Annotated in this window: 45 protein-coding genes and 1 pseudogene (2 of these 46 only partly in view); 22 read left to right on the plus strand and 24 right to left on the minus strand. The window is 64.6% G+C overall.

Annotated elements, in window-relative coordinates; all coding sequences use genetic code 11:
• Together ACRECS_RS09295 and ACRECS_RS09300 are read right to left on the minus strand one after the other, a co-directional pair.
• Positions 1-28, minus strand: partial view of an SRPBCC family protein gene (locus ACRECS_RS09295; RefSeq protein WP_431582677.1) — the start only. It extends 440 nt beyond the left edge of the window; 28 of the gene's 468 nt are visible here — the first part of the coding sequence; its start codon is at positions 26-28; its stop codon lies off the left edge, out of view.
• A gap of 37 nt (positions 29-65) precedes the next feature.
• Positions 66-455: a putative immunity protein gene (locus tag ACRECS_RS09300; protein ID WP_431582678.1), complete on the minus strand. Its 390-nt coding sequence runs from the start codon at positions 453-455 to the stop codon at positions 66-68.
• Between the two features lie 145 nt (positions 456-600).
• Between ACRECS_RS09300 and ACRECS_RS09305 the strand changes: the two genes are divergently transcribed.
• A complete protein-coding gene (locus tag ACRECS_RS09305; protein WP_431582679.1) occupies positions 601-1,239 on the plus strand; it encodes a hypothetical protein in 639 nt (212 codons plus the stop codon).
• A 48-nt stretch (positions 1,240-1,287) separates the two neighbouring features.
• On the opposite strand, the gene ACRECS_RS09310 is transcribed toward ACRECS_RS09305, so the two are convergent.
• Positions 1,288-2,370, minus strand: coding sequence for a saccharopine dehydrogenase family protein (locus ACRECS_RS09310; RefSeq protein ID WP_431582680.1), 1,083 nt, complete (start codon positions 2,368-2,370; stop codon positions 1,288-1,290).
• A gap of 115 nt (positions 2,371-2,485) precedes the next feature.
• Here ACRECS_RS09310 and ACRECS_RS09315 point away from each other — a divergent pair, with 115 nt between their 5' ends.
• The gene (locus ACRECS_RS09315; protein WP_431582681.1) at positions 2,486-3,100 is read left to right on the plus strand and encodes a TetR/AcrR family transcriptional regulator; all 615 of its coding nucleotides are present in this window, start codon (positions 2,486-2,488) and stop codon (positions 3,098-3,100) included.
• 3 nt (positions 3,101-3,103) lie between these two features.
• Here the strand turns inward: ACRECS_RS09315 and ACRECS_RS09320 are convergent, their stop codons facing one another.
• Together ACRECS_RS09320 and ACRECS_RS09325 are read right to left on the minus strand one after the other, a co-directional pair.
• On the minus strand, positions 3,104-4,939 hold the full coding sequence (locus ACRECS_RS09320; RefSeq protein WP_431582682.1) for an amidohydrolase family protein: 1,836 nt from the start codon (positions 4,937-4,939) through the stop codon (positions 3,104-3,106).
• A 35-nt stretch (positions 4,940-4,974) separates the two neighbouring features.
• The gene (locus ACRECS_RS09325) at positions 4,975-7,017 is read right to left on the minus strand and encodes a S9 family peptidase (RefSeq protein WP_431582683.1); all 2,043 of its coding nucleotides are present in this window, start codon (positions 7,015-7,017) and stop codon (positions 4,975-4,977) included.
• 137 nt (positions 7,018-7,154) lie between these two features.
• Between ACRECS_RS09325 and dacB the strand changes: the two genes are divergently transcribed.
• Positions 7,155-8,615, plus strand: a complete 1,461-nt coding sequence (gene dacB, locus ACRECS_RS09330; protein ID WP_431582684.1) for a D-alanyl-D-alanine carboxypeptidase/D-alanyl-D-alanine endopeptidase — start codon at positions 7,155-7,157, stop codon at positions 8,613-8,615.
• Positions 8,616-8,871: 256 nt separating this feature from the next.
• Here dacB and ACRECS_RS09335 read toward each other — a convergent pair whose 3' ends face one another.
• Together ACRECS_RS09335 and ACRECS_RS09340 are read right to left on the minus strand one after the other, a co-directional pair.
• On the minus strand, positions 8,872-9,894 hold the full coding sequence (locus tag ACRECS_RS09335) for a serine hydrolase domain-containing protein (protein WP_431582685.1): 1,023 nt from the start codon (positions 9,892-9,894) through the stop codon (positions 8,872-8,874).
• The gene (locus tag ACRECS_RS09340; RefSeq protein WP_431582686.1) at positions 9,891-11,378 is read right to left on the minus strand and encodes a permease; all 1,488 of its coding nucleotides are present in this window, start codon (positions 11,376-11,378) and stop codon (positions 9,891-9,893) included. Before ACRECS_RS09340 ends, ACRECS_RS09335 begins: the two co-directional genes overlap by 4 nt.
• Before the next feature lie 270 nt (positions 11,379-11,648).
• On the opposite strand from ACRECS_RS09340, the gene ACRECS_RS09345 reads away from it, so the two are divergent.
• Together ACRECS_RS09345 and ACRECS_RS09350 are read left to right on the plus strand one after the other, a co-directional pair.
• Positions 11,649-14,639, plus strand: coding sequence for a TonB-dependent receptor plug domain-containing protein (locus tag ACRECS_RS09345; protein WP_431582687.1), 2,991 nt, complete (start codon positions 11,649-11,651; stop codon positions 14,637-14,639).
• A 58-nt stretch (positions 14,640-14,697) separates the two neighbouring features.
• Positions 14,698-15,843 carry a serine hydrolase domain-containing protein gene (locus tag ACRECS_RS09350; protein WP_431582688.1) on the plus strand — a complete coding sequence of 382 codons (1,146 nt, stop codon included), beginning with the start codon at positions 14,698-14,700 and terminating at the stop codon, positions 15,841-15,843.
• A 168-nt stretch (positions 15,844-16,011) separates the two neighbouring features.
• Here ACRECS_RS09350 and ACRECS_RS09355 read toward each other — a convergent pair whose 3' ends face one another.
• Together ACRECS_RS09355 and ACRECS_RS09360 are read right to left on the minus strand one after the other, a co-directional pair.
• Positions 16,012-18,093, minus strand: coding sequence for a TonB-dependent receptor plug domain-containing protein (locus ACRECS_RS09355; RefSeq protein WP_431582689.1), 2,082 nt, complete (start codon positions 18,091-18,093; stop codon positions 16,012-16,014).
• A 109-nt stretch (positions 18,094-18,202) separates the two neighbouring features.
• A complete protein-coding gene (locus ACRECS_RS09360; protein ID WP_431582690.1) occupies positions 18,203-18,571 on the minus strand; it encodes a winged helix-turn-helix domain-containing protein in 369 nt (122 codons plus the stop codon).
• Positions 18,572-18,668: 97 nt separating this feature from the next.
• On the opposite strand from ACRECS_RS09360, the gene ACRECS_RS09365 reads away from it, so the two are divergent.
• From ACRECS_RS09365 to ACRECS_RS09385, 5 genes are all read left to right on the plus strand, one after another.
• A complete protein-coding gene (locus ACRECS_RS09365) occupies positions 18,669-20,717 on the plus strand; it encodes an NAD(+) synthase (RefSeq protein ID WP_431582691.1) in 2,049 nt (682 codons plus the stop codon).
• An 82-nt stretch (positions 20,718-20,799) separates the two neighbouring features.
• Entirely contained in the window at positions 20,800-22,356 is a 1,557-nt protein-coding gene (locus tag ACRECS_RS09370; protein ID WP_431582692.1) for an alkaline phosphatase D family protein, read from the plus strand.
• Positions 22,357-22,526: 170 nt separating this feature from the next.
• Entirely contained in the window at positions 22,527-24,992 is a 2,466-nt protein-coding gene (locus ACRECS_RS09375) for a TonB-dependent receptor (protein ID WP_431582693.1), read from the plus strand.
• 494 nt (positions 24,993-25,486) lie between these two features.
• Complete coding sequence (locus ACRECS_RS09380; protein ID WP_431582694.1) at positions 25,487-26,338, plus strand: metal-dependent hydrolase; 852 nt, start codon at positions 25,487-25,489, stop codon at positions 26,336-26,338.
• Positions 26,339-26,354: 16 nt separating this feature from the next.
• Positions 26,355-26,798: a DUF2147 domain-containing protein gene (locus ACRECS_RS09385; protein ID WP_431582695.1), complete on the plus strand. Its 444-nt coding sequence runs from the start codon at positions 26,355-26,357 to the stop codon at positions 26,796-26,798.
• A 195-nt stretch (positions 26,799-26,993) separates the two neighbouring features.
• On the opposite strand, the gene ACRECS_RS09390 is transcribed toward ACRECS_RS09385, so the two are convergent.
• The 9 genes from ACRECS_RS09390 to ACRECS_RS09430 all read right to left on the minus strand — a co-directional run bounded on the left by ACRECS_RS09390 (position 26,994) and on the right by ACRECS_RS09430 (position 38,070).
• Positions 26,994-27,695 (minus strand): energy transducer TonB, encoded by a 702-nt coding sequence (locus ACRECS_RS09390; protein WP_431582696.1) that lies wholly within the window; start codon positions 27,693-27,695, stop codon positions 26,994-26,996.
• A 221-nt stretch (positions 27,696-27,916) separates the two neighbouring features.
• Positions 27,917-28,288: a DUF3325 domain-containing protein gene (locus tag ACRECS_RS09395; protein WP_431582697.1), complete on the minus strand. Its 372-nt coding sequence runs from the start codon at positions 28,286-28,288 to the stop codon at positions 27,917-27,919.
• Positions 28,281-29,996, minus strand: coding sequence for a PepSY-associated TM helix domain-containing protein (locus ACRECS_RS09400; protein WP_431582698.1), 1,716 nt, complete (start codon positions 29,994-29,996; stop codon positions 28,281-28,283). Before ACRECS_RS09400 ends, ACRECS_RS09395 begins: the two co-directional genes overlap by 8 nt.
• Before the next feature lie 11 nt (positions 29,997-30,007).
• The gene (locus ACRECS_RS09405; RefSeq protein WP_431582699.1) at positions 30,008-30,313 is read right to left on the minus strand and encodes a hypothetical protein; all 306 of its coding nucleotides are present in this window, start codon (positions 30,311-30,313) and stop codon (positions 30,008-30,010) included.
• A gap of 10 nt (positions 30,314-30,323) precedes the next feature.
• Entirely contained in the window at positions 30,324-32,855 is a 2,532-nt protein-coding gene (locus ACRECS_RS09410) for a TonB-dependent siderophore receptor (protein WP_431582700.1), read from the minus strand.
• Positions 32,856-33,006: 151 nt separating this feature from the next.
• Positions 33,007-33,987 carry a FecR family protein gene (locus tag ACRECS_RS09415; RefSeq protein ID WP_431582701.1) on the minus strand — a complete coding sequence of 327 codons (981 nt, stop codon included), beginning with the start codon at positions 33,985-33,987 and terminating at the stop codon, positions 33,007-33,009.
• A 100-nt stretch (positions 33,988-34,087) separates the two neighbouring features.
• Positions 34,088-34,594, minus strand: coding sequence for an RNA polymerase sigma factor (locus ACRECS_RS09420; RefSeq protein WP_431582702.1), 507 nt, complete (start codon positions 34,592-34,594; stop codon positions 34,088-34,090).
• 256 nt (positions 34,595-34,850) lie between these two features.
• Positions 34,851-35,825, minus strand: a complete 975-nt coding sequence (locus tag ACRECS_RS09425; RefSeq protein ID WP_431582703.1) for a DUF6607 family protein — start codon at positions 35,823-35,825, stop codon at positions 34,851-34,853.
• A 13-nt stretch (positions 35,826-35,838) separates the two neighbouring features.
• Positions 35,839-38,070, minus strand: coding sequence for a TonB-dependent hemoglobin/transferrin/lactoferrin family receptor (locus tag ACRECS_RS09430; protein ID WP_431582704.1), 2,232 nt, complete (start codon positions 38,068-38,070; stop codon positions 35,839-35,841).
• Between the two features lie 160 nt (positions 38,071-38,230).
• On the opposite strand from ACRECS_RS09430, the gene ACRECS_RS09435 reads away from it, so the two are divergent.
• Positions 38,231-38,896 (plus strand): hypothetical protein, encoded by a 666-nt coding sequence (locus tag ACRECS_RS09435; RefSeq protein WP_431582705.1) that lies wholly within the window; start codon positions 38,231-38,233, stop codon positions 38,894-38,896.
• Positions 38,897-38,979: 83 nt separating this feature from the next.
• Here the strand turns inward: ACRECS_RS09435 and ACRECS_RS09440 are convergent, their stop codons facing one another.
• A complete protein-coding gene (locus tag ACRECS_RS09440; protein WP_431582706.1) occupies positions 38,980-39,312 on the minus strand; it encodes a DUF6481 family protein in 333 nt (110 codons plus the stop codon).
• A 282-nt stretch (positions 39,313-39,594) separates the two neighbouring features.
• On the opposite strand from ACRECS_RS09440, the pseudogene ACRECS_RS09445 reads away from it, so the two are divergent.
• Positions 39,595-39,882: pseudogene (locus ACRECS_RS09445) on the plus strand (IS5/IS1182 family transposase); the annotation flags it as partial.
• Between the two features lie 147 nt (positions 39,883-40,029).
• Here ACRECS_RS09445 and ACRECS_RS09450 read toward each other — a convergent pair.
• Entirely contained in the window at positions 40,030-40,266 is a 237-nt protein-coding gene (locus ACRECS_RS09450; RefSeq protein ID WP_431582707.1) for a hypothetical protein, read from the minus strand.
• Between the two features lie 565 nt (positions 40,267-40,831).
• On the opposite strand from ACRECS_RS09450, the gene ACRECS_RS09455 reads away from it, so the two are divergent.
• Entirely contained in the window at positions 40,832-43,504 is a 2,673-nt protein-coding gene (locus ACRECS_RS09455; protein ID WP_431582708.1) for a hypothetical protein, read from the plus strand.
• Between the two features lie 3 nt (positions 43,505-43,507).
• Here the strand turns inward: ACRECS_RS09455 and ACRECS_RS09460 are convergent, their stop codons facing one another.
• From ACRECS_RS09460 to ACRECS_RS09475, 4 genes are read right to left on the minus strand one after another with little or no spacing between them, the layout of a single operon-like run.
• Complete coding sequence (locus ACRECS_RS09460) at positions 43,508-44,467, minus strand: alpha/beta hydrolase (RefSeq protein ID WP_431582709.1); 960 nt, start codon at positions 44,465-44,467, stop codon at positions 43,508-43,510.
• Positions 44,464-45,093 (minus strand): 2-dehydro-3-deoxy-6-phosphogalactonate aldolase, encoded by a 630-nt coding sequence (locus ACRECS_RS09465; protein WP_431582710.1) that lies wholly within the window; start codon positions 45,091-45,093, stop codon positions 44,464-44,466. Before ACRECS_RS09465 ends, ACRECS_RS09460 begins: the two co-directional genes overlap by 4 nt.
• Positions 45,090-45,821: an SDR family NAD(P)-dependent oxidoreductase gene (locus ACRECS_RS09470; protein WP_431582711.1), complete on the minus strand. Its 732-nt coding sequence runs from the start codon at positions 45,819-45,821 to the stop codon at positions 45,090-45,092. Before ACRECS_RS09470 ends, ACRECS_RS09465 begins: the two co-directional genes overlap by 4 nt.
• Positions 45,811-46,887 carry an aldose 1-epimerase gene (locus ACRECS_RS09475; RefSeq protein WP_431582712.1) on the minus strand — a complete coding sequence of 359 codons (1,077 nt, stop codon included), beginning with the start codon at positions 46,885-46,887 and terminating at the stop codon, positions 45,811-45,813. Before ACRECS_RS09475 ends, ACRECS_RS09470 begins: the two co-directional genes overlap by 11 nt.
• A 232-nt stretch (positions 46,888-47,119) precedes the next feature.
• Between ACRECS_RS09475 and ACRECS_RS09480 the strand changes: the two genes are divergently transcribed.
• The 9 genes from ACRECS_RS09480 to ACRECS_RS09520 all read left to right on the plus strand — a co-directional run.
• On the plus strand, positions 47,120-48,031 hold the full coding sequence (locus ACRECS_RS09480; protein WP_431582713.1) for a dihydrodipicolinate synthase family protein: 912 nt from the start codon (positions 47,120-47,122) through the stop codon (positions 48,029-48,031).
• 1 nt (position 48,032) lies between these two features.
• Positions 48,033-49,208 (plus strand): mandelate racemase/muconate lactonizing enzyme family protein, encoded by a 1,176-nt coding sequence (locus ACRECS_RS09485; RefSeq protein ID WP_431582714.1) that lies wholly within the window; start codon positions 48,033-48,035, stop codon positions 49,206-49,208.
• Positions 49,209-49,253: 45 nt separating this feature from the next.
• Positions 49,254-49,976, plus strand: a complete 723-nt coding sequence (locus ACRECS_RS09490; RefSeq protein WP_431582715.1) for an IclR family transcriptional regulator — start codon at positions 49,254-49,256, stop codon at positions 49,974-49,976.
• Positions 49,977-50,210: 234 nt separating this feature from the next.
• On the plus strand, positions 50,211-52,907 hold the full coding sequence (locus tag ACRECS_RS09495) for a TonB-dependent receptor (RefSeq protein WP_431582716.1): 2,697 nt from the start codon (positions 50,211-50,213) through the stop codon (positions 52,905-52,907).
• A gap of 28 nt (positions 52,908-52,935) precedes the next feature.
• Entirely contained in the window at positions 52,936-53,895 is a 960-nt protein-coding gene (locus ACRECS_RS09500) for a 2-dehydro-3-deoxygalactonokinase (protein WP_431582717.1), read from the plus strand.
• On the plus strand, positions 53,892-55,127 hold the full coding sequence (locus ACRECS_RS09505; protein ID WP_431582718.1) for an MFS transporter: 1,236 nt from the start codon (positions 53,892-53,894) through the stop codon (positions 55,125-55,127). The genes ACRECS_RS09500 and ACRECS_RS09505 overlap by 4 nt, the downstream gene beginning before the upstream one ends.
• Entirely contained in the window at positions 55,124-56,113 is a 990-nt protein-coding gene (locus ACRECS_RS09510) for a glycoside hydrolase family 88 protein (protein WP_431582719.1), read from the plus strand. Before ACRECS_RS09505 ends, ACRECS_RS09510 begins: the two co-directional genes overlap by 4 nt.
• A complete protein-coding gene (locus tag ACRECS_RS09515; RefSeq protein ID WP_431582720.1) occupies positions 56,110-57,312 on the plus strand; it encodes a mandelate racemase/muconate lactonizing enzyme family protein in 1,203 nt (400 codons plus the stop codon). Before ACRECS_RS09510 ends, ACRECS_RS09515 begins: the two co-directional genes overlap by 4 nt.
• 59 nt (positions 57,313-57,371) lie before the next feature.
• Positions 57,372-57,671, plus strand: the beginning of a protein-coding gene (locus ACRECS_RS09520; protein WP_431582721.1) for a family 16 glycosylhydrolase. It continues 888 nt past the right edge of the window; the window shows 300 of its 1,188 coding nt (coding positions 1-300); it begins with the start codon at positions 57,372-57,374; the stop codon falls past the right edge of the window.

Raw genomic sequence — 57,671 nt, forward strand, 5'->3', positions numbered from 1 at the left:
AAGCCGCGTCGATGCGTTTGTCGCCCATGGTGGTGATCTCCCTGCCTCAACGCCGTGAATGCAGCTCATGGTACAAGGTTCCGAAGATGGGTCGGCAGGGACAGGCGCTGCTGGTTCCGTTCTGCCTCAACCTCCCCTCCCGCAAATGCCCTGGCCTTGAGTGCATAGGTCGCAGCGTGGGGGGCATGAGTGGCGACATGCGCGGTGGCCGCCGCGTGCCCGGCCGCGCGGGCGGCGGCGGATGCGGCAGGACTGGCAGCGTCGCGCGCCGCCGCATGGGCGGCAAAGGCACACGCCCGCGCGCTGGTCATCGCCAGACCGCCGCTTTCCCATTGCCGCGCCGCCTGGACTGCCTGTCGCGGCCTGGCGTCATCGGGATGCAGGGTTTCGAACAGATCCAGCACCCGCTCGGCACAGTCCGCCGCCCATAAAGCCAGTTGCCGGTGGTCGCTCATCGCGGATGTCCTACCATAACCGTCGAACCGATGAACCCGACAGGTTGCCCGTGACGTCATCATCACTTGACGGTGGAGGTTTCCAACGACGCCCCTCTGGATCCAAGTCATTGGAAGAGCCGAATCATTATGGGGACATTTGCGGATGAACGATCAATCGGCGCGGCTCTTTATCTTCCTATTCCCAGTGCTTTTCATTGGCGGGTGGCTGATGATAACCACAATGCTGGGCGCGATGGCCGGATGGTTCACGCTCCAGCAGCACTATCCCGCCGGCAATGAGCCAATATTGCTCAAGCTCCGCGCTCGCTCGGGCTCGATGGGGCCTGGCGTCGCCTTAAGCGGCATATTGACCCTGAGCGCCGGCCCCTCCGGCCTACGCGTCGGCATCTCCCGCCTGTTCGGCCCCTTCCAGAAACCTTTCTTTGTTCCGTGGCAGGAAATCCGCACCGAAGCGAAGACCTTCTTTTTTGTACCAATGACCAAATTGTCGTTCGGGAACCCCGCCAACGGGACGCTCAAAATTGACGCCCGAGCCTGGCTGCGTCTCGCCGCACATTCTTCAGGCGCGCATGCGATCAAAGCCGAACAAATATCTGTTGGGCGAGCTGCGCGCGGCTTCTTTCTGCGATGGTCCTGCATGACCCTGATCGTGGGCGGATTCTTCTACCTAACGTCACGGGTCGGTGGCGCTGAAGGTTTCCCCCTGCTCGCCAGCTTCGGATTTCCGGGAGCACTCTACGGCATCGCGCTGCTGATCCAGTTTCTCCGACCTGGATCGTGAAGCCCGTTTCGGGATGACCGAGGTGCAAGCGGCGAGGCGTAAAACCATTCAGCCTTGCCATTCGCCAGGACGACAAGCGCCCCGTTCGGGTGAAGGCTGCACCGCGTCCTGATAAACGACCCGCACCGTATCCGGTCCCAGCGCATCGAGAAAGGCGCGGGCATCGAAAGCATCGCCGAGCGAGCGCACGCCTGCTTTATCCCGGGCTTCGCCGGCCAGCAATCGCTCGAGCGCCTCGACGATGATCGGCGCGGTGACGGCATAGATGTCCTGGCCGCTGGCGGTTGCGCGGCGTACCTGATCGCCCTTTCGCACCAGCACATCCATGACGAAGAGTTGCGCCGATCGGCCCTGCGCATCGCTTGCCTTCGGCGGCGGTGTCGCCGGGTCACGGAGGTCACGCAGCGGGGCCAGATTGATCCAGCTGTCGATCGTGTCGGGCCGCAGGTGATGCGCGAGCGTGATCATTTCGGTGAGCGGGAGCATGACCATATCCTGATCCCCGAACGGCGCAGGGAAATTCCAGTGTCGGGTCGGCGCCGGATCCGGAATCACCTCCAGCCGGCCCTGTCGCTGCATCAGCCTTTTGGCGGTATTGCGCTTGCCGGTCACGCGCGTGCCGCTGGTCGGATGCCAGCTGTCCAGGAACATCGCCACGGTCACCTCGTCGACCGGCTCGGATCCGTCATGGACCGCACTGGCAAGCAGGTCGGCGAGCCCGCCATAAAATGCCGCGGCCGGCAGCAGCACGACGCCGGCATGCCGGGCGGCGGCATCGCGTGTCGCGATGATGGCCTGCACCGTTTGCTGTTCGGCGGCGACATCGAGATAGGGAATACCGGCGCGCAGCGCGGCGTCGATCACCGGAATCGCGGTGTCCATGAATGGCCCGGCGCAATTGATCACTGCGGCCGCCCCCGCCACCGCAGCGTCGAGCGAGGCAGGGTCATCCATCCGCGCCGCGCGCAGCGTAACGTCCGGTGAAGCCGCTTCGGGCGTAAGCTTCCGCTCGTCGCGCCCGACTACAATCACGCCCAGGGCGCGCCGCTTCAGCTCGGCGACAACGAAGCGCCCGGTATGGCCGGCGGCGCCAATGACGGCCACGATCTTGTTTTCACTCGCGATGCCCATGATATTCGCTCCAACGCTACAGACCTGTCTGTTCTTGTGATACAGATCTGTAGCGTCGTCAAGCGTTCCGGTGTAGCAATGCCGGCAGCGACCGGATTCCATGAGGTTGGACAGAGTGACACAGAGCCAGACCGAGCCGGGCGACACCGCTGCGAGCGTGCGCGACCGGATTCTGCAAACGGCAGGCGATCTCTTCTATCGCGAAGGGACGCGCGCAATTGGCGTCGACCTGATCGTCGAGCGCGCCGGCGTCGCCAAGACCAGCCTGTACCGGCATTTCCGCACCAAGGACGATCTGATCGAGGCGTTTCTGCACAATGAGGACCGGGATTTCTGGGCGCAATGGGATGCCGTCTCCACGGCCCATATCGGCCAGCCGGCGCAGGAACTCGACGCACAGCTGGAATGGATCGGTGAGCGCGTCGCGCGGCCCGGTTATCGCGGCTGCCCGCAGATCAATATTGCAGCCGAGTATGCCGATGAGGCTCATCCGGCGCGCAAGGTCGCGGTTGCGCACAAGGCGGAATTGCGCCGGCGTCTCGCGGCGCTGGCAAGCGAGATGGGGATGGCGGACCCCCACCATTTCGCGTTGCAGATGAGCGTCGTGATCGACGGCGCGCTGAGCAGCGGTCGGGCATTGCATCAGACCGGGCCGGTGTCCTTCCTGCAAGGCATTGCCCGCACGATCAGCGCCACGTCGCTGTTGTCCAAGGCTGCCGCCGGCCGCTGACCGTCAGGGTTCGGCGCGGTAGAAGCGCAAATTGGCCAGTTCGAGCCATGCCTTGCCGTCGGGCTGGCCATCGAGCCGCACGATCAGGGCACGCAGTCGCGCGAGATCGAGTGCTGCCTTGTCGTCCCGGCTGCGAAAGGCGCTGAACGGGATGCGGATTTCGCGGCGACTCTGATCCGCCACGAACGGCGCCTCGAAGTTCGCGCGCCCGTCCAGGCTATAGCTGTCGAACAATAGCCGGTACTGCCCCGCGCCGCGTGCCTCGAACGCCACGCCGGCGAAGCCGCGCGCATCGGCGAGCTGCACGGCGCCTTTGGTCAGCGGCAGGATCAACTGCGCATAGGGTTTGGGCGCTGATCCGAGATGCGCGACCATGAACAGCCTCTTATCCTCACCCTGATCGGGGCGGGCAAAATCGAGATGGCTGTGATCCACGCCCGAATCCGTGCTTTCGACCGGCAAGGTGTCGAGATCAGTGCGCCCTCTCCGGCCCGCGCCGGTATCGATCGGTCCCGCCATGCGGTGCAGCGGCAAGGGCGACATCGCATCGCTGTCGAGCGCGTCCCGAAGTGGCTTCAGCGGTACATCGCGTCCCGACACGAATATGCGGCGGATGTCGTAGAGATCGTCGATCCGCTCGTCGGGCTTGCCGCCGACCAGCACCAGATCGGCGCGCTGGCCGGGCGCGATGCGGCCATGGTCGGCGCTTTCGCGCAAGATGCCAGCGCTGGTCGCGGTCGCCGCCGCCAGGGCCTCGGCCGGCGTATGGCCGAGCAGAGTCAGCCAGCGCATCTCGCGAATCGTGGAGGAGCCATGATAGACGCCGCCGATCCCGGCATCGGTGCCCACCCCGATGCGGATCCCGGCCGCCTTCAGCCGCCGGACATTCTCCCGCATGATCGTCCAGCGTTTCGCATCCAGCTCGGGGATCGGCTCGATCGCCCGGTCCAGCCGTTGCTGTTCCTGCGCGCGTTCGGGCGGGCGCAATTCGCGCCATTCGGCTGGCGTGAAGCTGCGATCCTGTTGCGGTTCGTACACCACCAGGGTCGGGACATAGCCGGTGCCGTTCGCCTTCATCAGCGCGATCAGTTCGTCATCGACCAGCGCGTCGCCGACGCCGTGGCCAAGCGCATCGACGCCCGCCGATGCCGCGAGCTTGGCGCCGGCCAGCGTGACGGTGTGCGTGATCACCGGGATGTGCGCGGCATGCGCATCGCGCACGATCGCGGCGAGCGTCGGCTGGTTCATGCTGTCCAGCCCCGGGCCGCGGCCATAGCGCCAGCCATCGGCGAACACCTTGATGACATCGGGCTTGTAAGCCAGCGCCCGGGCCATGGCGAGATGCGCGGCGCGCGGCGTCTGCACCTGCAGCGTGAAGAAATTGCCCCAGCCATATTCGGTGCCATGCCCGCCCGGTACGCCGAAGCGGATCGCGAGCTTCAGATTGGGCGCGGTCACCGTGCCCGGTTTCCCAGTCGACTGGCCGGTCATCTCGCGGATCGGTTCGAGCATTTCGCCCGAGACGGAGAATTCATTCACCGTGGTCACGCCGTGGCGGAGATAGCCGGCATAGGATTTGGGCAGATCGTCGGGCCCGTCGAACGCGGGCGAGCGCATATGGGTGTGGAGATCGTGCAGCCCGGGGATCAGGGTCAGGCCGCGCGCATCGATCACCATGCTGCCGGCCGGAACGCGTATCTTCTTGCCGACCGCGACGATGCGGTCACCGCGGATCAGGACATTTTCCACCACCGCCGGTGCGCCGCTGCCGTCGAACACGCGTGCGCCGCGGATTAGCGTGGCGCGCTCATCGAGCGATGGCGACCCGATCCCGGCCATCGCCGCGACCAGCGCCAGCGAATTGCGCAGCCAGATCAGGGTAGCGGCTCCTTGCGCATCAGGGTCTGCGCCAGGAACGCGTCGGCCGCGTGATAGCCGGCGAGCCAGTTGGCGTAGCGCTGAAAATCATGCCGTTCATTGGGAAGGGTGAGGAAGCGAAACGGGATCCGGCGCGCGGTCAGTTCGCGCACCAGCAGCACCGACTGGGCGAAATCGACATTCTTGTCGTCGTCGCCATGGATCACCAGCACCGGCGAGCGCCACTGGTCGATCGAACCGATCGGCGACGAACTCCATTGCAACGCACGCGCAGCCGCCTGCGCATCGGGCGAGAGATTGTCCTCGACCGGGCGCAGCATGGTGTGCACACCGTGGAAATCCACGCCGGCGGCGAACAGGTCGCTGTTCCGCGCCAGCGCCAGCGCCGTCAGATAGCCGCCCCAGCTGCCGCCCCAGATGCCGATCCGCGCCGGATCGACCCGCGGCTGTGCGGCGAGCCAGCGCCCGGCGGCCAGGATGTCGCGATATTCCGACGCGCCGCCACGTCCGGTCTCAGGCGCAGTGCGAAAGGCGCGGCCATAGCCGGTGCCGCTGCGATAATTGACCGACAGCACGTCATAGCCCTGCGCCGCCAGATGCTGATTGAAGATATAGCCGTTGGAATAATAGTTCCCCGGATGGAAGCCGAGCAGCATCTGCCGCCGCGGCCCGCCATGCGCGAAGATCAGCGCTGGGTGTTTGCCGGGGCCGGGGGCGCGGAACAGCTGAGCGTGGACTTCCACCCCGTCCGCCGCCCTGAACAACACGGGCTCGGGCGTGACGAAACCGCGTGCGGCAACTTTCCGGCCAAGCGGCGTCAGGGCGTGGTCAGCCAGCACCGGATGCGCGGGGTGCGTCGCGTCGGTCGCGATCGCCGCCAGCGCGTCGCCCCCCGGCGTGGGGAAGCTCTCAATGCCCGATCCTTGCGTCACACGAACCGGTGCGCCGCCGGACAGCGGCACGCGCCAGAGATGCCGGCGGTCAATGTCGCCGGCATTGCCTGCATAGATCAACGACCGTCCATCCCGGCCGAGCAGAAAGCCCTCGACCTCGAACGCGCCGGGAGTCAGATCGCGCGGCTCGCCGCCCTTTGCCGCGTCGATCGCATAGGGGTGCACCCAGCCGCTCCGTTCCCACGGAAAGACGAGTTGCCCGTCGGCACCCCAGAACAGGTTGCGGCTGCGCGTGCCGTAATAGCGCCCGCCCTCGCCCGCCGGGGCACTCCACAATACGCGCGATGCGCCGCCTGCGGCGTCGGCCACGCGCAGCGACCAATAGGGGCCGCCTTGCGCCGCGCCGGCCGGGGGATCGACATATTGGATAAAGGCGATCTGCTTGCCGTCCGGGGAGAAGACCGGCTCAACCGAGAAGCCGAACGAGGCATCGGGATAGCGGACAGTCGTCCCGCCAAGATCGAGCAGCCCGACAAAGCTGTGATCGTCGCGATTGTCGACGAACAGCAGCCGCGTGCCGTCTGGCGACCATTGTAGCCGCGTCACCTCTCCCGCGACGCTGGCGAGCTGGCGCGGGGTGGTTCCGTCCCACAGCCAGATCGCGCCCTTGCGGGTATAGGCCAGCCGGGTGCCGTCCGGGGCGAAGGCCGGCGAATGTCCCTCACCCACCACAACCGGCGCACCGCCGCTCGTAGTGCCGACAAGGACTTGCTGTTTCGGCAGCGTCGTCGCGGCACCGGTATTGGGGATTGAGCCGTCGGGAAATTCCTCATCGCCGCCGCGCACAAAGGCGATGCGCGTCCCGTCGCTGCTCAGCGTGACATCGTAGAGCTGCTGCCCGTCATCTTCGGCAAAGGACGTGATCCGCCGCGCCGGCGTACCGCGATCGGCGACCCAGACATTGCGCGCTCCAGCCGCGTTCTCGACCCAGGCGAAGCGCGCCACATCGCGCGCGCCGGTCAGGTCGCCGGCCACCGGCAAGGCGAGCGCCTGCGCCAGCGCATCGGGTGCGGCCGGCACCGATGCACCGGTCAGCGCCAGCGCCGCGGCGCAGGCGATCAATCGAAAAGCGGTTTGCCATCCCATGCCGGCTGTTCTGACCCGCGCGCCTCGCTCCGACAAGCGTGGAACGCCGCAGCCATGCGCATCGGTTATGGCCGCGCCAACGCTCTGAATGAGCGGTGCCCGGTTGCTCCCCGCGTCATTCCCTCTAGGCTCGGGCCATGACGCCATCGAAACTGACCGCCGCGCTGTTCGCGCTCATGCTTGCTTCCCCGCTTGTCGCGCAGGACGCGCCGCCGCTTCAGCAGCGCGTCGCAGCGACATTGGCCGAGGCGGCACCCGGCACGCGGTTCGGCCTGGTCGTCACGACCGACGACGGGCGCGAGATCATCGCGGTCAATCCCGATCAGCGCTTCATCCCCGCATCGAACACCAAAATCTTCACCACCGCCACCGCCTTCGCCACGCTGAGCGGGCTCGATCAGCCGGATGCCGATGGCGGCACAGCCGTACGGCTCGAGCCGTCCGGAAAAGGCGCGCCTGACCTGGTCCTGGAAGGCCGTGGCGACGCATTCCTGTCCAGCGCGGCGGATTGCACCAGTGATTGCCTTGCCACCCTGGCCGACGCGGTCGCTGCCCGAACGCGCGTGGTGCATGACGTGCGCGGCGATGACAGCCTGTATCCCAACCAGCGCTGGGGCGCGGGGATGAGCTGGAATAACATTCCGACGCGATCGGGTACCGCCACGTCGGCACTGACGCTTGACGACAATGAACTGCCGCTGCGCGTGACGCCCGGCGCGGTCGGCGCCAAGCCGCTGGTCGATCTGTCACCCTATTACAATGTTTTCAACACTGCGGTGACGGTGGCGACGGGCAAGACCGATCTGGAGTTCGACCGTGCGGCGAACGGCAAGCTGGTCAGCCTGAGCGGGACGATCGCGGCGGGTGCCAAACCCGAAATACTGCTCCTCGGCATCGATGAGCCGGCGCTTCATGCCGCCTGGACCTTCAAGCAGATGCTCGAAGCGCGCGGCGTGCGGGTGACCGGGACGGTGACCGCGCGGCATCGCCCGCTGAGCCCGACCGACGACCCGGCGATCCGCAAGGGCGCGCCCGCCCCGCGTCCGCCGCGCGAGCCGGTACTGGCCCAGCTCACCCCGCCACCGCTGGCGCAGGATCTGACGCTGATCAACAAGGTCAGCCAGAATTTGCATGCCGAACTGATGCTGCGCCGGATCGGCCGTCGCAACGGCAGCGGATCAATCGCCGACGGCGCCGCCGAAGTGCGCGCGATGCTGGAGCGCGCCGGCGTGCCGCGCACCGCTTATGACTTTTCCGACGGCTCGGGCATGTCGAGCTACAACCGCGTCGCACCGCGCGGCGTGGCGATCCTGCTGCGCTGGATTGCCGGCCAGCCCTGGGGTGCGGCCTATCGTGCAACGCTGCCGATCGCCGGGGTGGACGGGACGCTGTCCAAGCGCTTCATCGGCACCACGCTCGAGCGCAAACTCTTCGCCAAGACCGGCACGCTCAACGCCAGCTCGGCGCTGTCAGGCTATATGACCGGCAGGAGCGGGCGGACGCTGATCTTCTCCGCCTATGCCAATGACATGCCCGAGGGGACCAGCGCGACCGGGCTGATCGACCGTGCGCTGGAGCTGATCGCGGCGGAGAATTGAGTTCCGAAAGGCCATCGCTGCGGCGATCCTGTTTTCCAACGCTAAGAAAGAGCGCGCCGGTATAAGTCCGGCAAGGGATCCTATGTCCGATCCCGTGCGATGGTTGAATCGCCATCAGCGACGGAGCCGTGGAGACCGAATTCCGCGGAGCGACGGGGAGATATGGGACACCAGTTGTGTCATATCTTTCAGGTCACCGTTTCGGCGACAAGTTCGCATAATATCGTTATATATCAGCTACTAAGTTAACACCGCCCTAGACACGTGCTTCGTCACAGGCGTTCACCACCGCATCCCCGACCTCCGGCCGCAGCAGGAAGATGCCGCTGTCGCGGTGACGCGTCGGGTGCACCCGGTTGGTGAGCAGGGTCCAGGCGAGGCCGCGCTCGAAATCGATCCACAAGCCAGTGCCGGTGAAGCCGGTATGGCCGATCGTTTCGGGCGAGCAGGCATCGCCGCCAGGCCAGCCGGCGAAGCGCCGTTCCCAGCCACAGGTGCGGTCGCCATTGGCCGGCTCGCGGATCGCCTTGAGCATCGCCGGTGATGCGCCACTGCCGTCGAGCAGGCCTTGCGCGAAATCGAGCACACCCGCGACTGTCCCGAACAGGCCGGCATGGCCCGCATCGCCGCCGAGCGCAGCGCAATTTTCGTCGTGCACCTCGCCCTTCAGCACGCGGCCGCGCCACGTGCAGGCCTCGGTCGCGACTGCAGGTCCGGGCGGCGGGCCATAGCTGAGGCCGGGGCCGAGCGGCCAGGCCGAGAGCGAGGCCCCGGTGATGCGCTCGATCGCAATGCCGAGCAGGATGTAATTGATGTCGGAATAGACTGACGGGCCCTGCTTCCACTCACGCTGCAGCACGAACGCGCGCAGCCGGGCGGGGTCGTCGCCATAAGTGTAGATCGGCTCGACCGCCGGCAGATGGCTGCGATGGGCGAGGCAGTCGCGGAAGGTGAGCTTGCGTTCGGCAGCGCCCAGGACGTCGTACTGGCGCAGGTCGGGGATCGCGTCGGTCAGCGGGCGGTCAAGGTCGATCCGCCCCTCATCGGCGAGGCGCAGGATCATCGTTGTGGTGGCGATGACCTTCGACACCGACGCCAGATCGAACCAGTGCGCCTCAGTCAGCAGCTCCGGTTCGGGCACCAATGCTGCATGGCCGGTGAGTTTCACCGCACGCTGTCCGTCAGCCGTCAGCACACCAAGCATGGCCCCCGGAATGCGTCCATCGGCGACCGCTGCCGCCGCGGGCGCGAAAGCCCGTTCGACCAGGTCCTCGATCATATCGTTTCGTGATCCGGCGCGCGCGGTTGCATCCGGCCGATGATCGGCACGAACAGGATCGCGGCGAGGCTCAGCACGCCGGACAGCAGGAAAAAGCCGTCATAGCCGATCACCCCCTGCATCGACCCTGATGCGCCGGCGAGCAGCCGTGGCAACAGGAAAGCGAAGCCCGACAGAAAGGCATATTGCGCGCCGGGATAACGCGGGTTCACCAGCATCGAGAGATAAACGACGAACACCGCACCGGCGATGCCGTTGCCGAACTGATCGGCGGCGGTGGCGATGTAGAGCACCACATCGCCCGGCGCCTGATGCGCCAGCCAGATGAAGCCGAAATTGCCGAACGCAGCGAGGATCGCGCCCAGCGTGAGTGTCCAGGCTTGCGGCCAGCGCGTGGTCAGCCAGCCGCCAAGCGCCACACCCGCCATGCTCGACAGCAGGGCAACCGCCCCATCCGCCCTGCCGATCTGGAACAGTGTGTAGCCGACCGATTTGACCAAGGGTTTGGAGAGAGTGAGCGCAAGGACATCACCCATGCGGTACAGCGAGACGAACACAAGGATCGCCAGCGCGCCCAATCCGTAACGCCAGAAGATATCAATATAAGGGCCGACCGCGGGTGATTTGCGGAACCAGGCAGTGGGTGGCGCGCGACGAATCTTGGGCAGCATCAGCGCCATGATGATGAATGGCAAAAGGCAAACCCCCAGCACGGCGCGAGTCACGTTGGTTTTCTCGCTGATCCCGGCCCATACGGCGAGGTCAAGAACGCCCCATCCGATCGCCGCCGTCACCGCCGCCGTCACAGCCAGAATGCCGATACTTGCCGCGATGCCGGTTACCAGCGCGACCCAGCGCCCGCCGCCGCCTTCAACCTCGGGCCGCATCGCCACCAGAAGCGGAAACGGCAGGAACGCCGCCACCGCGATCAGGAGATAGGCGTCAGTCCAGCCGGCACTGCCGGCGACGAGCAACGCGCCGCTCCCGGCCGCGACCATCGCGGTGCGATATCCCCACAGATTGGCGGCGACGATCGGTCCCTGCTCGTCCTGGGTTGGCGCCAGTTCGATGCGCCAGGCATCGGCCGCGACCTCCAATGTCGTGGTCCAGAAGGCAAGCAACACGGCGAACAGCGCGGTGACTGCGAGACTCCGGTCGGCCGCGGTGAACGCCATCGCCGTCATCGACGTGAAGATGCCGAGCTGCGACAGCATGATCCAGCCGCGCCGCTTGCCCCAGAAGCGCGCGAAACCCGGCACGTCGAACCGGTCAAGCAACGGCGCCCAGAGGAATTTGAAGGTTGGCAGCAAGGTGACCCAGGCGAAGAAGCCGATCACGACCAGCCCGACACCATGTTCGGTCAACCGAAGCGCGAGGACAGTCGAGAACATGTAGAACGGCAAGCCGGCGGAGAAGCCGAGCAGCACATACAGCGCCATGCGGCCAAGGCCCGGCCGTACGACGGGCGCGGCCGCCTCAGTCAATGCAGCATCAGTCAAAACAAGCAGCCGGAAACAGGATCAAAACAGGCGGCATCACAGCTCCATCGGCCAGGGTCGGCAGCACGCTCGACCGCCCGTAAAGATCAGTCAATGCCGCACTGTGGCACAGGCGCAACGCTATTGGCCATGTTTCAAGGCGCACATGCCATATGGCTATGACTCACCCCACAGAAACTATGGAGCAGCGCAACATTCTTGTTACTTAATGCAACCGGACGCACGGATAACGCGTGGTTCACGGGGGTTCATGACATGATTGGTTCCAAGTCACTCAAATCGGTCCTGGTTTCGGGCACCGCTTTTGCCGCCCTGACATGCGCGCTACCGGGCGCCGCAATCGCGCAAAGCACGCAGGAGGCGCCTGCCCAGTCGGCCGCAGAGCAGGACAATAGCGAGATCGTCGTCACCGGCACGCGCATCATCCGCGATGGCTTCCAGGCGCCGACACCGCTCACCGTGCTGACGCAGGAAGAAATCCTCAACCAGTCGCCGTCGAACAACATCGCCGATTTCGTCAACCAGATGCCGGCGCTCGCCGGATCGACGCGTCCGGCCAATTCGCGCCTCAACCTCAGCAGTGGCCAGGCGGGCATCAATGCGCTCAACCTGCGCAACCTGGACGGCTCCTCCACCGGGACCCGCACGCTGGTGCTGATCGACGGTCGCCGTTCGGTTGGCTCGACGATCACCGGTATCGTCGACATCAACACGATCCCGCAGGGACTGGTCAAAAGCGTCGAGATCGTCACCGGCGGCGCGTCGGCAGCCTATGGGTCGGACGCCGTCGCCGGCGTCGTCAACTTCATCCTCGACAAGAAATATCAGGGCCTGAAGCTGTCGGCCGACAGCGGCATCACCACGCATGGCGACGGCCGCAACTATTCGTTCGAAGCGACCGCGGGCCATTCGTTCGCCGGCGGGCGCGGTCATATCCTGCTGAGTGGCGAGCTCGCACATCGCGACGGTATCTTCCAGGTCGATCGTGACTGGAATGCGACGGGGTATGTCCGCATTCAGGATCCCAATTGGACGGCGGGCAACAGCACCACGCCGGCCAGCACCACGCCGAGATTCCTGATCCGGCGGCAGGTCGGCGCAGCGAACTCGACGCCGGGCGGCCTCATCACCGCGAACAAGGTACTTGCAGGTAGCGGCCTTGCCGAAAACGGCCTGCGCGGCCTTTATTTCGGTCAGGGTGGATCGGTAAACCAGTATCAATGGGGTGCGCTGACCTTCCCGTCACCAACGGGAAGCTCTACCCCGTCGCTGACGCAGGGCGGCGACTGGCGGGTCAATGATTCCGGCCGCCGCATCGGCCTGGATCCGCAGGACGACCGTTATGGCGTCTTCGGGCGGCTGAGCTACGAACTCTCGGACGATGTCGAGTTGTTCGCCGAGGGTTCGTATAATCGGCAGCATATCGTGTTCAATGCCGGTCCGAACCTGCAGACCGGCATCACGCTGAAGAACGACAACGCCTTTCTCGTCAACGCACTCGGCGCGGCGCGCCTGGCTGGAATCGGCGACGTGACACTGGCCTCGACCGGCGCCGATCTTCCCTATCGCGGGGTGGACAACAAGCGGAAGGTCCAGCGCTATGTGATTGGCGCGGAGGGCAAGTTCAACGCCTTCGGCAAGGCGGCGCATTGGGATATCTATGCCCAATATGGCCGCACGGACATGCGCGAACAGCTGACCAATATTCAAAATACCCAGAAGCTGCTGAACGCCACGGACGCTGTGTTCGCCCTGGCCGGCAATCCGGGCGGCTATGCTCCCGGCTCGATCCAGTGCCGCATCAATACCGATGCGATCACAACCAACGACGACAAGGCCTGCGTGCCGCTTAATCGCCTCGGTATCGGCGTCGCGAACCCTGCTGCGTTCGACTATGCGCTGGGCAATCCCTATCGCGACGAGGTCGCGGAGCAAAAGGTTGCGGGGGCAAACTTGTCGCTCACGCCCTTCGCGACCTGGGCCGGCGATGTCAGCATCGCGGTCGGCGGTGAATATCGCGAAGAATCGATTCGTGGTTTCGTCCCCGACGCATTCCGGCCGACTGTCACTCCCACGTCCACGTCGAACCGCTGGTCGGTGGGCAATTACCTGCCCACCAATGGCAAGTATAACGTGAAGGAAGCCTATCTCGAGACTGTCATCCCGCTCGGGCTGGGCCTGGAGTTCAATGGCGCCGTGCGCGCGACCGATTATTCGACCTCAGGCTATGTCACGACCTGGAAGGCGGGCGCGACCTGGCAGCCGATCGAGGATATCCGGTTCCGCGTGACGCGCTCGCGCGACATTCGCGCGCCCAATCTCAACGAGTTGTATCAGGCCGGCGCCTCGAACAGCGACTCGGTGCGCAATCCTTTTTACGTCGCGACCGATCCGACCAAGGGGCCAGCGACCTACTCTTATGCAGCAACCGTCCTCGGCAATTTGGATTTGAAGCCCGAAAAAGCCGATTCATGGAACATCGGCGCAGTGTTATCGCCGCGATTCCTGCGCGGCTTTAACGTTTCAGTCGATTATTTCCGCATTGAGATGGAGGACGCGATCGGCACGCTCAGCGCGCAGGAGATCATCAACCGCTGCTTCGACGGACGGGCGGAATATTGCGCGGCGTACACCGTGGATCCAACCGTTGCCAATGGCTCGCGCCTGCTGTTCCGCAGCCAGCCGTTCAATTTCACGCGGCAGCTGGTGCGCGGCATCGATTTCGACGCATCATATCGCCTGCCCGTGGGCCCGGGCAGCTTCACCCTGCGCGGCGTGGCGACGCGCTATATCGATAACATCATCGACCAGGGCATTCCGGGCACCGTGCCACTCAACACCGTCGGCGTGAACGGCGGCCAGGCCAGCACGCCGAAATGGATTTTCCGCGCCAGCGCGACCTACGACACGCCGAGCACCTCGGTCAGCGTGGTGGGACGGGGCGTGAGTTCGGGCAAATATGATGCCGGTGGTATCGAGTGCCAGACCAATTGCCCGATACCGACCACAAGTCAGTTCAACACCTATGAGGACAACCACGTCTCGGGGCTGTTCTATGTCGACCTCAACCTGACGCAGAAGATCAAGGCGAGCAGTTCGTCGGAAGCGCAGATCTTCCTGAACGTGACGAACGTGTTCGACCGTGCGCCGCTGCTGGTGCCGGAAACAGGGCTTGCGGCAAACAGCACCTATTCGGACCTGCTCGGACGCACCTTCCGCGTCGGCGTCCGCTTCCAGCTGCGCTGATCGGCATGCCGGCTCCATCCTGCCCAGGATGGAGCCGAGCATTGTCAGAGACGCTCGCATGATGCTTTCGATCGCCCTGCTTGCCGCCGCCGCGCAGCCTGTTGCGACGGTTCGCGTGGCGTTCGACCGCAGAGGCGAAACGGCGGTCAGCGTCTCGGGCGTCGCCGATCTCGCCACGCAGCGTCCGGTGACCGCCGACGATCCGGTGCGGGTCGCGTCGATCTCCAAGCTGGTCATGGCGATCGGCGTGATGCGGCTGGTCGAGCAGCACAAGCTCGATCTCGATGCCGATGTCTCGACCCTGCTTGGCTGGAGCTTGCGCAATCCGGCTTTTCCCGACCGCAGGATCACGCTGCGGCTGCTCATGTCGCACCGGTCGAGCCTGACCGACGGCGTCGAGTATGTCCTGCCGCTCGATGCCGACCTTCGCACCGTGGTTGCCGATCCCAAGGCATGGGACGCGGAGCATGCGCCGGGCAGTTTCTTTCGCTACACCAACCTCAACTCGCCAATCGTCGCCGCGGTGATGGAGCGCGCGACGGGCGAGCGGTTCGACCGGCTGATGGATCGGCTGGTGCTCGCGCCGCTCAAGATCGACGCCTGCTATAATTGGGCGAATTGCAGCGACGCGGTCGCGGCCCGGGCAGTGGTTCAGTACCGCGCGGGCGAGCCGGTGAAGGACGACAATCGCGGCGCGAAACCCGCTTGCCCGGTTCAGCCCGCCCGCGACGGGAGCTGCGATCTGTCGCGCTGGCGCGCTGGGGTGAATGGCGGAATTTTCTCGCCGCAGGGCGGCCTGCGCATTTCCGCGCGCGGGCTGGCAAAGATCGGCCGGTTGCTGCTGAACGGCGGCACGCTGGACGGTATCCGGTTGCTTGGCCGGGGCTCGATCGCACGGCTCGAAACGCCGCTATGGACGTTCGACGGCAGCAATGGCGACACGCTGAAAGGTTTCCATTGCAGCTACGGTCTCGACGTCGCGTTCCTGGCCACCGGGATCAAGGATTGCCGTGACGATCCGTTTGGGGATCAGCGCCGCCAATGGGGCCATGCTGGCGACGCTTACGGCCTGTATTCGGGCCTGTGGATCGATCGCAAGCGCGGCACCGGCGTTGCCTATTTCGCGACTGACGTGCCGGCCGTACCGGGACAGCGGTCGGCCTTCACGGCGACCGAGGAGGCGCTGGCTCGGCCCGATCGCTAGAGCACCAAGTCTTATATCAGAACCACCCTCTCACCCGTTCGTGCTGAGCTTGTCGAAGCACCGCTCTTTCGTTCAACCGTTGCTAAGAAGAACCGCCCTTCGACAGGCTCGGGGCGAACGGGAGGGTGTGCAGTTCCAATATAACACTCGGCGCTCTAGCTTCAGACCTCAATAGCGCGCGCGCAAACTGGCGAAAAAGCTGCGCCCTGCCTCCGGAAAGCCATCCACCAGCTGGTAATTGTCATCGAACAGATTGCGCGCGCCGACGCCGATCTGGACGCCGTCGATCACTTCGTAATCAATGCGCAGATTGGCCACCGCGTAGCTGCCGGTGCGGTAATAGCGCAGCCCGGTCGAGACCAATGTGGTGCGATCCGACGCCAGGTCAATGCTCGGCACGATATGCACCGGCCCGACCGGCGACCAGTCGGCATAGATGAACGCCTTATGGTCGGGCACATCGGTCAGTTCGAACAGAGTCAGGATGCTGCCCGGCTTTGGCCGGATGTCGAAACTGCGATGAGTATAGGTGTAGTTCGCGCCGAGTTGCAGCGTCGATCCAAGCCGGGCCGTGGCGGAGAGTTCCCCGCCATAATATTCCGCTTTGCCGAGATTCTCGCGCCGGGTGGTGGTGGCGGAAGACCCCGCCGGGCGGACCGAGACGATCGCATCGCTGATATCGCTGTAGAAGACCGCGCCCTCGATCCGCAACGCGCCGAACTGACGGCTACCGCCGATCTCGTAATTGGTCGCGCGTTCGGGGTTGAGGCCCGGGTTGGATGCGGCGGTGCCGAACTGCGTGCTGAAGCGCTCGAAGATGGTCGCGAAGCGCGCGCGCGACGAGATGCTGGCATAGAGCCGGGTCGCGCTGTCGGGGGTCCAGATCAGCTGCCCCTGCGCGTTGAACGCATCGCTGTTGCGGATCGGATAGCTGAACAGTCGCGCGGCGCCACCGCTGGCCGGCACGCCATATTCCTCGGCACGCTTCAGGTCACGCCAGTCGAAGCTCACGCCCGCCACGAACGACAGGGTCGGCAAAAGCGCCAGCCGGTTCTCGGCGGCGATGCTGTAGGTGTCCTCGACATTGGTCTGGCGCGGTTCGGTGAACGTGCTGGGGGAGAAACTCTGCTGATATTCGACATGGCGGTCGCGGCGATAATGCGCAGCGAGGCTGAACGTGTCGGCGGGTGTGAGATCGACGCTGAGTTGCGCCGAGCCGCCATAGGCCTCATCCTCATAATAGCTGTTGAAGGCGCGACCGAGAGTCTGGGTCGTCTGAGTGCGGTTGTCGAACGAGCGCAGCAGATTGTCGAACGTGTTGTAGAATATCCGCGTCTTCAGCGTCGCATGATCGCCCAGCGCCGTGGTCGACAGGAAATAGACGCTGTCGATATTCCAATAGGGCCAGCTCCAGTTGCGCTGCGTGGCGATGCCGTCGGTGATGTGGAGCGGCGCGTTCTTCGCGCCCTTTTGCCGCGTGTAGCTGATCGAATATTCGTCGGTTTCATTGGGCGTGAAGCCGGCCTTCAGGTTGAGCCGCGAATCCTCCGTCCGGGTGAAATCGCGCTCGCCGCCATTTTCATTGACGGTCGGCACGAACCCGCCGGCCAGATCCCAATGATCGCGGAAATTGCGCGTATAGCTGGCCTGGGCGTACCAATTGTCCTGCTTCGTGCCGATCAGGCCGAAGACATTGTATCCGGAATAGCCGGCGCCACGATCGAAATCGAGCGTGCCGCGCGCCTCGACTTCCAGCGCCTTGGTCGGCTTGCGCGTGACGAGGTTGATCGCACCGCCCATCCCGCCGGGACCGTCGAGCACCGAGGCATAGCCCTTGGCCACCTGCACCTCGGCAATGTCGGGGGTGAGGAAGCGGCCATAATCGAGCCGGTTGTCTGCCGGGAGATAGACGCGGATGCCGTCGATCGACAACGGCACCTGAAACCGGTCGAAGCCGCGCACGAAGATCAGCCGTTCGTTGCGCGACCCGCCGCTGTTGGAGGAGGAAACGCCGGGGATGATGTTGACCGCCTCGTCGAGCGTCACGCGGTTGAAGGCATAGATCGCCTCCGACGACAGGGTCGATGCGCCGATCGCAACGCCGGGCTCACGCGTGCCGGTGACGATGATCTGGCCGAGATCGAACGCGTTATCGACCGGCGGTTTTTCATCGGCTGTGGTGGACTGCGCCGTGGCCGGCATCGCCAGCACGAGCATCGATCCCGTCATCACTATCGCTGAAAGCCGCATATTTCCCCCTTCGATCGCTGCCGAACTGCTATATCCAGCCGTATACAGTCCGATGACGGGAGGAAAAGGGCGCGATCCGGCCGTGTTCGATTTTACCTGAACCCAGTCATCAGACGGGCGGCAACGGCGCCTTGCGCAATTCTTGTTCGAGGATCGCCAGCGGCACGCGGGCGGCATCGGCAAGTGCCACTTCCAGGGCGCGAAAACCCTTCAGGACTTGCCGACCCGCCGGCGTGAGGCGCGCCCCCCGTGCTTGCCCACCACCCGCGACCGTTTCGACCAGCCGGTCCGACCAGCAGCGGTTCATGCTGTCGACCAGCAGCCAGGTCCGGCGATAGCTCATGCCGAGCGCACGGCCGGCGGCCGAGATCGACCCCTCGCGCTCGATCGCCTCGAGCAGGTCCGCCTTGCCCGGCCCGATCGCGGCTTCGTCCCCGCAAAACAGCTGTGCCTTCAATTTGAGCGAGTCGATCCGCATATACCCCTCTTAATGCCAATAGAGCGCGCCGGACATCTCGGGCGCAAGGCCCGTCGGAGCCGTGGCATTGGCATGGAAAGGCCGCTAAACGCTGACCATGGCGAAGACCCACCCCTTTCATTCGATCCACAGCCACGGCCTGATCCGCGCCGGTGCCTGTACCCCGCATGCGACGGTGGGAGACCCGGCGGCCAACGCCGCGGCGGCGATCGCGCTGGCCAAGGACGGGCACAAGCGCGGCGCCGACCTGCTGGTCTTTCCCGAACTCAATATCAGCTCCTATGCGATCGACGACCTGCACCTGCAGGACGCGCTGCACATGGCGACCAACGACGCCTTGGAGGCCGTCGTGGCGGCGTCCGTGAAGCTGCATCCGGTGCTGCTGGTCGGTGCGGCGCTGCCGCGCAACGGGCGGCTGTACAATTGCGCGGTGGCGATCGCGCGCGGCCGCATCCTGGGTGTCGTGCCCAAGACCTTCCTGCCCAATTACCGCGAATATTATGAGAAGCGCTGGTTTGCCAGCGGCGCCGGCCAGTCGGGTGAGATTGAGGTCGCGGGCCAGACTGTGCCGTTCGGCACTGACCTGATCTTCGCCGCGAGCGACCTGCCGCATTTCATCTTCCATGCCGAGATCTGCGAGGATTTCTGGGCGCCCACCCCGCCCTCGACCGCCGGCGCGCTGGCAGGCGCCCTGATCTGCTGCAACCTGTCGGCGTCCAACATCGTCGTCGGCAAGGCGCGCGAGCGAGCGATGCTGTGCGCCGCGCAATCCGCGCGTGCCGCCTGCGCCTATATCTTCTCCGCCTCGGGCCCCGGTGAGAGCACCACCGACATGGCATGGGACGGCCAGGGCATGATCCATGAACTGGGCGAGTTGCTGGTCGAATCCGCGCGCTTCGAACGCGGCGCCGACACCATTTATGCCGATGTCGATTGCGGCCGCCTGCGCCAGGAGCGGATGCGCGTCGGCACCTTCAACGACAGCGCGGCGCTCGCCGGCCATCCCGAGACACGCTTTCGCCGCATCGCGTTCGAGCACAAGCCGGGCTTTGCCGATATCGGGCTGGAGCGTGCGGTGCGCCGTTTCCCGTTCGTGCCCAACACGCCGGAAAAGCTCGACGCGGACTGCTTCGAGGCGTTCAACATTCAGGTCGAGGGACTGCTCAAGCGGATCGAAGCGGCCCGGGCGGAAACCCTGATCATCGGCGTGTCGGGCGGGCTCGATTCGACTCATGCGCTGATCGTCGCGGCCAAGGCGATGGACCGGCTCGGCCGTCCGCGCGACCATATCCTGGGCTTCACCATGCCCGGCTTTGCGACCGGCGATGCGAGCAAGGGCAATGCGTGGCGGCTGATGCGCGCGCTGGGCATTGCCGGCGACGAGATCGACATCCGCCCCGCCGCGCAGCAGATGCTGCATGACATCGACCATCCCTTCGCCAAGGGCGAGCCGATCTATGACGTGACGTTCGAGAATGTGCAGGCGGGCCTGCGCACCGATTATCTGTTCCGCCTCGCCAATCAGCGCAGCGGGCTGGTGGTCGGCACCGGCGACCTGTCCGAACTGGCGCTGGGCTGGTGCACCTATGGCGTCGGCGATCATATGAGCCATTATGCGGTCAATGCCGGCGTGCCCAAGACATTGATCCAGTTCCTGATCCGCTGGTGCGTCAAGACCGATCAGTTCGACCGCGAGACCGATACGGTGCTCGAGGCGATCCTTGGCCAGGAGATTTCGCCCGAGCTGGTCCCGGCCGATGCGAGCGGCGCGATGCAAAGCACCGAGGCGCGGATCGGGCCATATGAACTCAACGATTTCTTCGTCCATTATGTCGTGCGCCACGGCATGGCGCCGTCGAAGATCGCCTTCCTCGCCTGGCATGCGTGGCGCGATGCGGCGGCCGGGCGCTGGCCGATCGATTTCCCGCGCGACGGGCGGCACCAGTACGACCTGGCCACGATCAAGGGCTGGCTGGAGAAATTCCTGTTCCGCTTCTTCGTCACCAGCCAGTTCAAGCGCTCGGCGATCCCCAATGGCCCGAAAGTGTCGGCGGGCGGCGCGCTGTCGCCACGCGGCGACTGGCGGGCGCCCTCCGACGGCACCGCCGCGCCCTGGCTGGCCGAGCTGGCGAAGAATGTGCCGTAACGATGATGCGGCGCCCGTGACTGTCATCGGCGCGCAATGTCATCAGCCGATGAGTAGTTGAATCGCTTATCGAAAGACTGAGATGACCCATATCACACGCCGCTCGCTGATCGCCGGGGCCGCGGGCAGCGCCGCTTTGCTGTCGATCGGCGCACGCGGATCAATCCCGCTGCCGCACGGCCTGTTCACGCTTGGCGTCGCGTCGGGCGATCCGCTTGCCGACGGCGTGGTGCTGTGGACTCGCCTCGCGCCCGCCCCGCTTGCCGATGATGGCGGCCTGCCGCCGATCGGCATTCCGGTGCGCTGGGAAGTGGCCGAGGATGAGCGGTTCGGCAGGATCGTACGCGGCGGCGAAGCGCGTGCGCTGCCCGAGTTCGGCCATTCGGTGCATGTCGACGTCGCCGGCCTGCGCCCCGCGCGGCGTTACTGGTACCGCTTCATCGCCAATGGCGAGACCAGCGCGGTCGGGCGGACCCGCACCGCACCCGCCGCCGGCGCGCCGGTCGACCGGCTGCGGCTGTGTTTTTCGTCGTGCCAGAAATATGAGGCCGGCTATTATGCCGCCTATCGCCACATGGTGGCGGAGGATCCGGACCTGATCCTGTTCCTCGGCGATTATATCTATGAAGGCGCGCCCAATAATCTCGGCGTGCGGCGCCACCTCAACCCCGAGCCGGTCGACCTGCCCGGCTACCGTGCGCGCTACGCCACCTACAAGCTCGACCCGCTGCTGCAGGCCGCGCACCAGGCCGCACCCTGGGCGTTGACCTGGGACGATCATGAAGTCGCCAATGATTATGCCGACGCGCTCGACCAGGAGAATAGCGACCCGGTCGCGTTCCTGCGCCGCCGTGCCGCCGCCTATCAGGCCTATTTCGAGCATCAGCCGCTGCGCGCCGCCACGCGGCCGTCGGGATCGTCGATGCGGCTCTATCGCACGCTCGACTGGGGCGCGCTGGCGCAGTTCCAGATCATCGACGACCGTCAGTATCGCGGGCCGCGCGCATGCCAGCCCGAGGGGCTGATCGCGGCGCATAAACGCTATCAGAACCTGGTCGGCCCCTGCCCCGATCTTTACTCGAGCGACCGCACCATGCTCGGCACGGTGCAGGAGCGATGGCTGATGGACCGCCTCGGCACGAGCAAGGCGCAGTGGAACCTGCTCGCGCAGCAGACGCTGATGCGCCAGCAGGGCCGGATCGATCCGCTCCATCCCGAACGCGGCCCGCTCTTTTCCGCCGACAGCTGGTCGGGCTATCCCGCCGCGCGCGACCGCATCTTCCGCCGCTGGGTGGAGGCAGGCACGGCCAATCCGATCGCGCTGGGCGGCGATATCCATGCCTTTGCCGCCGCCGACATCCAGGACCCGGCCAAGCCCGACGGGCCCGCGATCGGATCGGAATTCGTCGGCGGATCAATCTCCTCGCTGTTCAATGACGCCAGTTTCAAGGCGCAGGCCGCGGCCAACGGCCTGAAGTTCGCCGAGAATGAAGTGCGCGGCTATGCCCGGGTCGATCTGACCCCCGGCCTGTGCGTCACGACCTTTCGCGGCGTGAGCGATGCGCGGCGTGAGGATGCCGATATCCGCGATCTGGTGCGCTTTTCGGTGGAAGCCGGACGCCCCGGCCTGCAAATCTAGAAATGTTTCAGAAACACTTCACACTGTCATAATTGCTACACGGAAGCTTCCTAGGTCGGCCTCGACTCAGGGACGATACACACAAGATATCAACGAGAATTGACGCCACCCGGCGCTCGGGATGGCGCTTGCTCCCCTGCGTCTGATCAATTCACCCTGGGGGCGTAGCGATGATTTTTCCTTCCACCATTCGATCCGGCAAGACCAAGGCTGGCCTCTTCCTGCTGACCGCAAGCCTGTTGAGCCTGGCCAGCGGCACGGCCTGGGCCGCCGCCCCCGCGCCAGAGGATGCCGACACCGCGATCGCCGCCGACCCGGTTGCCGCCGATGCGGCAGTGCCGGAAGACGAGCTGGGCGACATCACCGTGGTTGCGCGCAAGCGGTCCGAAAATGTCCAGACCGTGCCGATCGCGATCACGGTGATCAGTTCGGCCGAGCTGACGCGGCAGAACCTCGTCAATTTCACCAACTTCCAGGTCAAGTTCCCGGCCTTCTCGGTCTATCTGACCAACCCGAAACAGCTCAATCTGGGCATTCGCGGGATCGGCAATAACGGCTTCAACACCGACGGCATCGACGGGTCGGTCGGCATCTTCGTCGACGGTGTCTATACCGGCCGCCAGGGCATGGTTTCGAGCGATTTCAACGATATCGCCGATGTCGAATTGCTGCGCGGGCCGCAGGGCACCTTGTTCGGCAAGAACACCACCGCGGGCGCGGTGATCATCAACACGCTGAAGCCAAGCTTCAATTACGGCGCAACCGCCGAGGCAACGATCGGCAATGAGGGCTTCTATCAATTCAAGGGCAGCGTGACCGGCCCGCTGATCGACGACAAGCTCGCGGTGCGCCTGTCGGGTTTCTACAGCGACAAGGACGGCAACTACCCCAATGTCTATAACGGCAAGAAGCAGAATGGCCGCCAGGGCCAGGGCCTGCGCGGCCAGTTGCTCGCCACCCCGATCGACAATCTGTCGATCCGCCTGATCGCCACCTATGGCCGGCAGAGCTTCCCGAGCATCTCGCCGGTGATCCTGTCGATCTATAACCCGGCGGCGTTGCAGAAGCGTATGGCGGACGCCGGTTACACGCTGCTGACCAGCAACGCCAAGGACCGCAAGATCAATATCGACAGCCCGCTCACGGCGGAGACCGATCTGTTTTCGACCAGCGGCGAGATCAATCTCGGCCTCGGCTCGGCCGGCGATCTCACCTCGATCACGGCTTATGAGCGCTGGTCGTGCTTCACCAACAACGACAATGACTACACTCAGCTCGATGCGCTGAGCGATTACGGATCGTGCAACAAGGAACGCCAGTTCTCGCAGGAACTGCGCTGGTCCACGCCAAGCGACAAGCCGATCGTCGCCACGCTGGGCGGCTTCCTGTCGCGCCAGCGGCTGCAGGTGGATTCGCGCGTCCGCTTCGGCAGCCAATATCATATCTGGGCGGCGAACCCCTCGGCGGCGCAATTCCCGACGACGATCGCCGGCAGGACCTGGGCGCAGGGCGCCTATGCCGCCGCGCTGACCGGTGCCGGCTTTCGTTCGCAAGCGGTGTTCCACACCGACACCGACGCGCTGTTCGGCAATGTCACCTGGCACCCCGATGCCGACCGCCGGGTGGCGATCGATATCGGCCTGCGCCAGACCTGGGAGCGCCGCAGCCAGCTTTATGACGGTGTCGTCGCGTCCAACCCCGGAAATTTGACCACCGCCCAGTTGCGGGCGCTGTCGCCAAGCGGCGCCAATGCGCAGCTCGGCCATGTCGATACCAGCCTTAAGGACAGCTCGCTGTCCGGCGAGCTTGGCGTCAATTTCAAGGTCAACGCCGCGCTGATGGTCTTCGGGAAATATGTGCGTGGCAACAAATCGGCCGGCTTCAATCTGTTGCCCTATAATTCCAGCAACCCGGATTCGGGCGTCGCCTCGGCCATCGCACTGGGCGCCGGACAGACGGTCAAGGGCGAGAAAGCCGATGACGTCGAAGCCGGCATCAAGAGCGAATGGTTCGACCGGCATCTGCTGATCAACGTGACCGCCTTCCTGACCAAGGTGCAGAATTATCAGGCCAACCAGGCGGTGGGCGTCGGCAACACCGCGCTCAAATTCCTCGCCAATGTCGGGTCGCTCACCTCGCAGGGCGTGGAAGTGGAAGGCGAGGCCTGGCCGCTCGAGGGGCTGCATCTGAAGGGGTTCGTCGCCTATAATGATGCAGTCTACTCCTCGTTCCGCAATTCGGTTTGTCCGGGCCAGTCGACCGCGCTCACCTGCGACCTGACCGGACGCCAGGTTGCCTGGGCGCCGAAATGGACCACCGACCTGACCGCCGATTACACCCATGCGATCTCACCCGATGTGACGGGCTATGCGCTGGTCGACATCAACTGGCGCTCGAAGCAGAACACCACCATCACGCTCGACCCGTCGGCGGAGATTGACGGCTATGCGCTGACCAGCTTCCGCGCCGGCGTGCAGCTGCTCAACCGCAAGCTCGACCTGCAACTCTGGGTCGAGAATGCGTTCAACAAGAGCTATTACATCAACCTGCTCGGCTACACGAAGTCGACCGGCATCATTCAGGGCTATCCCGGCAACCCGCGGACCTTCGGCGCGACCGTCCGCGTCACCCTGTAAGCCTTGTTGATTGAGGCTGGAGCGGCTCCGGATCCTACCCGGGGCCGCTCATCATGTTTCCACCTGGAAGCTGATTTCCAGAGCGTCGCACCGCGGCAATCCTGTTTTCGATACCGAGAAAAAGCGCCGGTATGAGCCGGTACGGATGACATAGCCGATGCTGTGCGACGGTTGAATCGCTGCCGGCGAGGCGCCTGCGCGGACAGGGCCGACGGACGAGCGGGGGAGATATGGGACACCGGTCGTGTCATATCTCCCCCGCCGCCGCCTTCCCGAGATCACAGCAAAATTCATTATATATCAGCTATTTAGCTTGAAATGAGCGACGACCGGCTCAAAATTGAGGCCAGCCTGCTCTCCAAGCTCACCCGCAAGCCAACCCGCCTTCAGGATGAAGCGCGGGGTTCAATACGCATGTCTATATTCGCTATATTGACATTGATGTTCAAATCGATATTACGAACATCAATGTCAATATGACATGGAGACGAGTCATGACCCAACAGGCCACCCTCACCCCGCCCGACCTGCCGATTCCGCTGCGCGACCTGCGCTTCAACCGGGAACAGTCCGGCCATCCGCACTGGTGGCATGGCAATGACCCTGTCCCCACCGCCTTTTTCAACGCGCTGTCCTGCACCTTCCCGGCCGGCGAGAAATTCTTCATGGACGCCGTCCGCGCGTTCCGCCGCGACGTCAGCCCGCATCTCCAGATGCAGATCAAGGGCTTTGTCGCGCAGGAAGCGGTGCACAGCCGCGAACATGCCGCGTTCAACAAGCTCGCCGCCGACAGCGGCTATGAGATCGACCGGCTCGAAGCGCGTACCAAGAAAGTGCTCGACCTCGCCCGCACGCGCGGCAAGCATCATCAGCTCGCCGCGACCTGCGCGCTTGAGCATTTCACCGCGATGCTGGCGCATGAGCTGCTCGCCAATGACAGCCGCGACATGGATGCCGCCCCCGCCGACATCAACCGGCTGTGGAGCTGGCATGCGATCGAGGAAATCGAGCACAAGGCGGTCACTTACGACACGTTCCTGGCGGTGACCGCGGACTGGTCCGGGCTGCGGCGCTATTTCCTGCGTACCCGTGCCATGATATTGGCGACGCTCATCCTGTACGGGACGATAGCAGCCAATATGCGCGACCTTTACCATCAGGACGATCTGCGCGGCCTGCGCGTCTGGGGCCGCACGATCAAATATCTGTTCGGCAAGAACGGTATCCTGCGCCGCATCACCCCGGCCTGGTTCAGCTATTTCAAGCCCGGCTTTCATCCCTGGCAGCATGACGAACGCGCCCTGCTCGCCCAGTCTCAACAACGCCTCGGGCTTGGTGCCGCATAATCTAAGGGAGAACCGCGTGAAGACCTATTTTTCGGCCGGAATTGCCGCGACTCTGCTTCTATTCTTAGGCTCCGGTGCGGCAACCGCCGCGCCGGACAGCGCCCTGCTCGGCAAATGGCGCACCCAGCAGCGTAACGGCGTGGTCGAGATCCATCGCTGCGGCAAGGCCTTGTGCGGCCGCGTGCTCGACGGCGATCCGCTCCGCGCCAATCCCGACCAGCGCGACATCCGCAATTCGGACACGAGCCTGCGCGGGCGCAAGGTGATGGGCCTGCGCATCCTGAGCGGCTTCACCGGCGGCCCGACCGAATGGAAGGGCGGCCCGCTTTACGATCCCAATACCGGCGACGGCGCGACCTCCGGCTCACTGACGCTGGAGAACCCCACCACGCTGAAGGTGAAGGGCTGCATCGCGGTGTTCCTGTGCCGGACCCAGACCTGGACCCGCGCGCCGCGCTGACAGTTGCGCGGCGGGAGGGATGACGTCACTGGCCCTGGGCGAAACCGGGGGCGGTGGTGTTTGTCGTGGGTGCTGGCTGGGGCTTAGTTCGGCGAGACCGCCAGCGCGGCGGGGTCGGCGCGGCCGTACCCGTATCGCGCAGCATCAACAGCACCTGACGCCCGACATGCCTGCACCGGCGGAGCGCGAGAACCGTCATCGCGCGACGAAGAATTCGACCGGGACCACCAGTTCAATGATCGCCTGTTCCGGCCGTGTATTGGCGGGAGGCTTGGGAAGTGGCTGTGCGCGCCGTGGCAGCGCCACCGCTTCGCGGTCCAGCTCGGGAAAGCCTGAGCTGCGCTCGAGCGTCGCCGACAGCACATGCCCTTTGCGGTCCATGACGAACCGGACATAGGGCACGCCCTGTTGGCGCCGCGCCATCGCGGTGCGCGGATAGCGGCGATGCTGGTTAAGGCGCGCCAGCACCTTGCCCTCCCATGTTTCGGCCACATTGGCCGAAACCTTTGGCGCGGGCGGCGCGGGCTGGCGTTCGGGCGCGGTGGTGCGCTCGATCGGCGGATCGGGATCCGGTTGTGCGACCGGGGCCGGAACCGGGTTGTCGCTCGGCAGCTGGATTTCGGGCGACACGATCTTCGGCTGCTCCGGGCGCGGCACGGGCTTCTGCTTCTCCTGCCTCTCGGCCTCGCTGGGTGGCTTGGGCGGCTCAGGCGGCGCGGTCGGCGCGGCGACATCGAACACGCTCAATGTCGCCGCGGCTGGCGCTGCGGTATAGGTGCGCCATGTCAACAGCGCGCCGCCGACGATCAGCAGGCAGGCCAGCATGACACCGCCCATGCCAGACAAGCGGGTGCTCCAGCTGGTCGGTTGATCGACATAGCGGGTCGAGTGTTCCAATGCTGGCTTCGGCTGCGAACCATCAAGTCCCGCACCATCACGGCCACCGAATCCGCTATGGATGGAGCCGTCGACTCTGCCATGATCGGCGCCGTTCAATCCCGCATCGTTCGCGGAGCCAATGGGTTGATCGGGCAGGAAATACGGGCCTGCGGTTGCGGCATTGCCTGTCGCGCCTGATGGCGGGGGCGGCATGTGGCAGCCAAGGTGGCGCGGCAGGGTCATGGATCAGCACGGTTGCCGCGCGCCGGGCCGGCCCGCCAGGACAGAGCCGGCCAGGACAGGACCAGCCAGGACAGGGGCCGCAGCCATGATGGCCGCCATGTCAGCATAAACGCGACCGCCAGCGCCCCGGCAGTGAGCGCCATGACCCACACCAGTGCAGCAATCGTCCCATGGTCCGACAGATTGCAGAGCAGGAGCGACATCAGGAACGCCGCACTTGCCGCCCACCGCAAGAGCATTCGCCGCCCTTGCGGCGGTTTTCCGCTTTCGCATACCTGTTTCCAATGCACGTCCATGGCGAGCGCCAGCCACGCGAAACCCGCGACATTCAGCAGCACCGCGCCGGCAAGCACGAGAGGATCAGACATTGGCGGCCTCGCGCGCGACAGTGCGCGGCTTGGAGGCGGCCCGTTCAGCATTGTTTCTGCCCGTCTCCCGCTGCCCTAGCTTGCGCGCCGCGACTGCGGCAGCAGCGGCGATGGTGAGCAAGGAAAGGTCCACCCCCGCAACAGGCCAATAGCCGGTGCCGATCGTGCGAAGCAGGTGATCCCCGGTCGTGATCCAGTTCAGCAGCACGGCCAGCGTCGCCATGATCGCGGCGGCCCAGCATTGTTCACGCCATGCCGGGTTGATCTTCCCCAAAGCCACCGGTGCGCTACGGACAAAGGCGTGCAGCATGGCCAGTGCCCAGCCGGCCCAGAACAGATATATTTCCAGGTTGCCGCGCGGCAACCAGCCGACGGGCAGCGCCTCGGGTAGCAAGCGGTTGGCGATCAGGATGGTCATGGTCGCAATCAGCATGCCGGTGATCGTGGTGACGGCCAGCGCATCGACCACTCGGCTGCCCTGGTTGCCGGTCCGGGCGTGCTGCTTCTTGCGCTTTTCCGCGAAGAAGATGAGGCCGGTGGCGATACAAATCGTGCCCATCAGGCCGCCCAGCACATAGAACCAGCGCAGCGGCCAGTGGCGAAAATGCTGCAAATGCAGCCCGGTGAGGAAGTCGGCGATCCCACCCATGACCGTCTGTGGCGGGTCCTCGCGCAGTATTTGTCCCGTGCTGGCCTTGAAGTGGATGCCTTCGCTCACGCTCGCGATGCGGTCGGTCCCGGCGCGATAGACGCTCACATAGCCGTTGGCGTCACCGATATGGTTGACGGAGAGCAAGCCCACCTCGCCCGCCATGCCCCTCGCCGTCCAGCGGCGCTGCGCTTCGGCCACCATCGCATCCACCGATGCCAGCGGCGCGGTCACACCGGATCGGTCATGCGGCAGTCCTGTCTCCTGTTCCTCGATCTTCTCGTGCAGTTCGTGCAGCGGTTTGAGCTGGGTGTCGGTAACCGGGAAATAGGTACCCGCGAAAATCAGCAAACCGGTGAAAGCGAAGAAGAAGTGGAAGGGCAGCGCCAACACGCCGGTCATGTTGTGCAGGTCGAGGACGCTGCGCTGGGTGTTCCTGGTGGGCCGGAAGGTGAAGAACTCACGGAATATTTTGCGGTGCATGACCACGCCCGAGATGAGCGCGACCAGCATGACCAGCCCGGCAAAGCCGACGATCCAGTTGCCAAGATCCCTCCCGTTAGGGGTGAGATCGTAATTAAGGGTGAGGTTGTGATGCAGCGGATAGAAGAACTCACTGCCGATCTTCAACTGGTCGTGGGGGAATAGCTTGCCGCTGCGCGGGTCGATCGTCCGGGACCCGAAGACGGAGTCGGGCACCCTCGCATTGGGCGTATCCCACGCGGCGCGCATATCGAGCACCGGATCGCGGTGGGTGGTAAACGCTCCCCAGAAGTCGGGATTATCCCAGTGTATCGGCAACGGCCCGTCGACCAGCTTGCGGGCTTGATCGAGGCTCTCCTTGCCGGGCTGGATGCTCTCGAACACCGGGCGCAGCATCGCGTCGAACGAGGGCATTGGCTGCGGCGCGAAGCGCGATGTGGGAATCGCCCAGCGGTCGATCTCGCGATCGAAGACCGAGAGCGAGCCGAAGAAGAAGGCGACGATCAGCACGAAGCCCAGCACGAGGCCGAACCATGTATGCACCCAGGTCGCCGCATGGCGGAAGCTCTGGAACATGGCGTCTCTCCTCATGTCAGGCTCATCTGGATCAGCGAGGCGGCGGCAGCCATCAGTGCGCCGCCTCCCACCAACACCGCTCCCGCCCGCCACAGGCCGCGGGCTGCAAAGGCCCACAGGAACGCGGCCGGATAGAGAAGGAGCGCCAGGATCGAACCCAGCGTCTCCCCGTCATGGAACGCCGCACCCAACGCGAATGCCCCCGCCGCGCATAAGGCGATGACGCCCCAGCAGAACACATAGCCGCCGACAAGCGCGAACAGGGTGCGGGCGGAAAGAGCGATATGATCGCGGCGTGTAGCGGCGCCTGTTCGCATCGCCGTCGCCTCAGAAGTCCATAGTGGCTGAAAGGCGGAAGGTGCGCGGGTCGCTCCTCATCAGGTTTCCGGCCGAAGGATGCGGCGACTTCCAGTAACGCGCATCGGAGACGTTATCGACATCGAAGCGCAGCGTGATCTCTTTGTCGCTCCAGGGCCCGGCGAAGCTGTAGCGTGCACCCAGATCGACTTGCGTCCATGCCGGAAGCTTGAGATCGGGCCTGCGGTTGAGCGCCACGACATTGCCAGTATGGGTGAAACGCCCCGTCAGCGTCAGCCCCTCGATGAACGGCGTATCCCATTCGCCGCCGATCACCGTCCGGAACTTCGGCGTATTGGCGGCTCTCCAGCCATCGCGGCCGCCGTCATTCTTGACCTGGGTGGCCTCTATCAAGGTGACACCGCCAAGCAGCCTCACGCCATCGAACAGTTCGCCATAGGCGGTCAGTTCGATACCGCGATTCCGCTGCTCGCCATCGAGCGTCAGCGTCGGCAGCCCTCCGGTTGTGCTGTCGACAGCCAGCGCATCGGGCTGGGCAATCTGGAACGCGGCCAGGGTCGTCGTGACAGAGCCCCAATCCACCTTGACGCCCGCTTCATACTGCTTGCTCTTGTAAGGCGGGAATATCTGACCGGCATTGGTGTAGCCATCGCCGACGACCGACCCCACCTCAAGCGCCTGAATATAGTTGGCGTAGAGCGAGACGTTCTCCAGCGGTTTGACGACCAGGGCGAAAGACGGCGACCAGGCAGACGATTTATACGTCGTCGATTGAATATTGGTGCCTGAGAACTGGAAGCTGCTGGCTTCTATTTTATTGTAGCGCGCACCTGCGGTGAACAGAATGCGCTCATCCATGAACGACATCGTGTCCGCAATGGCGATGCTGGAAGACTTGTTATGAATTGCCGGCAGGATATCCTCGGCAGGGGGATATACGGGCGTCGAGGGGAAAACCGGATTGGAGAGAGTGCCCACGCGAATGATGGAGCCGGCTCCGGCGCCAGCGCGGCTCAGCGAGGTGGAGTCGTACTCCCAATTGATCCGTGACAGATTAAGGTTGAGCGTGTGACCAATGGGGCCAGTGTTTATCTTGGCATTGACGCCGCCCTGCACCGAGAAAACGTCAGTCCGATCGCGGAATCGGGCGGCCAGAATGCCAACTGCGCCGGAACTATCGAGCAGATAAAGATCATCGTCGGTGGCCGTGGCTTTGTACCGCTGCTTCCCTATCGCAGCATAGGCCGTTACATTGTCGAGAATATCGACCTCGCCCTGGATCATGCCCAGCGTGATATTATGCGTGCCTTTTGCCCAGGCAGGCGAGAAGGCAACGCTGTTACTGAGAGCTTCTGGAACCTTGGTGAGCGATGCCAGAACGCCCCGCAGCCCATTGATCGTAATCGTGCTGCTGGGCGCGGTGAGGCTCGACCATTGATGCGCGAAATCGGCTGACACGCGGACGCGATCGCCGCGATAGTCCAGATTGGCGGCCACGGTGCCGAACTTGGAATTTTGGGTATCGACCGGCGTATCGCCGCCATCGACGGAGCCGTTGATACGAATGCCAAACTCTTTGTTCGAGCCAAAGCGGCGGCTGACATCGGCATGGACGCCGATTTGCGAGTCCGACATATAACGCGCGGTCACCCGGGTCAGCGGCTGATCGCTCGCCTTCTTGGTGACCAGATCGACCGTGCCGCCCAAGGCAGCCATCCCGTTCATGGCCGTACCCTTGAGAAGCGTGTTTGGTCCGCGCAGCACTTCGACGCGCTCGATGTAATCGGTCGATGGATAATTGAGCGGCGCCATGCCGGGCAGCCCGTTCAGGCTGTTGCTGGCCAGATATGGCTGAACGGAAAATCCTCGAAAGGTCCAGAAATCGTTCCTTCCGCCACCTTTGGTCCCCACGATGACAGACGCTTCATTGGCCATGACGTCACCCAGCGTTCGCGCCTGCTGGTTCTGTATCGTCTTGTTCGTGTAGCTGGTCTGGCTGAACGGCGTGTCCATCACGTCGCGATTGCCGAGCATCCCCACCTGCCCGCCACGGGCGACCTGGCCGCCGGCATATTCGGGCGGCAGCGTGCCAAGGACAGACGTGGATGGCGCGATGCGTGCCCCTTCACCCTCGACTCGCACTGGCCCAAGCTGAATCGCGCCGTCCGCCGATTGCGGTGCGGGTTCGAGCACAACCGCGTTCGGTGACGTCCACCGGAAAGTCAGCCCCGTCCCAGTGAGGAGCCGCGACAGCGCCTCGGCGGGGGCAAAGTTGCCCGACACCCCCGGCGACTGCACACCGGCCCCCAGCGCCGCCTTATATCCGATCTGCACGCCCGATTGTTCGGTGAACTGTTGCAGGGCCGCCGCCAGCGATTGCGGCGGGATATTGAAGCTGCGCGCAGCTGTGGCGCTGGCCGGGGCCTCCTGTGCCTGCGCAGCGCCGATCGGCATGGCGAGCGTGAAAGCGGCGCTGGTGGCAAGAAGCAGTTGCCGCATCGAAACTCCGGCGGCGCTGCGGCCTGTCGGCAGGTGGTGCATGAATGATCCCCATTACCCATGGGCACCGCACGGCGCGACGCCCCCCTTGCCCGCTACGAAATGACCCGCATTAGCAATAAGGCCGCCTAAGACGTATGCCGACCCGCTCACCCTAACCCCCTCACGAAAATAAATTGTCGCGCTGCGGCAATCAGCGGCGCAGGACCGCGATCCCCGCCGGCAGCGTCGCGACCCGCAGGCCCGCCATGCTCGCCAATGTCTGCAGCGCCTCGTCGGGCGCATCGGTGCGGAACACGCCGCTCACCGGCGCAGTGCCCGACATATCGGCGACGTTGATCGTCATGCCTGGGCGATAACGGGCGACTTCGGCGATGGCGTCGCCAAGGGGCTGGTTCTGGATGATGATGAGACCGCGCCGCCATGCGGCGATCTCGGTCGTGGTTCCCGGCTCCATGCCTTCTACCGGCCCGCCCCTGGCATAGCGCACCCGGCCGAGCTGGCGGACGATCTTCTCGCTCCCGCCCCCGGGCGACGACACGCGCACCACGCCGGCGGTGACACCGACATGGACCATATCGTCGCGCCGGCTGACCTCGAATGCCGTGCCGATATCCTCCGTCACGCCACCGAGCGCGGCCACGCGGAACGGGCGCGCGTCGCCATGCTTCACGTCGAACCAGGCCCCGCCCCGCAATAGCTCGATGCGGCGTTCGCCCTTGTCGAAATTCACCGCCACGGCCGCACCGCTGTCGAGCATCGCTGTCGATCCATCGGGCAAGGCCAGCGTGCGGGTCTTGCCGACATCGGCAATAGCATCGGCGCGCAGATGGATCGTTGCGTCAGGCGCGGCCAATAGCAGCGCCAGCGACGCGGCGATGGTGCCGAGCGCCGTACGGACGGGATGGCGGCGCACCCATGAGCGGCCCGCTGATCTTCGGGGCGATCGGAGATGCTGGGGCGGCGGCGCACTGGCGAACGCGGCTTCCTGATCTTCGAGGCTCTGCCACAGGCTCCGCTCGCGATCGAAGGCGGCGCGGTGGTCCGGCGAGGTGGACAGCCACGCTTCGAACGTCGCCATTTCGTTAGGCGTGATCGCGCCTGACGCGAGCCGGACGACCCAATATTCGGCTTGGTTCACGAGAGAGGATGGGTCGGAAGATTTCTTGTTCATCGGCCCCTCTTACGCCGGACGACGCTGCGAATGCGCGTTCGGCCGCTTAAGACGTTTGCCGATGTTGCTGTCCTAACCCCTGCCTCGAAATAAATCGCTCTCACTCCGCGTCGCGGGCCTTTCGTAAGGCTGCCATCGCACGTCGGATATGCTTTTCGATCGTCGTGGTCGATACGCCATATTGTGCCGCGACCTCGGCCTGCGTCATGCCCTTGAAACGGTGCAGCCGGAAAATCCCCTTGGTCGGCTCGGGCAGCTCTTCGGCCGCCCGCAACACGCGGACCAGCTCGTCCCGGGCGATGACTTCTTGCTCCTGCGATGGCTGGTCCTGCTCGTCCCACAGATAGGCTTGCGCCTTTGCCTGTATGGTCGCGCGCCTGCTATCGGAGCGGACATGATCGGTCGCGAGGTTCGCGGTCAGGCGGTAGAGATAGGCGCGCCGGTTGGCGATCGGCGGATCATCGCTGACACGCTGCACCTGAAACCAAAGGTTTTGCGCCACATCTTCTGCCGTTTCTACGCTGCCGACGATACGCTGTACCAGTCGTATGAGCGACGGGCGCTCCGTCAGGAGCAGGCGGGTAAGGGCGACGGCATTAGTCGGCATGACGGACCCATCCTAGCCGATTTTGCGAATGACTCGCAATAGTTATGCTTCCGCGCTATACTGCCCATATGGGCAACGAAGGTTTCATGTTTTCTCGGTGCGCCGAGACGTTGTGCGTCTGTGAAGAGCGCGCCGCTCGCGAGCGTGCGACGCCGCGTATGGAGAAATCCGAGCTGGCGTCTGCGCACTGACTGCTCGCGAGCCAGTAAATCGTAAACTCGGTGAAGCCGAGATCGTTGGCGATGCTGGCGAAGCCCTAGTGCTTGGTGACCTCGGCAATCACCGCCCTCGCCTTCACAATCGCATCGGCGCTCTTCAGCTTGCCCGCCTTGATGTCGTCGGCATAGCCCATCAGCCGCTCGCCCGAGGCAGAGCCGGTGTCGGCGACCTCGGCCACCACCACGCCCTTGTTCGCGATGATCGCCGCGTCCCAGGCGGCGCGCACCGCGGCCCAATAATCTTTGGTCGCCTTCCAATAGGCGTCGGCGAACTCGACGTCGTAATCGCTGTCCTTCACATAGGTGTTGAGGACCGATTCCTGGACGAAGGGCACGAGCTTTCCACCGACCAGCCCCATCTTGATATTGTCCTGCCAGTGGATCCAGCCATTGGGCGACGGCGAGTGGCGGTTGATGCTGAGATAGCGGTCATAGGGCGGCTTGCGCACCGCGTCGCGGCGCGCCAGCGGGCGCCATGACCAGTCGCTCTGCCAGCGCCGTATCCCGCCCTCGTCGGTCCATCTGCCCAGGCCGCCATAGCGCGGGGAATCATCGGTCTGCCACACCGTCTGCGACCAGCTGCCCCTGCGCTTGTCGGCCGGCACGTCCGTCAGCACCCATTTCCCCTGCCCCGCATAGGTCAGCACCGCGGCGGGTTCATAGGTCCAGTCCTGCCGCCAATGCTTGACCACCACCGGGTCGCTGCCGGTCGTGCCGACGACCAGCAGATGCTGCAGGACGATATGCGTCGGGCTGTCCTCGACCACGCGCACGCTTTCATGGCCGCCGGAGAGCTTGGACTGGATCGGCGTATAATCGGCGCGCCACGGCGTCGTTTCGCGGAAATCGAACGTCACCTTGTAATCGCCCGCCATGGCGAGGATCGCTGCTCGGTCGGCGGCCAATGCCAACCTCTCCGACACGCGGGGCCCGGTGACCACGGTCTCAGCGAAGGCAGGTGCGGCGTTAATCGCGAGGGTGGCCAGGGCCGCGAACGGAATCATTCTGATCATCTTGAGCTGCCCCTTAAAATCGCGCCGAAATCGATACGCTGGCGTTGCGACCCGGTTGCGTGAACGCGTCGAGCACCAGGTTGTTTGCAGTTGTCGCCACGAGCGGACGAACATCACTCCACAATGCGTATTTCTTGTCGAGCAGGTTGAAGACGCCGGCGCGCAACGTCCACATCTCACCGAGCCTGACGAACGCCGTGGCATCGAGGATGGTAAACGCGTCGGGGCGCAGGCACTCCCCAGTGCAGGACCCGGCGGTCGCGGCAAGTTCCTTGCGCATCGAATGCGTGGCAATCAACTGCCCGCCAAAACGATCGCCGGGATCGCGCCAGCCCAGGCCCATCACCAGCTTCAACGGATCGATACTGTCCAGTGACGATGTGACCGTCCCCCTGGTCTTGTCGCCCTGTGCATAGGCGATCGCGAGCGAACCAGTAATGCCGCTGCGCGTACGCCCCTCAAACTGCGCCTCGATGCCCTTGATCGATACCCGGTCGAGGTTGACGAACTGGAACACGATCGGATTGGCGACCGTGCCGGCGCCACTGACCTGTTCCTGGCTGATGAAATTGCGATAGCGTCCAGTGAATCCGGTCACCGATAACGATACGGCGTCACTCTTCAGCCTCAGCCCGGCCTCGAACGTGCCGCTCGTCTCCGGCCGCAGATTCGGGTTGGGAATGGTGCGATAAGCGAAAAAGGGTGAAGTCAGATTCTCGAAGAACTGGTTGACCTGGCTCGGCTCGGGCGCGTTGAAGCCACGGGCATAATTGCCGAACAGAGAGAAACCACCGCCGATCTTGGCCACCGCACCAAGCTTTGGGGACAGTCGCGATCCATCCTGCGGCGCGGATGCGAAATTCGGCAGGAGCGGATCAGTCTCCGGATCGAGATCATAATAGTCGAAGCGCAGCGCCGGGAAGAGTGTCAGCACACCATCGGCAATGGAGATTTCATCGGCAATGAACGCGCCCGCCTGCAGATAGTCGGTGTTGGGAAAGGCCCGCGTCGGAAAGACATCGGGCGCGGTTGGGACCGTTCCGTCGCGCAGGCCGGTCTGGCGGGTTTGCGACAGATCGGCGCCAACGATCAGGCGATGCGCCAACGGTCCGGTGGAAAACCGCCCCTGAACTTCCGCCGCGCCGCCGATAACGCGATTCTCGAAGATGTTGATTCGCGACCGATCGACCGCCGGATTGCGATCCTCAAAACTATATTGGCGGTTGCGGCCCTTCTGCCAATATGCCGAAATCTGCGCCGACTGGATAAAGCCGCTGCCGGTATATCGCCAGTCGAGGCTGACCCGGTCGCGCCGCGTCGTGTCGCGCGCATTGGTCGCCAATACCGTCGCCGAACGCGACGACAGCACATTGGTCACGACGCGGTCGTCGAGATGCTCACCGGTCAGGCGAATACGGTTGGCGTCGTCCGGCGCCCAGACGATCTTGCCTAGCGCCGCGTTCGAGTTGGTGTCTTGCGGATTGGGTGCCGTCGCCGTTCCCTTGACGCCACGATTGTCCAGTTCGTGCGCGTCGCGGCGGGTATAGCCCGCCATGACCGACACCTCGCCGCTGCGCACGGCGCCGATCAGCGTTTCGCTGAACTGGTCGTCGGCACTGGAATAGGCCGCACGCGCCAGGCCGCCGACCCGCTTGTCGGGGCCGAGGATATCGATCGGATCACTAGTCACGAAGCTGACCGCACCGGCCAGCCCGTCGCTGCCATAGAGCGCGGACGCCGAGCCGCGCAGAATCTCGACCGACTTGATCAACCCGACATCGACATAATCGCCGCGCCCGGCCGCCTGGGCGCCGAAGCTGAAGCCGTCGGGCACGCGAATGCCATCGACCTGGATCAGCACGCGATTGCCCTCCAGCCCGCGAATATTAAAGCCCTCATTGCCCGCGCGACCGGTCGAGGATCCAGCGGCGCTGAAGCGCGATGGCGCGCGGCGCACCGAGACGCCGGGTTCGAAACGGACCAGATCCTTGATGTCCTGAGTCAGCGTATCGGCGATGCGACGCTCGTCGATCACGGTGACCGTTGCCGGAACATCCTGCACATCGCGCGGCAGCCGGGTTGCCGTCACCGTGATGGTGTCGGTCGCGCTGTCGGCGGCTGCCGTGCCGGGCGCCTCCTCGGCATGGGCGGGCATTGTCGCGGCGAGGATCATGGCGATCGCTGCAGACGATGCCGCCCAATGCGCAGCCTGCGCCCTTTTCGCCGCCAGAGTGTGACGAATCATTCTTATCCCCGATCTTCAACGCTAGTGCGAATCATTCTCGTTAGCATTTAAAGACAACGGCCGGGAAGCGTCAACCGCCCCCAGTGAGCGATCGATTGAGTTCAGGCGGGTACGCGTGCGATACTCACTCAACGGAATACCGCGAAGGGGGACGGCATCAATGCAACGCCTGGCACATCCGAAATTCAGTCGATTGTCAGCGGTCGTGAGCGCTGTCGCGGTACTGATAACCGCCCAAATGGGATATGCTCAGCAAGCCGGCAATGGGTATGAGCCACCCGTTTACGACGATACAGAGCCGCATTTTGAAAAGAAGGAAGAGAAATTCGGCCAGTTCTCCGTCGTGCGCAATATTGAGGATTATCGATCCGTACCAATCATGCATGGACCCTGGCTGACAAAAGAATCCTCGCTCATTTGGCTCGATAGTACAGGTACAATTGGATTCACGTTTGTCGACAATGGGGGCACCGTGCAATTCGGGGCACAAGGCAAGAGCGTCGATAGCAAAACGACATGCATCATGCAGAGCGTTACTGTTGGGTACAACCCGAAGCCAAGCACGATCGAAAGTTGGGAAAAGATACAATCCTTCATTGGCCGGCAACTTCGCTCCTGCAAAGCGATTGCGACCGCTGATCTGAATCGTGCTATTGTCGAGATGAAAGGCGCCGGCGCAGATTACGTCTCGGCAGCAAATGCATGGAAAGGCGTATCGGCGGAGCTCTTCGGCTCAAATGGGAATCGCTGTATTGCGCTCCGAATGGTGCAGGACCCCACAAGCATGCCACCGCGCTATGAGTGCAGGAAATACTCGAAGCCCTGACCCGGTATTTTAGAACCCGTCATTCGCGCAGCAGATCCAAGCCCGATATGCGACGAAGGCGCGCCTGGCGCCGGGTCAAGCGGTCAGCGCTTGCCCTTCTTGCGTGCGGCGTAGCGCGCGTCGCGTGCCGCCTTCTTCTCGGCCTCGGTCAGCTGCGCGCGCTCGACCGCAGCGGCGGCTTCGGCGAGCGCCGCTTCGGCGCGGGCGACTTTGTCGAGCTTCGCCTGTTCGGCGGCGGCGAGCTTGTCGGCGCGGCGCTTAGCGTCGGCCACTTCCTTGGCGGCCCGTGCAGCGGCGCGCGCCTCGGCCACCGCCGGATCGATCGGCGGCTTGGCTTTCAGTTTCTCGAGTGCCTTCTGCTTGGCTTGCGCGGAGAGCGCCGCCCGGTCCTGAAAGCTCGGTTCCTTGTATGCCATGCGGTGTCGGGGCCTTTCGGGCGCAGCTATATCATGAAAATTGGCGGAGAGGGTGGGATTCGAACTCAGGCTCTAAGCCCTTGATCTTTCCCGCTTTCCGATCGAGGTATTTCTTCGCGGCACCACGGAATGTACCACAAAAAAATTTCACCCAAAAACCGAGGCTTGGCGCCTCAGTTCGAATCCGTGCGCCTCTATCGAACCCACGGTACATGGTCAAGCGGGAGCCGCCTACAATGTCGACGAACCGGGCATAACTCGAGGGTCCCGTCGCTGGAGGTTGGCGCATCCGCCTTCTTTGCTTACTCGACCAACTATCTGATGGATCTTGACCATGCGGTGATCGTCGATGTCGAGACGACCACCTCGATCCGCCAGGCCGAAGTGACGGCACAGCGCAGGATGATCGATCGCACGCAGACGCGGTTCGACCTGTGGCCCGAGCAGCTCACTGCCGATACCGGCTATGGCGATGCGGCCAACCTTGCCTGACTGGTCGAGGAAAAGGGCATCGCACCGCATATCCCCGTGTTCGACAAATCCGCTCGCACCGATGGCACGTTCGAGCGCCGATCCACAGGCGGAGCGTCGTTGGTCGTGCATGGTGCCCCTGCAACATTGTAGACCGGCTCGACCTCACCCCAACTGGGCAACCCTATCGGCTCGCTATCGAGATTATTTACCGTCACACCCGTCCGGAAATAGCCGAGACCATTGTCATTCGTACTCCCGCCTACCGCAGCTATCCGGTGCGGTTTGGTTGACCTCGATCGACCAGGCGGCGATCTGTTGCGGCGAGGGATCCGGGCCGATCAGCGCGGTACGCGTGCCGCCCGACGTGTTGCCGCTCATCGACACGACGGGATAGAGCAGCACCGCGCCATCGGGGCGCGTCAGCAGATGATCCGCCGCGTCGATCGCCGCATAGCATGTGGCTAATCTAGCAACAATCAAATGACAAGATGGCCCTGCTGCGGTGCTCGATAAAGGCGGAATTCAGTCTATGATTCCGGCCAAGCCTGGGTGAACATTATCGACGATCATATCTCCGTCGCCGACAGCCGCGAAGCCGCATCCAGGTGACGAGGCATCTCATGGCGCGGTCATCGGACCGTCAAGCATCGCCCTGCCCGGGTAGCAGACAGTGCAAAGCAACGTCTGCAGAGCATTTTTATTGACCTCCAAACCTGTCCGGTTGCCGCCATTTATTGCGGTTCGGCATTCGTTCGCGCCTGACCCACGCAGAGCGCACATTCATGTTGTGACTCCGGATAGCTCATATCGAAGGGCATCCTGCCCATTGCCGCGCCGGAAAAACATCTCGACCATCGGCTTTTGTCACGATATGTATCCATATAAGCAACGATTGAGGGGGTGTCGCATGCGATTGGCAGTCTTGCTCCTGGGGAGCGTTTTTCTTCCGGGTATCGCAATTGCTCAGGCGCCTTTGCCGTCCGGCCCACTCACATTATTGGCGGACGGCAGTGTCGAATATCATACTGACACCGACAAACTGTTATTGCGCCCTGAATTTTCGATCGTCAGCGCCGATCGCGATCCTCTTCCCGATCTCAGCGCCGCCTTTGCGGACCCGCGGGAGCGCGGCACCGGTACGCCCGACCCGGAGGCCTATCGCTTGCCGACATGGCGGGCGGCGACTGGCGCCGGCCGGACCGATGACGTGCATTCAGCTGGAGTCGTCCGGAAACTCCTTGCCGACAAGGCGACATGGCGCGATGGCGCAGTGGTGTGGACCTTTCCATCGGATTCGCGCTTCACGCTCGGCGCCACCGTGACGGCCGCCCTCGGCGGCGGCGAGCCGGTTATCCGCTTCACGTTCAGCGCGAAGCGGGATGGCTGGTACAGCATCGGCTATACCGGCATGCCGGCGACCGATCCGCAGGCGCTCGAGGCGCTGTATCAACCGTTGATCTGGCAGGAGAAGCGCTTTCCACGGGCGCCGCTCACCACGTCTGAAGCAATGGGCGGGCTCCCGCTGACCCTGGTTTCCAAGGGAGGCATCACCACCGGCCTGGCGGTCGATCCCGGCGAAAGCCCGTTCCGGATGCCGACCGTTGCCAATGCGCGCTTCGGCGTGATGTTGCGCAACCCGGCAGGTCTCGCCCAGCCGACGGTGTTTGCGCCATTGCTCGGAGTCGGCGAATCTCGGATGAAGGCGGGCTCGCGCTATGCCTTCGCGATGCGGCCGGTGATGGTGCGAGGCGATTGGTATGCGGCCTACACGCAGGTCGCGCACCTGTTCGGCTTTGGCGACTATCGCGAGAATGGCGATCTGCCGTTGAACGCGACGCTCGACAATATGATCGACTTCGCGATGGACGATGCGGCGTCCTATTGGGACCGCGACCTGAAGGGGTTCAGCTACATCACCGACGTGCCGGGCACGGTGAAGGTCGTGTCGGCGCTGCATCCCATGTCGCTCGCGCTGATCCGGGACGATCCGGAAATCTATCGCCGGCGCGCCTTGCCGGTCAGCGAATATCTGATGTCGCGTGAGAAATATCTCTATTCGCAAACCGTGTCCGAGGACGGCCAGGGCGCGTCGCACGCGATGGCGGGGCCGAGCGCCGAGGTCGGTGAGCTGGTCGGGCTCTATCAATTCTCGCGCGGCACCAGCACCGTGTTTCGCGATTATGCCGTGACGCTCGCCGGAAAACCGCGCGCGCTCAATCTCGACATGATCAGCGATCCGGACACGTTCCAGAACCATCTGGCGCTGTACCGGCTGACCGGAAAACCGGGCGAGCTTGCCCGTGCCCGGACGCTGGCCGACGCTTATGTCGCGAAACGGATCGACCGTGCGCAAACCGATTTCTCCGACGCGCGGCTGGCGACCGGCGGTCAGTTCTGGTCCGACTTCGCGCCCAAATGGATCGACCTGTTCGAGCTGTGGCAGGAAACCGGCGAGCAGCGCTATCTCGACGCGGCGACTGCCGGCGCGCGCAGCTATGCGTCGTTCGCCTGGTATTTTCCGAAGATCCCCCCCGGCGACATCACCGTGGACAAGGGCGGACACGCCCCGTTCGGCTGGCCGTTCGGCGTGCGCAAGACTGCGATGGGATCGCCCGAACGCACCCTTCCCGCCTGGCGCGTCGCGCAGACCGGGCTGACGCCGGAGGCATCGACCACCTGGGAACAGAATCCTGCGATATTCCTGACCAACCATGCGCCGTTCTTCCTACGCATCGCCAAGGCGAGCGGCGATCCGTTCCTGCATGAGGCTGCCCGCGCGGCGGTGGTCGGGCGCTATGCCAATTATCCGGGGTACGACATCAACGAGGCATTCTCGGACATCTATGCGCGCGCCGATTATCCGCACCGCGCCTATGAGGAGTATTCGTACAATCAGGTCTATTACAATCATGTCTGGCCGCAGATCGCACTGCTGACCGACTATCTCGTGTCGGATACCGAGACGCGCTCGAACGGCGCGATCCGTTTCCCCTCACGTTATGCGCCGGGTTATGCCTATCTGCAGAGCAACGTCTATGGCGACCGGCCGGGCCGCTTCATGGGCGATGACGGTGTGATGCTGTGGATGCCAAAACGGGTCGTCGCGATCGACGATGTACAGGTCGATTTTCTCTCGGCGCGCGGCAACGGCAATTTCTATCTGGCGCTCAACAATGCGTCGCATCGGCCGGTCAATGCCATGGTGACGCTCGATCCCGATTATGTGAACTGGGTGCCGGGCAAGCGTTATGCCGTGAGTGTCTGGGTCGATGGCGCGAAGCAAGCCGATACGGTCGCGGTCGACGGCAAGGTCGGCATCACGCTCACCCCCGGCGGCCAGACCGCGCTGACAATACACGACATGCCGACCTTCACGCGAATGCAGACCGCCTATTTCTCGGCAAAAACACCCGCGCTTGGCGCGAAGAGCCATGTCGTGTCGGCCACGCCGTTCGGTGATATGACCGGCATGTTGCTGGCCTTTCCGGGGCAGCCGACCGCCGCCTATGTCTGGCTCACCGCATCGGATGCGAAGGTGAAGGAAGCGCGACTGACCATCGAGGGTGGCGACAAGCCGGTGGTGATGACCGATGCGCGCCACCCGTTCGAGTTCGAGGCGCCGTTCGCCGCCGATGCGCGCAGTTTGCGCTACAGCGTCGAGGCGGTGATGACCGATGGGCGGGTCGAGCGGTCGGGCTCGGTGACGCTTGAGCGCTGAGCGTCAGGCGAGGTTGTTGCGCACATGCCAGCGGCGGGCGATCTGCGGCCAGTCGGCAATCGGCTGAGCCGGGTCGGCGCGCAGGCCGACGCCGTGGCTGCCTTCCTCGAACAAATGCATGTCGATCGGGCCGCCGCTCGCCCGGATCGCGCCGAACAGGATGAGCGACTGATCAACCGGCACAACGCGGTCGCGCACCGCGTGGATCAGCAAGACCGGGGGTGTGATCGGCGGCAAATTGACTTCGAGCGACCAAGCGGCAAGCTGTTGCGGCGTCGGATCCGGTCCGATCAGCGCGGTTCGCGTGCCGCCCGACGTGTTGCCGCTCATCGATATGACGGGATAAAGCAGCACCGCGCCGTCGGGGCGCGTCAGCAGATGATCCGCCGCATCGATCGCCGGATAGGTCCGCTCATACACCTTGGTGCAGAGGCACCCGGCGAGATGGCCACCGGCCGATCCACCGAGCACCGACACACGCTGCGGATCGACCTTCCACTGACCGCTGCCGCCGAAACGGATCAGCCGCATCGCCCGCTGTGCGTCCTGCAGCGCGACATCGGATCTGCCACCCCAGCGATCGGCCGGCAGGCGGTAGCGCAGGACGAAGGCGGCAATCCCGAGCGAGTTGAGCCAGCGTGCGGTTTCGAATCCCTCGCGATCGATCCCGACCCGGCTGTAACCGCCTCCCGGAATGATCAACACAGCGGCGCCCGTCGGGCTTGCGGCCGCGAAATAGGACATGGTCGGTCGCGTCACATGAACCGCGACACGATAGCGAAGCCCGGCATTGTCGACCTGGTCGTCGATCGTCTCGACCATTTTCGGCGCCGGACCGCCCGGCATCTTTCCCTCCGGCCAGAGCGGGACGACCAGATCGGGCTCGCGCGGGTCGAGTGAAAAGCCGCGCATGGTCACGACCGACGCCGATGCGGCCAAGAATTCGCGTCGCGACGTGATCATTGTCCAAGCTCCTGCCATGCCGCAACGGTCGCCACGGCCCGCGCGCTCACCGTCGCCGCATCATCGCCCGCCCGATAAAGGCTCGAGCCGAGACCGAAACCCGAGGCGCCCGCTTTGGTGAAGGCGGCGAAACCCGTTTCGTCAACGCCACCGACCGCGAAGATCCACGCGCTCGCCGGCAACACTGCCCGCCACGCCGCGATCGTCCCCGCGCCCAGTTCGCGTGCCGGAAAAAGCTTCAGGGCGTCGGCACCGGCACCCAGCGCCGCGAAAGCCTCGGTGGCGGTCGCGACCCCGGGCATCGACGCGACCCGGTTCGCCCGGGCCGTCGCGACCATTTCGGGCACGAAATTCGGCGCCAGCAGCAATCGCGCGCCGGCATCGACCGCGTCTTGCGCCGCGCGGGAATCAAGGACCGTACCCGCACCGATCAGGGCATGGTCGCCAAGATGCGCGGCCAGCCGGCTGATGCTGTCGAACGGCTGGGGCGAATTGAGCGGGACTTCGATCAGGACAAAACCCGCCTCGACCAGCGCTTCACCGATCGCCACGACCTTATCGGGTCGGACGCCGCGCAGGATCGCGACGAGCGGCAGGCGGGCTGCGGCGGTATCGAAGTCGATCATCGCCGCGTCAGTCCCGCGCCACCGTCGATCGGATAGACCGCGCCGGTGATCCAGCTCGCCTCGTCCGAGGCAAGGAACAGGATCAGCCGAGCGACCTCCTCGACCGTGCCCAGGCGCCCGATCGGATGGCGCAGGATATTAGCCGCACGCGCCGCGCTCGGATCGGCCTGGCGATCGAAGGACTCACGCAGCATCGCTGTGTCGATCGATGCCGGGGCGACGCAATTGGCGCGAACGCCGTCCGGCGCGACTTCGAGCGCGAAGGTCTTCATGAAAGTCTCCAGCCCGCCCTTCGACGCGGCATAAGCGGCAAGGCCCGGGGTCGCGCGGCCTGCATTGATCGAGGAGACGAAGACAAAAGCACCGCATCCTGCGGCCTGCATCGCCGGCGCGAATGCCTGGGTCAGGCGCAGCGCGCCGCCGACATTGACGTCATAGATGCGCGCGAACGCCGCCGGCGAAGACGCCAGCGTGCCGGCATGTTCGGTGGCGGCCCCGGCATGGACGACGATGGTCGGCGCGCCCAGTGTGCCGCCGATCCGGCCGGCAGCATCGGCGATCGCCGCATCATTGGCGAGATCGCAGGCGATACGGATATCGCCGTCGGCCGGCTCGACCAGATCGAGCGCGGCGACGCTCGCGCCCTCGGCCGCGAACAACCGGCAGATCGCCGCGCCGATCCCGCCCGCGGCGCCGCTGACGACCGCGATCTCCCCTTCAAGCCGCATCGCCGCTTCCCTCTCCATCGAATCGAATCGCGCCGCCCCAGCCGATATCGGTCACCGTCCCGCCCGGGGTGAACAGCGTAATATCCCAACGCGCCGCGACCGTCTCGCCCGGCGCCAGCACGATCGCCGTCCCGCGCGCCGCGGCGTCGGTCAGCGACGGCAAATCGCAAGCGGGTTCGAGTGCGATCATGCGGCGTGCGCCGTACCAGGGATAATCGCCTTCGCCCCCAAGCATCCGCCACAGGCCGAGCATCGGAAATATCTTCTCGTCCCAGCGCAAGGCGACCCCTGCGCCGCGGCGATCATTGGATACCGCGAACCAGCCGGCCGGCAGATCGTCCACCCGGGTGAAATCATGCAGACCGACCGCGTCGTCCGGCACGCGGCAAAGCGCGGTCGCCGCGCCGTCCCGCACCGGCCAGGTGCCCGAATGCCCGGGCTCGCCTTGGATGGTCCATACCGCACCCGCGGGAAGGTCGATCCGCGTTCCCGCCTCGATCAGCGGCGCGCCGAATGTCGGGTGCTGCCCCCATAATATCTCGATCGGATGCGCCGCTTCGCTGGTGACGCTTTCGTCGAGCCGCACCGTGCCGCTGCCGCGCTCGATCGTGAAGCGCCGCTCGACGGACAGCGGCGTCCGGCGCAGCCGGGTGTGCAGCGTCACCGTCACGCGTTCGGCACGGTCCTCCTCGATAACGATATTCCAGGCGAGGAAGGTCGCTTCGCCATGCTGACCATGTTCCGCACCGCGGTGGCGACACGGCACGGGTCCGTTGGGGAGCATGAGATACCAGCCACCCGGAAAAAGGTCGCGGAACGCACCGACCGCGAGTGGCGAGGGCAGGCTGTCCTGCGGCGACGACAGCGCCGCCGGCGCCTGATGGAGCATTTCGGTATCGGTCGGCTTATGAGTGAGCTCGAGGATGTCCGCGCCCTTGTCGGCACAGATCAACATGCGGAGCGTCTCATTCTCGATGCTGACACAACGGCGCCCGCGCCAGACAATTTCGCGCAGGCGACAGCCGTGATTGCGGTGCTGGCCGAAGCGGGGCGCAGATATTTCCATCGAGATCGACGATCCTCCCACGCTTTATTTGTGACAATGGTAGCAACATAAAAACTCTTAGTCAAAAACCAGCCGTACTAGGCGATCGCTTGGCAGCCAGGTGGAGTTTTTCGGCCAATATAGCATTCCATTCGCTGACATGGCGCAGCACCGCAACGTTTGACTTGTTGCTAAATCAGCGATATCTCAATCATTGTAGCCCGGCAGAAGGTTGTCAGCGAGGGGGACGAACTTGACCAAAACCATCGGCGGTGTTTTTCCAGTGCTGCCCACACCCTTTCGTGACAGCAGCGAGATCGATGAAGCCGGATTCATCCGGATCGTCGACTTTGTCGTCGCCTCGGGCGTGGATGGCGTCGTTTTTCCGGGCCTTGCCAGCGAGTATGACATGCTCTCGCTCTCCGAGCGCCAGCGCCTGATCGCGCTGGTCGGTGAGCGGGCAGCCGGGCGGGTCGATTTCATCGTCGGCGCGAGCAGCGCCGATGCGGCGGAAAGCGCAGCATTGGTACGCAGCGGCCGCGACGCCGGCGCGGCAGCCGCGATGGTCATGACCCCGGCTTCGTTCATCGGCGATCCGGCGGGGCTTGCCGCGCATTATACCGAACTCGGCGGCCATGGCCTGCCGATCATGCTGCAGAACGCGCCAAAGCCAATGGGCATCGGCCTGTCCCCGACCGAGGTGCTCGCAACACTCGCGGCAAGCCCGGTGGTCGCCTGGGTCAAGGAAGAGAATATGCCGTGCGGCCAGCGCATCAGCGCTTTGCTCGCGGCGGCACCGGCGAGCCTGATCGGCGTGTTCGGCGGCGCGGGCGGGCGTTACATCACCGATGAGCTCGCGCGCGGCGCGACCGGCACGATGCCCGCCGCCGAACTGCCCGAAGTCCATGTCGCGCTGATGGCCGCGCACCGCGCCAGGGACGATGGCAAGGTCCGCGATCTTTACGACCTGATGCTCCCGGTGCTGACCATGCAAGCGGTGTTCCGCTGGCGGCTGACCAAGGAAATCCTACGCCGGCGCGGCCTGATCGCCAGCGCCTTCACCCGCGCGCCCGGGCCGGAATTCGACGATGGCGATCATCGCGAACTGGACAAGCAGCTCGTCCGGTTGGAAGCTCTGACCGGGCCGATCGGAACGGGGCGATAACATGACGACAGCCGATGACGGCATCGCTTCGATCGAGACGTTCACCGTCACGATCCCGCGCGAAACGCCCTATCTCGGCGCATTGGGCCCCGGTGAAAGCGTCAACGCCGCCGGTTATATCGTCCGGCGCGGCAACCGCACCATCTATTCCACGGTCGATCGCTCGGTGGTCGTACGCGTCACGACGAAGTCAGGTGCGGTCGGCTGGGGCGAGACCTATGGACTGGTCGCACCGGCGGTCATCCATGCGCTGATCGACGATATCATCGCGCCGATCGTCGCCGGACGCTCGCCCTTCGATGTCGAAATGATCTGGGAGGATCTGTACGACCTGATGCGCGTACGCGGTTATCAGGGCGGCTTCTGGCTCGACGCGATCGCCGCGGTCGACATCGCGCTCTGGGACCTGAAGGCGCGCGCCTGCGATCGGCCGCTTCATCAGCTGCTCGGCGGGCGGCGTCGCGACACCATCCCGGCCTATGTGTCGGGCCTGCCCAAACCGACGCTCGCGGAACGCGTCGACCTCGCCCGATCGTTCGTCGACCGGGGTTTCGATGCGTTCAAATTCGCCGGGGTGGTCAGCTTCGACGGGATCGAGACGGAGATGGCGGCGCTGCGCGAGGCGCTGGGCGCGAAGATCAAGCTGATGGTGGATCTTCACTGGATGTTCAGCCCGGCAGAGGCCGTCGCACTGATCCGGCGGCTCGAACCCTATGACCTGAGCTTCGCCGAGGCGCCGTGCAAACCCGAGGACGTGGCCGGGCTCGCCGAAGTCGCGGCCCGGGTCGGCGTGCCGATCGCCGGCGGCGAGGAATGGCGGACGGTGTTCGACGCCCGCGCCCGCCTGGAGGCTCGCGCGGTGTCGATCGTCCAGCCCGAAATGGGCCATACCGGCATCACCCAATTCATGCGCATCGCTCATCTCGCCCAGGCGCACCACGCAAGGGTGATGCCGCATGCGACGATCGGTGTCGGCATTTTCGCGGCGGCCAGCCTGCATGCGGCGGCGGCGATCCGCGACTTGCCGTATCACGAATATCAGCACTCGATCTTCGACCGGTCGGCGCAACTGCTCGACGGGCGGCTGGAATGCACCGCCGGCCAGTTCGCGCTGCCCGAGGGGCCGGGGCTCGGTGTCGTTCCCAATGCGATGTTGTGGGACCATGTCGTTTCGTAAGCGATGGGCTGGCGGCGGGCGACCGCTTGCCGCTAGATGGCGGCCATGCGCACCAAGATAAACGCCCAGCCCAATCAGAGCCTGATCGACGGGATCATCACGCTGCAGGCACTCGCCGTGGCGGAAGAGCCGATCGGGTGCCGCGAGCTCGCGCGCCAGCTCGGTTTCGACCCGACCAAGGTCAACCGCTTGCTCAAGACGCTCGCTTATCTCGGCATCGCGCGACAGACCGCCAACCGCAAATATACCGCCGGGCCGGGTATGCATGTGCTCGCCGCGCAAAGCCTGTTCGCCTCCGGGCTGATCCGCCGCGCGCTGCCGGCGCTTGAGCATTTGCGGCGCTTCGGCCACACGGTTGCGCTTGGCGTGCTGTGGAACGACAACGTCAGCTACCTGTTCCACGCACCGCCGGGGATCGAGGCGTCGCGGGGCCTTGGCCGGATCGGGCTATTGCCGGCGACGGTGAGCGGGATTGGCCTGGCGCTGCTCGCCGAGCTCGACGACGAGGAAGTGGCCGAGCTTTATGAGGGCAAGGATATTCCGAACTTCGGCGGCGGCATCACCGCGCTGCTGACCAAGCTCGACGAGATTCGCTCGCTCGGCTTTGCGCGTGTCCATGTCGCCGATGACCGCGACCATCACATCGTCGCGGTCTCGATGGGCGATCCCGTGCACGCGGCGATCGCGATGTCGGGGTGGATACCCGAGAACGCCACGCTGCCGATCGTCGATGCCCTGCGACTCGCCGCGACCGAGATCGGCAAATAGCGCGACATACAGGTGAACGTGTTGCTTCACGTGGCACAAAATACCGGCAAAACTTGATCCGATAGCGTCCGGCAAAATGCCCGCTCGCCTTCGTGATCTCCTAGTAATCTCATTGAAAGCACGCCCCGGTGTGGCATCGCACGCACAATGCTTGACACGTCACTAAATGTGCAACATTCTGAAGATGAGAAGAACGGATCACGTTCTCGCTTCAATCGAGGGGGAGGATACGGCATGGCACGACATATCGCATTGCGTTCGAGCGCACTGGCGATCGCGGTGGCAGCCCTGGCAGGGATTGCCCCGGCATGGGCGCAGACTGAACCCGTGACGCCGGCGCCGAACGGCACCGCCCAGACCCCCGAGACTCAGGCTGCCGATAGCGGCGCCGATGCCGATGGGGACATCGTCGTCACCGGTATTCGCGGCAGCATCACGCAAGGGCTGGCCGCCAAGCGCGACGCGACCCAGTTCGTCGATGCGATCGTCGCCGAAGATGTCGGCAAACTGCCCGACAAGAACATCGCCGAATCGCTGCAGCGCGTTTCCGGCGTCCAGATCAGGCGCTCGCTGGGCGAAGGCACCAGCGTCTCGATCCGCGGCCTGCGCCAGAACCGGACCGAGGTGAACGGCCGTACATTGGTCAGCCCGTTCGGCCGTGGCCCGGGCATCCCGGCGGACGCCGATTTCAATCCGCTGTCGCTCTATCCGGCCGAACTGATCAGCCGGCTCGAAGTGACCAAATTGCTCTCCGCCGACCAGAGCGATGGATCGCTTGGCGGCACCGTCAACATCATCACCCGCAGGCCGCTCGACAGCCGCGACCGCATCATCGCGATCACCGCGGAAGGCACGCACAGCGACCTCGGCAAGCGCGAGGGTTATGACGCGTCGGCGCTGTTCTCGGGCAATTTCGGCGAAGGCCGGTTCGGCGCGCTGCTGAATGTGACTTATTCGGACAAGCCGGTGCAGGAGGATTCGTTCAACTCATTCGCCGGCTTCCTGCCGCTGACCACGGCCTTTGATCCGAATGGCGACGGCGTCGCGGACAATGATCCCAACCATGACGGCGTGCCCGGTACCTATATCGCCGATCTGCGTTACCAGTCGCTGCGCGAGCGCCGTAAGCGCGTCGGTATCAACGGCGTGCTGCAATGGCGCCCGACCGACGAGCTCGAATTCACACTCGACACGATTTACACCAACGGCAAGGCCGAACGGCGGCGCAACTGGTTCGCGGTCGCCCTGTCGAGCGTCGGCAGCGCCTATACCAGCTATACCTTTTCACCCAATGAAGTGCTGGTCGCCGGCACGATCCGGGCGCCGTTGCAGGGCAATGACGAGCGGCTCGATATTCGCGACCATTCGCTGTCGAGCGCACTCGACGCGACCTGGGAACATGGCCCGATCAAGCTGCGCGCCGAGGGCAGCTATTCCAACGCCACGCTGAATTACGACCAGACCTATATCCGCACGCAGACGATCAATTCCTATCTGACCGGATTCGACTTCCGCAATTCCGCGGTCCCGCAACTGACCCTGCCGAGCGGCGTGAACCTGCTCGATCCGACGATCTATCGTTATTCGAATTTCTTCGACAATCGCTTCCTGTCGAACGCCAAGGAATATGCGGGCCAGGTCGACGGCACCTATCAGATCGACAGCGGGATCCTCGACTCATTCCAGGCCGGCGCGAAATACGCCAAGCTGAAGACCCAGCGCACCAGCCTGACCACTCAGCTTACCTCGAACGTCACGCTGCCGTCGCTGTCGTCCAGTCTCTACGAACCGGTCGATTTCGCCGGCCTGCTCGGCGGCAACGCGCCGTTCGCGGAACAGTATCTCGCCGGCAATCCATTCGGCACCGGCGCTCAATTCGCCTGCGTCGCCATCCTCGGCCAGGGCAATTGCACGCCGCGCTTGCTTGATCCAACCGCCTCGTACCGGCTCAATGAACAGACCACCGCCGCTTATGTGAAGCTGAACATCAAGGGCGACCTCGGGTCGATCCCGTTCTCGGGCAATATCGGCGTGCGTTACACGCACACCGCGCGTGACGCGGAATCGGCCTTCAAGCGGTCCAACGGCACTTTCGCGCCGATCACCGCCAACCCCGACTTCACCGACTGGCTGCCGAGCGCGGTGCTGAAGTTCGATGTCAGCAAGACCCTCGTCTTCCGTGTCGGCGCGGCCAAGGTCGTCGGCCTGCCGGACTCGCAGGATCTCAGTCCCGGCCTGTTGCTCAACTCGATCGTGTTCACCGCGACCGGCGGCAACCCCAATCTCCAGCCGTTCCGCGCCACGCAATATGACGCGTCGGCGGAATGGTATTTCCGCGAGGGGTCGGCGCTGACGATCGGATTGTTCTACAAGGATATCGGATCGTTCCTGTCGACGCGGTCAGCGTTCGAAACGGTGCCGGGCGAGGCACAGCAATATCTCGTCACGCGCAAAGTGAACGGCACGGGCGGATCGCTCAAGGGTGTCGAGGTCCTGCTCCAGCTGCCGTTCAACTTCCTGCCCTCGCCGATCGACGGCTTCGGCATCCTCGCCAATTATTCCTATATCGACAGCTCCACGCCGTTCACGAACGCACGGACCAAGGAGGAGCTGCCGCTCGAGGGCCTGTCGAAGAACAATGCGAACCTGGTGGTCTATTACGAGAAATACGGCTTCGGCGCTCGTGTCGCCTATAATTACCGCAGCGGTTATCTCGACAGCATCACGGCGGGCGGCGAGGGCTCGTTCTTCAAGCCGTACAAGACGATCGACGCCTCGATCCGCTACGATTTCGGCAAATTCTCGATCTTCGCGGAGGGTGCCAACCTCAACAACGAGAAGCAGGTTCGCTACACCGGCGCGCCGGAGGCGATCGCCCTCTATGCCGAACAGGGCCGCCGCTTCTCGATCGGGGCCAGCGCGAAGTTCTGATCGCGCGTGACGGAAAAAGGCTGGCGACATGACGACGGACGGGCTGTTCATTGCCGGCGATTGGGGGTCGAGCGCGATGCGCCTGCACCTTTGTCGCCGGGGCCCCGCCGGCCCGGAAATCCTCGATAGCGTCGCCGGCCCCGGCGCGAAAACGGTGACCGATCACGAAGCCGCGTTTTTCGATGCGGCGGGTGGCTGGCTCGACCAGCATGGGGCGATACCGATCCTGCTGTCCGGCATGATCGGATCGACGATCGGCTGGCGCGAGGCGGGTTATGTCGCCGCGCCGGCCGATGCCGCCGGGCTTGAAACCCGATTGCTGCGATTCACCGCACGCGGGGTTGCAATCGCGATCGTGCCGGGCCTGTCCTGCACCAATATATTCGGCTTCCCCGACGTGATGCGCGGCGAGGAGATGCAGTTGTTCGGCTGGCTCGCGACGCGTGACGACGATGCTGTCGAGCGGCTGATCTGCTTGCCCGGGACTCATGCCAAATGGACCCGGACGCACGGACGCCGCGTGATGGATTTCTTCACCAGCATGCAGGGCGAACTGCACGAACTGCTGCTGCAGCACAGCCTGCTCGGTCGCTCGCTGGACCGCGCGCCGGATCCGGCCGCACCCGTCGACGCACATGCGTTTCGACACGGCGTCGAGGCAATGGCGGCCGATCCGACGCTCGCCATCGAGCATGCGATCTTCGCGATGCGGTCCCGCATCCTGACCGGCGATCTCGGCCAGGGTGCGGCGCCATCCTTCCTGTCGGGGCTGATGATCGGCGCCGAAGTGCGCGACGGCATTCATGCCCATGCGATGCGCGGCATGACGGTCACGCCTTTGGTCCTGATCGGCAGCGAACGACTGGTCGAATTATATGGCATCGCGTGCGACCGGCTGGGCGTCGCCCATGTCGATATGGTCGACCGTGACCTGGCCGTTCGCGGCCTCGCCGCGCTGATCGCGCCCGCCGTGGCGCCGGCGGCATGACCGCGCCAGTGCGGAGCAAATTGCGCTGGGCAATCCTCGCCTTGCTGTTCGCCTCGACCGTGATCAACTATCTTGATCGTCAGGCGCTTTCGATCCTCGCGTCGACCGTCCAGCGCGATCTGGGCATGACGACGCTCGATTACGCGCATGTCGTCCAGCTCTTCCTGATCGCCTATACCGCGGCATATCTGATCGCCGGACGGGTCACCGACTGGCTCGGCACCAAGGTGAGCCTCGCCTTGTTCGTCGGCTGGTGGTCGATCGCCAATCTGCTGACCGGTCTGGTCAGTTCGGCCGGTCAACTCGGTGCGGCGCGCTTCGCGCTCGGGCTGGGCGAGGCGGGCAATTACACCGCCGGGCCAAAGGCGGTGTCGGAGCATTTCGAACCGTCCGAACGCGCGCTCGCCTTCGGCATCTATACCGCGGGCGCGATGGTCGGCGCGACGCTCGCCCCGCCGCTGATCGCCGGACTGGCGATCGCCTATGGCTGGCGCGCGGCGTTCCTGGCGACGGGCAGCCTGGGGTTCGTCTGGCTGATCGCCTGGCTGCTCGTCTATCGCTCACCCAAGGGAACGCCGCCGCGTGCGCGGCCATTGCCCGAGGCAGGGCTATGGTCGGCGATCCTGCGCGACCGGACGATCTGGCTGCTCGCACTGTCGCGCGCCATCGCCGACCCGGTGTGGTATTTCTATTTGTTCTGGTTTCCCAAATATCTGACCGACGCGCGCGGGCTTGACCTTGTCGCGGTCGCCTCGTTTGCGTGGATCGTCTATCTCGCCGCCGATATCGGCAGCGTCGGCGGCGGCTTCCTGTCGAGCCGGCTGGTCAAGCGCGGGATCGATCCGGCGCGCAGCCGGATCATGGCGATGGCGGTCGCGGTCGTGCTCGCCCCGCTTGGCGCGTTCATTGCGACCGGACCGATCCTGCCGATCGTGTTCGCGCTCGGTTCGCTGGTCGCGTTCGCCCATCTCGTATTCCAGATCAACATGGGGACGCTGATCGTCGACCTCTATCCCGGCCGCGTGGTCGCGACGGTGTTCGGCGTGATCGCCGCGGGCAGCGGCGTCGGCGGAATCATCTCGACGCAGATCGTCGGCAGCCTCGTTTCCGGCGGCAGCTATGATCATGTGTTCATCCTGATGGCGTTGCTCCACCCGGTCGCCTGGGGCGTCGCCTGGCTGGCGTGGCGGTCGGCGGCGCGATCGCCGGTCCGCGCAAGAGTGCCGGCATGAACGATCGCGACTTGCTGCGCCGCGCCGCGGTCACGACCATGCGGTGGAATTTCCGCCTATGGGGCTTTGGCGAGGCGATCGCGCTGCGCGGATTGCTCGCCAGTGCGCCGGTACTGAACGACGAAACGCTCAACGGCTTCGTCTACGGCCTGATGCGCGGCTGGGTCGGGCGCGGCGTGGCGCGGTCAAACGAGGATCATGTCGCGCCGGGACGCGAATTGCTCGCGGTGTGGGAACGAGAGCGCGATCCGGTGCTGCTTGATGCCGCCCGATCGCTGGCGGCGCTCAACGCATCCTTTCCCAAGGGCGCGACCGGCGCACGCTGCCATCGCCCCGACACACCGGGCTGGCGGCACCAGATCTGGGTCGATTGCATGGACATCGACGGGCCCTTCCTGGTCCGGCTGGCGGCGGCCACTGGTGAGGATCGCTATTTCGATCAGGCGGCCGAGGAATTGCTCGGTTATGCGCGCGCATTGCAGGATGAGGGCGGCGGGCTGTTCCGCCATGGCCACGAGAAATATGCCGGGCGCAACGGCGCGCATTGGGCGCGTGGTAATGGCTGGGCGCTGATGGGGCTGGCGGATTCGCTGGAGATCCTGCCGCCCGAACATCCCGCCGCCGCCGAACTCCGCCAGCGCCTGGCCTCGCTCGTCGCCGCGCTGGCGGCGCGGCAGGACGAGGGCGGGCTGTGGCACACCGTCCTGACCGACGACGCGACCTATCTCGAGACCACGCTTGCGGCGATGGTCGCCTGCACGCTGCCCGTCGCGATCGGGCATGGCCTGGTCGACCCGCGCTTCGCGGCGATGGCCGGGGCGGCGCGCGCCGCGATGCTGGCGCATGTCGATGCCGACGGTGCGCTCGCGCTGGTCAGCGACGCAACGCCGGTCGGCGAGCATCGCGGCTATGCGACCCGGCCATTCGGCATCTTTCCCTGGGGCCAGGGTCCCCTGTTGCTGACGCTGGCGAGGAGTGACGCATGAAGATCACCAAGGTCGAAGCCATCCCGATCCAGGCCAGGGCGATCGACAAGAAACCCTATTGGGGCAGCGCCGCCTGGGGTGACGAGCGCGGCACGCGGGGTGAGATTTCGACCGAATATCCGACGCCGCAGCGCCGGCGTTATGTCTATTCGAAGACGATCGACACCGTCATCGTCCGGATCGAAACCGATGACGGCCGGGTCGGCTGGGGCGAAGCCAAGGCACCGGTCGCGCCACAGGCGACCGCCAAGATCATCGACCTGCTGCTCGCCGATATCGTGATCGGCGCCGACCCGCGCGAGACGACGCTGTTATGGGAACGGATGTACGCCGGGATGCGCGTCCGCGGCCACCGCGCCGGTTTCTATCTCGAGGCGATCAGCGGCGTCGACATCGCGTTATGGGATCTGGCCGGGCAAGCGGCCGGCGCTTCGATCACCACCCTGCTCGGCGGGTCGTTCCGCAATCCGGTGCGGGTCTATGCCTCGGGCCTTCCCGCCTTGCCGATCGATGCGCCCGACGATGCGCTGGCGCAGCTCGTCGCCGATGCGGTGGCGCTGCGCGATGCCGGTTATACCGGGCTGAAAATGGCGATCGGGCGCGGCCTGAAGGGCGATCTCCGGTCGATCGGCGCGGTGCGCGATGCATTGGGCGACGACTTCATCATCTATGCCGATGCCGCCGGCGTTTACAGCCGCGCCCAGGCGATGTGGCTCGGCGGCGCGCTACAGGATCTGGGCGTCGGTTTCTTCGAAATGCCGACCTTTCCCGAGGACGTCGAGGGTTATGCCGAACTCGCCCAGGCGCTGACCATTCCGATCGCGCTCGATTCGATCGGCTCGCGGCACGAAGCGGTCGAGCTGATCCGCGCCCGCGCGATCGACGTGCTGCAACCCGATGTATGCCGCGCCGGCGGCATCACCGAATGCCGCCGCATCGCCGAACTCGCCGACGCGCACGGCCTTGCCTTCGCGCCGCATATCAGCATCGGCTCGGCAATCCATTTCGGCGCTTCAGCGCACCTCGCCTCGGCCATGCCCAACACGCTGACCAGCGAATATTGGATCGGCGAAAACCCGATCGGCAATGTCATCCTCGACGCGCCGCTGCTGCTCGACCGGGGCTATCTCCACACGCCCACCGCACCCGGCCTCGGCCTGTCGATCCGTGAGGAGGAGCTTCGCAAGCACAGCGCATGACGCGCTCAACGGGACCGTCGGCCTCCCACCTTCCTCGCCGACCGATAAGGAGAAGCGATGTGAAGAGAATCTTTTCGTCATTCGTCCGCCGGCCCGTTTCGTGGCGTTCGCGCGCCGCATTGCTGGTCACCGCCACGCTGATACCCGCAAGCATGGTCAGCGCCGCGCCGCCCTCTCCGCTCTACGGGCTTGCCTGGGAGGAGACGTTCAGCGGCACGTCGGTCGACACGACGCGGTGGAATTTCCGTACCGACGTCAAGGCGCTGAGCGCACAGCTCGCGGCGAATGCCACCATCGCCAACAGCCAGCTCAGCCTGTTGATGAAGCAGGAGGCGGTCAGCGGCAAACAATACACCGGC

Origin of the sequence: Sphingomonas sp., assembly GCF_050725575.1 — a bacterium.
In the GTDB taxonomy this organism is placed as follows: domain Bacteria; phylum Pseudomonadota; class Alphaproteobacteria; order Sphingomonadales; family Sphingomonadaceae; genus Sphingomonas.

Coding starts and splice junctions, on each gene's coding strand:
- ACRECS_RS09300 (WP_431582678.1), bottom strand. CDS start 455: ATGAGCGACCACCGGCAACTGGCTTTATGGGCGGCGGACTGTGCCGAG.
- ACRECS_RS09305 (WP_431582679.1), top strand. CDS start 601: ATGAACGATCAATCGGCGCGGCTCTTTATCTTCCTATTCCCAGTGCTT.
- ACRECS_RS09310 (WP_431582680.1), bottom strand. CDS start 2,370: ATGGGCATCGCGAGTGAAAACAAGATCGTGGCCGTCATTGGCGCCGCC.
- ACRECS_RS09320 (WP_431582682.1), bottom strand. CDS start 4,939: ATGGCCGGGATCGGGTCGCCATCGCTCGATGAGCGCGCCACGCTAATC.
- ACRECS_RS09325 (WP_431582683.1), bottom strand. CDS start 7,017: ATGGGATGGCAAACCGCTTTTCGATTGATCGCCTGCGCCGCGGCGCTG.
- dacB (WP_431582684.1), top strand. CDS start 7,155: ATGACGCCATCGAAACTGACCGCCGCGCTGTTCGCGCTCATGCTTGCT.
- ACRECS_RS09335 (WP_431582685.1), bottom strand. CDS start 9,894: ATGATCGAGGACCTGGTCGAACGGGCTTTCGCGCCCGCGGCGGCAGCG.
- ACRECS_RS09345 (WP_431582687.1), top strand. CDS start 11,649: ATGATTGGTTCCAAGTCACTCAAATCGGTCCTGGTTTCGGGCACCGCT.
- ACRECS_RS09350 (WP_431582688.1), top strand. CDS start 14,698: ATGATGCTTTCGATCGCCCTGCTTGCCGCCGCCGCGCAGCCTGTTGCG.
- ACRECS_RS09355 (WP_431582689.1), bottom strand. CDS start 18,093: ATGCGGCTTTCAGCGATAGTGATGACGGGATCGATGCTCGTGCTGGCG.
- ACRECS_RS09360 (WP_431582690.1), bottom strand. CDS start 18,571: ATGCGGATCGACTCGCTCAAATTGAAGGCACAGCTGTTTTGCGGGGAC.
- ACRECS_RS09365 (WP_431582691.1), top strand. CDS start 18,669: ATGGCGAAGACCCACCCCTTTCATTCGATCCACAGCCACGGCCTGATC.
- ACRECS_RS09370 (WP_431582692.1), top strand. CDS start 20,800: ATGACCCATATCACACGCCGCTCGCTGATCGCCGGGGCCGCGGGCAGC.
- ACRECS_RS09375 (WP_431582693.1), top strand. CDS start 22,527: ATGATTTTTCCTTCCACCATTCGATCCGGCAAGACCAAGGCTGGCCTC.
- ACRECS_RS09380 (WP_431582694.1), top strand. CDS start 25,487: ATGACCCAACAGGCCACCCTCACCCCGCCCGACCTGCCGATTCCGCTG.
- ACRECS_RS09395 (WP_431582697.1), bottom strand. CDS start 28,288: ATGTCTGATCCTCTCGTGCTTGCCGGCGCGGTGCTGCTGAATGTCGCG.
- ACRECS_RS09400 (WP_431582698.1), bottom strand. CDS start 29,996: ATGTTCCAGAGCTTCCGCCATGCGGCGACCTGGGTGCATACATGGTTC.
- ACRECS_RS09405 (WP_431582699.1), bottom strand. CDS start 30,313: ATGCGAACAGGCGCCGCTACACGCCGCGATCATATCGCTCTTTCCGCC.
- ACRECS_RS09410 (WP_431582700.1), bottom strand. CDS start 32,855: ATGCACCACCTGCCGACAGGCCGCAGCGCCGCCGGAGTTTCGATGCGG.
- ACRECS_RS09415 (WP_431582701.1), bottom strand. CDS start 33,987: ATGAACAAGAAATCTTCCGACCCATCCTCTCTCGTGAACCAAGCCGAA.
- ACRECS_RS09420 (WP_431582702.1), bottom strand. CDS start 34,594: ATGCCGACTAATGCCGTCGCCCTTACCCGCCTGCTCCTGACGGAGCGC.
- ACRECS_RS09425 (WP_431582703.1), bottom strand. CDS start 35,825: ATGATCAGAATGATTCCGTTCGCGGCCCTGGCCACCCTCGCGATTAAC.
- ACRECS_RS09430 (WP_431582704.1), bottom strand. CDS start 38,070: ATGATTCGTCACACTCTGGCGGCGAAAAGGGCGCAGGCTGCGCATTGG.
- ACRECS_RS09435 (WP_431582705.1), top strand. CDS start 38,231: ATGCAACGCCTGGCACATCCGAAATTCAGTCGATTGTCAGCGGTCGTG.
- ACRECS_RS09440 (WP_431582706.1), bottom strand. CDS start 39,312: ATGGCATACAAGGAACCGAGCTTTCAGGACCGGGCGGCGCTCTCCGCG.
- ACRECS_RS09460 (WP_431582709.1), bottom strand. CDS start 44,467: ATGATCACGTCGCGACGCGAATTCTTGGCCGCATCGGCGTCGGTCGTG.
- ACRECS_RS09465 (WP_431582710.1), bottom strand. CDS start 45,093: ATGATCGACTTCGATACCGCCGCAGCCCGCCTGCCGCTCGTCGCGATC.
- ACRECS_RS09470 (WP_431582711.1), bottom strand. CDS start 45,821: ATGCGGCTTGAAGGGGAGATCGCGGTCGTCAGCGGCGCCGCGGGCGGG.
- ACRECS_RS09475 (WP_431582712.1), bottom strand. CDS start 46,887: ATGGAAATATCTGCGCCCCGCTTCGGCCAGCACCGCAATCACGGCTGT.
- ACRECS_RS09485 (WP_431582714.1), top strand. CDS start 48,033: ATGACGACAGCCGATGACGGCATCGCTTCGATCGAGACGTTCACCGTC.
- ACRECS_RS09490 (WP_431582715.1), top strand. CDS start 49,254: ATGCGCACCAAGATAAACGCCCAGCCCAATCAGAGCCTGATCGACGGG.
- ACRECS_RS09495 (WP_431582716.1), top strand. CDS start 50,211: ATGGCACGACATATCGCATTGCGTTCGAGCGCACTGGCGATCGCGGTG.
- ACRECS_RS09500 (WP_431582717.1), top strand. CDS start 52,936: ATGACGACGGACGGGCTGTTCATTGCCGGCGATTGGGGGTCGAGCGCG.
- ACRECS_RS09505 (WP_431582718.1), top strand. CDS start 53,892: ATGACCGCGCCAGTGCGGAGCAAATTGCGCTGGGCAATCCTCGCCTTG.
- ACRECS_RS09510 (WP_431582719.1), top strand. CDS start 55,124: ATGAACGATCGCGACTTGCTGCGCCGCGCCGCGGTCACGACCATGCGG.
- ACRECS_RS09515 (WP_431582720.1), top strand. CDS start 56,110: ATGAAGATCACCAAGGTCGAAGCCATCCCGATCCAGGCCAGGGCGATC.